Origin of the sequence: Chryseobacterium pennae (genome assembly GCF_003385515.1) — a bacterium.
GTDB classification, from domain to species: domain Bacteria; phylum Bacteroidota; class Bacteroidia; order Flavobacteriales; family Weeksellaceae; genus Chryseobacterium; species Chryseobacterium pennae.
Genome location: NZ_QNVT01000014.1, coordinates 57,672 through 115,342, shown reverse-complemented (window position 1 = coordinate 115,342; position 57,671 = coordinate 57,672). Strand labels below are relative to the sequence as shown.

Below are 57,671 nucleotides of genomic sequence, written 5' to 3'. Positions count from 1 at the left end.
TTCCATTATCTTTTACTTCAATAAGAATATTTTTATTTCTTTCAAAAACGGACATTACAATCGTTCCCTCTCCTTTCATGGCATCCACAGCATTTTTCACCAGATTTTCAATAACCCAGCTCATCAGGATTTTATTATGGGGAACCAACACGATATAAGTAGGAAGGTGAAGGGTAAAATCAACTTTTCTAGAGATCCTGGTCTTTAAATAATCATAGTTTTCCTGAATCGTTTCATTGAAGTTCATATCATTAAGCTCCGGAACGGAACCTATTTTTGAGAAACGTTCGGAAATGGTTCTTAATCTTTCTATGTCTTTTTCTATTTCATGCACTCCCTCAGAATCCGGGTTTTCCAGCTTCATAATTTCCATCCATCCGATCATGGAAGATAAAGGAGTTCCGATCTGATGGGCTGTTTCTTTGGCAAGCCCTGCCCAAAGATACCCTTCATCAGTCTTTTTAATGGTCTTAAAAAACCAGAATGTAAATCCAAAATACAGCAGAATAAACAGCCCTAAAATATAAGGTGAATACCGTAGATTATTAAGTAACCGTGAATTGTCATAATACACAAACTGATTATTCCCATCCGGGACTTTGATTTCAATCGGATCGTAATTTTTCTCCATATTCACGATCAGATTATGAAGTTTTTCCGGGTTTTTGATCGTGCTTTCAGGAATATTACGGTAATATCCGAGATCCAGGATAGGATTTTTATATTTATCTGTTACAATGAACGGAATGGTATTATTAATATTCAGGATCTCAGGCAGCAGGTCCAGGACATCGGTATCCGGAGTTTTCACTTCCTGTTGTATTCTGATCGCTTTGGAAAGCAGGCTGATTCTTTTAATCTCCTCTTTTCTCAGAAAATTAATTAATGCTGTAGAAGAAACTACAATGGCGATAACCAAAGTGGTCATGACAACAAAAATGATCCAGTTATTCAATCTGGTTAGTATAGATTTCCTCAAGGATATTTATTTTAAAACATTAAGAATTTTCTGCAGCTCTGCACTTCCACTCCCCTGATAGTTATTGATAATAATTGAAAACACATATTTTTTCCCATCTTTTGCGGTATGATAGCCTGCAAAAGATTTGGTGTCCCTCATCGTTCCGCTTTTCATCTTCATTCCATTATCCTGAACCGGGAATCCATCATAGTAAGACTCAAACCAGGTTTGTTTTTTAGCATATAAAAGAGCCTGTACCTCAGCTTTTGCTGCTACATAATTCTGTGGAGAAAGTCCACTTCCATCAGCAAAGTTGATCATATTCGGGTTAATTCCCTTTGATTTCCAGAATTCTTTTAAGTAAGCCACTCCACTTTTAAAGCTTGGATTTCCTTTCTTCTCTTTTCCCAGAGTCTTAATCATCGTTTCTCCATACAGATTGACGCTTTTTCTCAAAAACCAGTACACAATTTTATCCAGAGTTGGAGATTGGTAGGTAAGAATAACATTACTCTTTGGAGCTTCCAGTGCCTGTTTTCCCTCTAATTCAAGCTGTGAATTGGTCACCGCTTTTCCGGAAAGTTCAATTCCGGATTCTTTTAACCATTGCTTTATTTCTGTAGCCAATTGTAAAGGTGGATTAGGTGCAGATCCGGAAACGGTTACCGTTTTCCCTCCCGGAAGCATTCCATTAATCATTGCTACATTGGAATGAGGAGCTGTGAAGATTAAACTCTGGTCTGAATTTCCACCTGCTTTCAGGTCATTCAGCCATTTTACACCTTCCAATGGATAAGAAAAGCTTTTAAAATCTGTTCCGTTGATGTTGATATCAAACTGATTTTCCCGCCAGTTGATTCCCCAGACTCCTGCTCCGTAGTAATTTCCAAGATCATCCCACGGCCATCCGCCGGGAATGGTCTGATGGTCAAAATAAGAATCATCAATCACCAGGTCTCCTGAAATCTTTGTAATGCCTGAGTTTTTAATGGCATCGATCAGTTTCTTCTTAAAATTCTCAGGTTTGTAAGCTTCATATCGCCAGCTTCCCAAGGTAGGATCACCGTTGGAACTGATAAAAAGATTTCCGTTCAGAGTACCTCCGGATACACTTCCGGAATAACCTGAAGTGGTAGTATAGGTATAATTTTTCCCTAATGTCTCCAATGCTGCGCCTGCGGTAAATATTTTTTGGGTAGAAGCTGTGGAAAGTCCTTTACTTCCTTGATATTCGTATATAAAATTACCACTTTCATCGGATACATAAAATGATAAGTTGGAAGCCACTGCCCCTGAAGAATCCATAAGATCTTTGGTTGCCTTATCTAATTTCTGGGCCATATTCTGAGCCGAAACGATCTGTACAGAAAGCATGAGAACTGCAAGTGTTTTTTTCATTGCATTATTGTTTTGTGCTAAACTTTTGCTGATATCCCTGAAGCACAGCCAGAAACAAATTTATATTTTGCAGAGCTGTGGTTCAGGTTTTATTATTCTAAATCAAATATAGTTAAAATAAAAGCTTCTTATATTCCTCAAGATCATCTGGAGTAAAAAGTATCTGATGATCTGAAATTTTCTCAAAAGAACGGTCATATTTAAAATATTTCTCATAATCATCCTCGTCTATGAAAATATCCATTTGACAAGCTTTGATATAATTTGATTTTTCTCCATAGTCTTCAAGGTGATATTGACTGCCTTCCCAGGGTTCATTACAACAACGTAAACAGGAGTTATGATAAAGCGCTCTGTAACCACATATTTCACAGTCTTTCAGATTTTGAAACAGATCTGAAATCCTGTTTTGAATATCTTCAGGAAACAGATGTATGGGAATTGTTTTTAAAAGCAGATAATAATTCGGTTCCTGCCAGGAAAAACAGAACGGTTCATCAGTATAAGTAGTTTCCTTTGTGTGAAGACTTAATTCCTGAAGATCAAGTTCCACTTCTGCTTTCACTACGTCTTTAATATTCAGAAATGTCTTCTCCCTGTATATAACGTTCTGCTCGGCATCAATGTCTATTACCGGTTTCTGCTCAAGAAAATGACTCAGGCATAAAGTGGTTTGCCAGGAGCCTACTGTTCTTATTTTGCCATCATGTCCACAAATTTCACAGACTTTTTGGGATAACCCCAAATATTTATCTGTGATCTTTTTAAGAGCAGCATTTAATTTTTCATTCTCAGAATACATATAGCAACGCAGTTCACCGAATTTTTCTTTTCCAAAAACATCATGCTCCATATTCCATCCTGCGACAGCCAGTTCAGTCAGCATTTTCCCGATCAGATCATTCCAACCGGTACTGTTCACTGAAAAATTCTTCAGATTGCGTTCTATAAAATGGCTGATATCTTCCTGCCTCATTACACTTTACTTCCTGCTTCTATTTCGTAAGGTTCTTTTCCTTTTTCAAAAATTCTGGTCAGTTCACTTCCTTCTACGGTAATTGTGTCATTAATTCTTCTGATCCAGTTTCCTTCTCTGAGACCCACTACCTTGATATCATTCTGAGTAAGGAATTCCATAATCCGGGTTTCTCTTGTCTCTCCATTATGTTTTAAATCAGGGTTTGGATCAAGATAATGCGGATTAAGATTGAACGGAACCAGTCCCATACAATCGAAACTTGGCGGATAAACGATTGGCATATCATTCGTTGTTTTCATATTCTGCCCGCCGATATTACTTCCTGCGCTACATCCTAAATAAGGCTTCCCGTTGGTTACATTTTCTTTTAAAACAGACATCAATCCTTCTTCATGTAATGTTTTAACCAATAAAAATGTATTTCCACCGCCTGTAAAGAATCCTTTTGCCTGGTTTAAAGCTTCTTTTTTATCTTCAAATTCGTGAAGGCCTTTTACTTTAATATTAATGCTTTCGAAAAAAGAACGGGCTTTTGCCGTATACTCATCATGGGAAATTCCACCCGGTCTTGCAAAAGGAACAAACACAATTTCGTCAATTCCTGCATATAACTGAATTAATTCTCCTCTTAAATATTCCAGATATTCTCCACCAAAAAGTGTGGATGTTGACGCTAATATGATATTCATGTGATGAAATGATTAATTAAAAAATAGTTGAATGACAAAGATACCTCAATCCTCATCGAATCAAAAATTAATCTAAAAAAAACATCAATCCCGTTAATATTTTCTAAAAAAACTTAAAGCCTCTAAAATTTTAGCTTTTCTGGAATTATTCTTGAATTTTAGAAATCTGAATTATAAAATATAAGATTATGAAAATGCCGAAAGTTAACATCAAAAACCTATTTGCAGGTTTAATTCTTGTAGGAAGCGCAGGTTTGGTAAGCGCACAAACCACTCAGACTGACAGTGCCAATAACACAGCAAATCAAGCAGCTGTTGCCACTCAATCAACCAATCCTACTATTGAAGGTCTTAAAAAACAAATCGAAGCCAATCCAAAGGATACAGAATCATTAGCAAAACTGGCTGCTGCTTATCAGGAATCTTCAGACTGGACCAATGCTATTGCTACCTGGAAAAAAATATCAGTTTTATTACCTGATTGGGCTCCTTCTTATTACAGTCAGGCATATGCCTATCAGTCTGCAAAAGATGATGCCAATGCAAAAACAGCTTACGAAAAGTATATTGCAACAGTAAAACCTGAAGAGGTGGAGCAAAATAAAAAGAATCTGGCTTATGCCTACTTTTATATCGCCTTTGCAGAACAGCAAAGTGATCCTAATAAAGCTAAAGAACATATTGCACAATCGCTGAAATATGATCCAAGCAATCAGGATGCTGTAAAACTCAGCAAAACATTAAATTCATAAATAAAGCAAAATCCGGACGTGTTCCGGATTTGTTTTTTCATTTTATATGATCTCTGCCTGTTGATTTCCTATTCAATTTTCTTTCCAAAGAAGTCTGTTTCTCCATGAAGATGCCTGATGATTTTTTCAATATTACGCTGAATAGCGGCTTCAGTTTTCAGGTTATTGATATAACGGATCAGCTCATGCTTTCTTGACGGGATCAGTTTTTCAAAGTTTGCTGTAGCCAGAGTACTTTCTTTTATAGCCTGTTTCAAGTGAGGATGAATGGAAATACTTCTATCGGAATCATCATATTCCAACGTAATTTCAACAGTTTCTCCAATCCTTTTAGGAGAATTTTTTAACATTATTAAATTCACATACAACCTCCATTCTCCCAGATATTTCATCAAATTTTGCTGAAACTCCTTGCCATTCACTGTTCCTTTCACCGGAATCGGGCTTATATTTCTTCCTGAGGCCATAAAAATTCTTTCCAGAACTTCTTCGGGAATAAAAACAAAAGGATTGATTCCTATGATGTCTAAGGTGGCTGTAAAAGTGGTATTTTTCATTGGTTCTGAGTGTTAAAGCAAAATTAGCCATTAGATTTTATATTCCCTGTAATTTCTTTTGTTGTTACAATTATTACTTAGCATAAACTACCCCGTCTTTTTGCTTTGCAAAAAGCCACCCCTTCAGAGAAGGGGAATGTAGGACCTATTTACTAAATCTATTTGTGGCTGTCTCTTTGCCTTTTACTTACCTGTTCCTGCTTGCTCTCCGTAGACTTTACCTCCCTATTACTCCAAAACTCTAACCCTCCCACCCAAATTCAAGGCTGGAAAAATCATATCTCAGAACTCAACTAAATGACTTATCTTTGTACCAATAAATCTATTTAACAAAATGAAATTTTTTATTGACACAGCTAATTTAGAGCAAATCAAGGAAGCTAAAGATCTTGGAATCTTAGATGGTGTAACAACCAACCCTTCATTAATGGCTAAAGAAGGTATTCAGGGAACTGAAGCGATCAAAAATCATTATAAAGCGATCTGCGAGATTGTAGACGGAGATATTTCTGCTGAAGTACTTTCTACAACCTATGAAGAAATGATTAAAGAAGGAGACGAATTGGCTGCAATCCACCCCAATATCGTTGTAAAAATCCCAATGATTAAGGATGGTATCAAAGCTTTAAAATATTTTTCTGATAAAGGAATCAGAACTAACTGTACATTGATCTTCTCTTCTGGGCAAGCTCTTTTAGCAGCTAAAGCAGGAGCAACTTATGTTTCTCCGTTCCTTGGAAGATTAGATGATATCTCTACAGACGGATTAAACCTTATCCAGGAGATCAGATTAATTTTCGATAACTATATGTTCGAAACTGAAATCTTAGCAGCTTCTATCCGTCACTCAATGCACATCATTGACTGTGCTAAAATCGGGGCTGATGTTATTACCTCTCCACTTCCTCCGATCTTGAGCTTATTAAAGCACCCATTAACAGACAGTGGATTGGCACAGTTTATTGCTGATTCTCAGAAATTATCTTAATTACAGCCTGTTATTTCAGATATAAAAATCCCGAAACTTCGTTCCGGGATTTTGTTTTTATTCATTTCCTTCAATATTTTTTACAACCCTGCAAGGATTTCCTACGGCAACCATATTCTCCGGAATATCTTTAGTGACTACACTTCCTGCTCCTATTACAGCATTATTTCCAATGGTAACTCCTGGTAAAACTACTACATTCCCACCGAACCATACATTATCACCTACAGTAATCGGGTGAGCGTATTCTAATCCGGCATTTCTCTGTTTTACATCAAGCGGATGCCCTGCTGTATAAAAACTGCAGTTGGGACCCATAAAGACATTATCTCCAAATTTTACTTTAGCACAATCTAAAATAACAAGGTTATGGTTTGAATAAAAGTTCTTCCCCACTTCAATATTATATCCGTAATCACACCAAAAAGAGGGTTCTATGCATAGATTTTCCTTTGTACTGCCCAAAATTCTTTTGATCAGCTTCTTTCTACCTTCAGTATCAGAATTTTTTAACCCGTTATATTCTAAACACAAATCCTTACAGGTTATACGTTCCTGAATCAGCTCCGGATCATAATTGGCGTCATACAAAAGTCCGGCTTCACATTTTTCTTTTTCTGTCATACAGGTTTAAGTTTAAAGTTATTTAAAAATAGAGATATTAGTCGGTAAAAACAAAAACAGGATAACTCGAGAGATTATCCTGTTTAGTTGTAGTAAGAAATGATAATTTTAATTCACCAGATCCGGTTCTATCGGATTGTTATCTTTTTGAAGAATCTCTTTAGTCCGCTTCTCCATTTCCTTTATAATCTGGTTGGGGTCAGAAAACTCCTTTCCATCTGCTGTCTTTACTTTAAAAGCTACTTTTCCTCCGGCTTCACCACCATTTCTCATCATCATTTCTCTCATATTCTTTGTGGGATCATTTACATAGGCTTTCCAGGCTTTTTTAAACTGGTCTTTCGTCACTTCAATATCCTTACCATCCAATCCCAATATTTTCACATTTCCCGGAAGCTGAAGCTCTGCCTCTTTCTCCGGAGACTCTAAGCTTTTATTACCGATGAGCTTCATGCTGTGAGATCCTGTGGCATCTTCTATTTTTACAATAAGCCCCGGAAGTCCATAAAAGACATATGGGCCATCCTGAATAGGAATATCTGTTGTAAACCATGCTGTCCAGTCTCTTCCGCCAAAACTAGTGGTTGCTTTCTGAGCGTTGTATTCTCCTATTTTTTGTTTCTCAGGTAAAATCTTCCATTCCGGTTTTTTATCTTCCTTAATTTTGTATTTATCCATGGAAATACTTCTGAAAAGATAGGTTTTAAAATCAGGATATTGTTTTGTTACTCTGTAGGAAACCATTCCTAGCTTTTCTCTTCTATTTACACTTATACTTCCGCCTCCGGCTTTCAGTTGCTTTTCAAGTTCTGCACGCCCGGTGGAATCTGCCACAAATTTATCGTGACTGTAATAATTGGATCCATTTTTATCAATATCCAGCAACATCATTTCCTTCTTCACATTTTCTTTATTATTAGAATCGGAAATAAATTTGTATTCATAAAAGAACCTGTTGATCTGTGCATTGGCCAGAATTCCCAGGAACATAAAAAATAGAACTTTAGTTTTCATAATGAGTGATAAAAAAAGCTTTGTCAATATTGCATTGACAAAGCCTGGTTGAACTTTATTTCTTTGTCTGAATTCTTATTTCATTCTGTGCACCACGTACTACATTTTCCTTAATAATATTGATCATTGTAATATTCTCAGGTTTTATAGTGTTAGCCGTTTCTTTGGAAACTTCAACTCCATCAACGAAGTATTTAACATTATCCCACTCTTTCAAATCATATTTCTTCACTCCATTCATGGTAATATTTCCGTTTCCATCTTTTTTGATGAAATCTGCCTGCATAACTATAACTTTAGGCGAATTGCTTAATGCTGTAAAATTAATATTTAGATTTCTCGTTGCATTTTCTGCATCCTGTCTGGCTTTTTCACTTATTATTTTGGCCTGTTCAGCTACCTTTTTTGCAGCTTCCATATCAATTTTGGCTTTGGCCAGTTCTGCTGCTTTTCTGCCGATTTTAGCTGCTTCTTTTCCTGCTTTTTGTGCTTCCTTAGCTTCTTTTTGAGCTTCTTTTTGAATTTTTCGAATTTCTTTTTTATCCAGAGGATCCATATTTTCAAGCTCTTCCATCTGTTTTTTCCATTCAGGAGAGTTGAAATATTGTTCAGTTTCAATGTTTGCTGTAATACTTCCTATTTCTGAAGCCAGATTACTTATTTCTTCAACTTTGTTTTCAAAAGCAGCACTGTTAGGATCCAATGTATTCAATTCTTTTTCCTTTTCACTGATCTTTTTCTGAAGTTCGGCCAATTTTGCTTCATCTTCCGGAGAATTCACTGCAAGTTCTTTACTTTTTTTCTGTTCAGATTTTTCAGGATTGACAGTATCTTTCTTGATTTGAGAAACAGCTTGTTTAATAGAAAGATTGGCTTCTTGAATTTCTTTGTTCTTAGCGTTTACCAGATAGGCAAAAGCTACTGTAAATAACACTGGTAAGGCAAGAATTCTACGCGCATACCCGAATTTGGTTTTTGGTTTTTGTAACATCTTAAGTCTTTTTTTAAGGTTTGAACTTAGAAACGGACTGGCAGCAGGCAACTGTGTTCCGGAAAAGTGGCTTGCTAAAAGCATCTGCGCAAATGCTTTGGTGTCCGAATGCTTCACGGCTTTTTTATCAGCCAGATATTCATGGATTAAACTAATTTCTCTTTTAATGATATGAAAAAACGGATTGAACCAGAAAACGGCTGTAACCACTTCAATAAGAATCTTATCGAATGAATGTTTCTGTTCAATGTGAACCATCTCATGCTTTAAAATCTGCTTTCCAATGTCAGAATCCAGAGTAATGGTATTCTTCCAGAAAAGATTTTTAAAATATGAAAACGGAGCTTCGGTTAAGTCTGTACGGTAAAAGTTGATCCCGTCAAAACTCTCTTTCTGAAACTGTTTCTTAAACTGCTGAATCCTGAAGATTCCGTAAATAAGCTTCCCTAAAAAGTAGAGAGAAACCAGTCCCAGAGCTGAAAAAGTAATGCTAAAATAAAGGTTACCATTGTTTAAGTTTTTTTCTGTGTTAAAATTCTGAATTTTATCAAGCAACAAATACACATCACTATTAACCTCTATTGTAAAATCATCCACTTTGATAAGCGGCAGCAACAGTGATATCCCAATTGCCAATAAAAGATAGAATCTGTTATAATGATGAAATGTCTTGTCTTTTAAAGACAACTTATAATACAAAAACATTACACCAGAACATAAAATTACTTTTCCAAAGTATAGAAGTAGAGTTTCCATGATTATTCGTCTTTGTTTTTAAGTTCATTGAGCAGCATTTCAAGATCTTCTACGGTCATTTCATTCTTTTCTACCAGAAATGAAACAGCACTTTTATAGGATCCCTTGAAATAATTTTTCACAAGGCTTTTCATCGTCTTTCCTGAGTACTGTTCTTTTGTGACCAATGGAAAATACTCATGCTGCCTTCCGTGTACGTTATAGTCTACGAATTCCTTGTCCTTTAATACTTTTAAAATAGTGGAAACGGTATTGGTATGCGGTTTCGGTTCCGGAAAAAGATCAAGAACATCTTTAAGAAATCCTTTTTCAAGCTTCCACAGATACTGCATTACCTGTTCCTCTGCCTTTGTTAAAGTCTGGTTTTTCATATCCTTTTCATTTATTATTAAAGTGATATATAAATAGCAATTCTCATATCACTAAGAAATTAGTTATACAAATGTAGAAATAAAATTGATTCATACAACTATTTTTTTAGTGATAAAAAGAACTAAATAATTAACTCACTGACAATCAGTAAAATAATTTAACATACAAATATATTAAATTTTCTATGAAATAATCTTTTCCTTGTTTGATATACAGAAAAAAGGGGTTTCAATTATAGGATATTGAATTTTTTTAGCTAAAATACAATGCTATGATTGTTTTTATTAAAGATAATCAGGAATGTTATTTATAATAAAAGACTGCCACTAAAGTACTTTAGTGGCAGTCTTTTATTATTTTTATTTATTCCCATACAGTAACCTATCAAGTTTAGATTTCTAATATCAGTTTTAATTATTGAAAGGCTACAATTTAAGACAGAAAGATCTTAAGTTTTACATTTAATGAGTACTTTCTTGCAGTGATTTTTCTAAACCATCTTTCCATTTCTTCTTTCTGTCGGCTTCATCTTTACCTAAAAAATCTTTATCTGCTTGTGATAGATTTTCGTAACGGGCAATGGCCATGGCTCTCCCTTTTTGCCATTCTGTTTTTTTGTTGATTTTTAATGGAAATTGTATATGAAATTTATCAGTCAGTCTTTCTTTCAACTTATTATACTCTTGTAAACCATAACCGCTTAAACGTCCCTCATTTATTTCGTCTTGGATCAGAGATGCCAAATTATTTCCATTAGCATCTAAGAGCAAGGGGTCTGCTCCTTTGTCCAAAAAATAATTAACATAATCAAACTTTCCAAGGCCTAGCGCAGTAGAAACGACTGTTCCCCCTCCAATGTAAGCTTGATAGTTGATATTCGCTCCGTTTGTGAGTAATAAATCGATCAACTCTTTATCAACATCTCCTATAAGTAAATCGTTAATAGGAGATTCACCAAATTTAGGATTAAGATTGGCTTTATTTTCTATTAATAACTGTATCATTTCTTTGTTGCGGCTGCTGCAGGCTGAATTTATATTCGCATCGTATCCACCTCCATTGATACAAGGTTGATCAATATCTGCCCCCAATCTCAACAAGGTTCGACTTGCTGGTAGGGCTCCTATCACAACTGCATAATTCAGATAAGTATAACGGACTGTATCGGTTGTTGAATAATCAGGTATAATCATAGCTCCTCTACCGTTTACATCAAAATTTTCTTTTTTCACAAGGTTTTCAATAGCAACCGTATCGTTGTTATATATGGCTGTAGCCATTTTAAGATCATTACCTTTGAAAAATTTCTCCGGTGGATTTTCTTTTTTCATGTTGTTCTGTTTTATATTGCTATCCATACAGCTTAGCATTATTAATGTGAATAAAATTAACGGTATTGTTTTTAGTAGAGTCATTGTTATTGGGTTTTAGCAATTACAGTACGGCTTGCTGCATTAGCTGCCTCTTTTTCTAACGCACGGACTACATTAATAGCAGAGTGCCCCCCTCCAGCGCCTTGTAACGGCAATCCCGTATCTACTTCCATACGTTCTCCTGCCGCCCGAGGTAGTCCTTTTGTTTTATTAACGAGCTTGCCAACAAATCCTAATGTTTTCAGCACACCTTCCCGGCTATCCTGTACTGCATTTAATGGATCACTGCTTCCATTATAAGCTTGTACATGGTTCATATCCTCACGATGTACTTTATTTCTTTTCAATGTGGCATTATGTACACCAGCAGCATTATAAGTATAAGTAGGAAAACCTGAAGCACCACCTGCCGCCGCCGCCATACCTCCTCCTAGGGAGTGTCCTGTGATAGCAGTATTATTGGCATCAAAAATAAGATTTCCATTTTCATCTCGAGCTTGTTTCATTTTATTAACCAGATTAACAGATTTGTCATAATAATCAGATTTAATTCCAACACCTTGTGTAAGATCCTGTCCAATATCTTCCATATTTGTAGGGTCAGTACCTCTGAATGCCAACACATATTTACCATCTTTTTTATATAAATCTGCATAATAGTGTGATTCTTTTGGATCTCTAAATAATTTTGGATCTAAGCCTAGATCTGCTATCTCTTTATCACTTAAATTATGGTAAAGCCCCACTCTATTTTTCTCTTCATCGGTAAGACTACTTATATCACCATACACCGCATTTCCTCCCAACAGTCCCATATCTATATTCTCCTGATAATTCGGCATCTTTAGAGTCACCAGTCCGCCAAACATACAGGTTAAAGTAGCTTTCTCCAAAAGAGCTCTTTTTTTCTCAAGCTTTACTTTAGGATGCAATGCGGTCCATTCATTACTCCGGCACAGCAAACTACATACGCTGGGTAGGTGGTTGGCCAATACAGTACCACCAGCTACCGCACCTGCAAATCCTGCAGCAAATACTACCAGAGCGGGCCCGGATGCTACCAGGGCTCCTGCAAGCACAGCTCCTACAAGCGCACCAGCTGCCATCATGGGTGGACAGACAAAATTACCGTCGAATCTGTCTTTTTCTGTAGCGCCAAGCTTACCTCCTTCTATTTTTATAGTAGCCTGTGAGGTCACCTGTATCTTTAATATCTTTTTACCGTTGCTGCACAATGTCCATGTGCCATCGGGTACATACAATTGTCCCATATGCTTATGTATTTATTATTTTAAACTCATACGTTGCCGTATAAAAGCAATTGAGGTTTACCTGTTCCCTTACAAAAATCCTGCCCTGCTGAAGCAGTCCTTCAATACTGTATAGGTAGTATCCTTCAATATTATAGTCAAAATCCAGAGGGATCTGGCTTATTTCTGCATATTTTTCCTTGAAAGAATTTTCAAACTGTGGAGACAGCCCTTCTTTATCTGTACCACCAGCAAGGTGAACTTTAATGCTTCCATCTTCCTCTGCCGCATGATACTGAAGAGAGTAAGGGATGAATGCAGGCTGAAAAAACTGGGAAAGCACCTTATTTTCCGATAAATCGGCAAATGTTTCATTCCCGGATAGATTCATTTTACCAGTAGGTATAAAAAAAAGAGTATACAACAGATTATTCTTCAGGCTTGTAAGTAAATCTGCAAATTCTTCATCACATATTTTGAACATCTCCTTAAGTTCCGGAATATTAAATGCTTCGTTTGTAAGCCGTTCAGCTTTTATTGTTTTCCATCGTTTCTGTACCTCATGATTATTCATTACTGCATCAATTTCTCCAGCTGGATCCAGACGGAAAAAGAGATGATCTGAAGCTTCATTAAGAGCATTCATTACTGTGCTTACCAATTTGATCTCCGGAAATGATCCTGTAGACTTTCTGCCGGTTTCTTTTTTATTAAGATAACCATGCTTCGGTGTATTAAAATCCAGATTCCATTGCATTGCCGTCTCATTTTCAGATATTTCTTTTCCTAAAAAGACCACGTTGGTTTTAATATGTATGTCATACGAATGACTATCCTGTCTGCTATATACAAAACTATTGGCATAAGGTAATACTTCCGGCAGTGAACTGGCTGTATGTATATCTGCTTCCGGATTGATCATATAGATGCTGGGAAAATAAGGCGGCCATACATCATTCCTTATCATCTGGGTTGTTCCACAGTGGGTATTATGAAAACGGATCAGTTCTCTTACTGTGGTATTATGCATGCTGGCAATAGATTCCAAAGTATCTCCTTTTTGGATTTCGTATTGTATATATTCCATTACTATTTAAACTATGCTTCAATGTTTTTATTATTTTTTCACCCGGTTTTAATTTACATCTACCTCACCACCTTCAATGGTTACATTCGAACTTCCGTTAACCGTAATTTTTTTACCAAGGATATTAATGGTTCCATCCTTACAGAGTGTAACGATACTGCCTCCAATATTGATGGTAAGATCTGCTGTTAAATTTAATGTTCCACTACCACCGCTTGTAATTTCAAAGGAGTTTCCTTCTCCTACTGCAATTTTAAAATTAGTTTTTGCCATAATATCTATAGCTCCGCTATTATCCATTTTCATAGAGGCCTGTCCTTCCGGGCTTTCTTTCGTACCTCCAACAGTGCTGGTATTTGTTGTTGAAGAAGAAGAGCTGATATTTCCACTACCATCTACATGAATCTGATTCTGTGCTTTATCTCTTACTGTAATACCGCCACCATCATTCAGTTCTACAATATTCCCGCTTTTACTGCTCAGGCTTTTAATATTATTCCCTTTTCCGCCTCCCCCACCAATACCTCCGTGGAACATTCCGCCCATTACAAAAGGTCTGTCAGGATGCTGATGTACAAAATTCACAATTACCTGATCTCCTACTTCAGGAATAGACATAAATCCCCGGTTCTTATTTACCTTGTCACTGCTTCCTGCATCAGGAGACATTACTCGGATAAACTCTGTGGTATCAGGTCCTTTTTGCCAATCCAGCTGAATCTGCACACGTCCCTGATTCTGTGGGTCTGTATTAGAAATTACTTTTCCAAACTGGGGTTCAGCTTTTGGTAAAATAAATTCCGGACGGGGAATAAATCCTGTATCAGAGGCAATAGCTTGAAAGGTTCCGTCATAATAGCCACGGGCATCTACTTCATGAGTTACTTCAATCAACATAAGTTTGGTAAAATAGGAAGTGTCATTACTATCCGTTTTACGCATTTCAATATCTACGATACAGCCAGGATAAAGAAAAGGGACCGTAGTAGTACCCGAGGTTACAAATACTTCCGAAGCCTTACTTCCGGCAGTTCCTTTTTGTGAAGCGTCCACATCCATAAAAGAAGATGCTTTAATAGGCGCTATTCTTAAGGAAGGTGTTTTGAATGTCTTTTCTGAGATTTCATAAGCACGCTTAGCAATGTCAGAAGTGTGGCTAATCTTTGAGCTTCCTGTTGTCAGTTTCTCATTCTTGCTGCTATTATACCCATAGAAAGTAGGGTTTACATGCTGAGCCTTCATTTTAATCTTCACATCATTCAGGTTACTGCCATAGACCAGTTTTACGGACTGTTCCTGTGGTGGCAGTTTGCCAAAATGCAATACTTCACCATCATAGAAAAACTGTTCGCCGTAAGCTTCTGCTATTCTTGCCAGATAATTGTAATGCGTTTCTTCATACTGTGAGCTGTATGACACGTTTCCGTGGCGTGCATCTACTCTAAAATCAAACTTACCCTGTCCCAATCCTTCTTCCAGTACCTGGCTGGCAATGCTGTTGAGACTCATTTCCTGCTTTCCGCCAAAACTTTGAATATGTGGGGCCGCATCTAATAATATGGTAGGGCTAAAGCCTTCCAGTACAAGATTTCCAAGGCTTCCTTTCTCCTGGCTGAAACCTACTTCGGTAATTACCCCCACGAAGTTTCTTTCAGGACTAGTTCCCACATCTTTATACTTGAATACAACGGTAATACGTTTTCCTAAAAAACTTTGTGCTGCTTCAAGATTATGGTTTTCGGCATTCCCAAGGGTATCATGAGCTAATGTAATCTCAAATGAATGGTGTTTTACGGCACTTTGTCTTAATTTAAAATGTTTAAAAAATTTGATGGCCTGTCCTTCTACAAAGATTTCCAGTTTTACAACTCTATTTATGCCAGCCATCGCATTTTCTGAGATTCCCTGGGCATTAAAAATTTTGGATGTAGGCTGCTTTGCCCAAACTTTTTCCTGTATAATATTGGAATCGTTGGGTAACTGCACTTGATTCATAAAATTCTTTTGGGTCTCCGTTATATTATTTGTCTGTGAAATAAATTTTGCAGGATCAGCAATATCAGCTTGTTTCGTTACTTGATTTACTATATCTGTTTTAGGCGAATCTATTCCTGGTTTATGCAGATTCTTATCTTCTTGAAACATGAGATTTTTTTTTCAGTTGTCTTGACTTACTACGGAATTAATTCCGTGGGAAAAGACCGATTCGTTTCAAAAAAAGCCAGATAGCCCGCATCGGTCTTACATCGCAAGTATACCACATTGGCTTTTTTGAAGGAGAAGTTCGGAAGGACCTGCCGAAAACAGGACCCTCTATCTATGTAATTTCTGTGTTAGTTTTTCCTGTGATTTTATTTTTTTTCTAATTATATTCTATGATTGGTATTACTAAGATATTACGATAAATATTCTCTTCAAAATGAATTAACTGTTTTTTTAATAATTGTAGTAGTATTACGATTAACATAATAATAGAATTTAAAAAAATTCTGAAATACTGCTCACAAAAAAAACGAGTGCTCATACTCCATAAAGAGAATAAAACAAGGTAATTTTATAAAGTTTTGCTTTTGAGATGATTTTTTTCATACTAATAAAAAACAATAATTAGATCCTTTAATGTTACTGTTTGGTTTTAAACTATTTACATTTTTTGTTCAATTTTATTTTTTTACTCATATTAATACTAATTAGAATAATTAAAAATAAATAAGCCATTTTCTTTGAGGTTTCAAAAGGATGATTTAGTTTTGTTGTTTATAATAATTATAAATAATGAAATTATATCAACGAATTTTTATCTTTCTTATTTTTACTCTTTCAATATCCCAAATCAAAGCACAGGACAGTGATTATTCAGTTCAGGGAGTTGTACAGGACCACACAAAACAGGGGTTAAGCGGAGTAACCATTTTTGTTGAAAACACAAAAATTAAAACACAAACCGATCAAAACGGAAATTTCAGAATTAGTTACAAAAAAGGAGATGCTCTATTAATCTTCAGCCTGGATGGCTATAAAAAGTTTAGAAGGAAGATGAACTTTGGCACTGAAGGATCTCCGATAAATATTCAGTTAGCAGAAGATCATGCGGTTGTAAAAGAAGTTATTGTACATGGAAAAGGTAAAGTGAAGGCACTGCAAGACGGTGCTTTTACTGTTAATGCCATAGATGTTGCTAAATTAGCCAATACTACAGCGGATCTTAATCAGGTTCTGAACAGGACCACCGGAATTAAAGTTCGTCAGCAGGGAGGTGTAGGTTCCGATTATAATTTCTCTATTAACGGAATGTCCGGTAAAGCCGTGAAGTTCTTTATAGATGGCGTTCCTTTGGAAATGCTTGGAAAAGGTGTAGACCTGAGCACGCTGCCGGTAAATATGGCTGACCGTGTGGAGATTTATAAAGGGGTTGTTCCTATTCATCTAAGTACTGATGCTATGGGTGGAGCGGTAAATATTATTACTCCGGGAAACAGCAAAAATTATCTGGATGCAGGTATAAGCGTAGGGTCTTTCAATACACAGCGTATCAACCTGAACGGACAGTTTAAAGATGAAAAAACAGGAATTATCCTGCGCATCAACAGTTTTTATAACCACTCGGATAACAACTATCTGATGAAGGATATGAAAATATGGAATGCTGCCAAAAATGAGTATGAGCCGAGAAACCTGAAGCGTTTTAATGACAGATATCAATCCGTTTTCGGAATGGCTGAATTCGGATTAGAAAATAAAAGCTGGGCAGATTCTTTCTTTGTAGGAGCATCACAATCGGTTTTCGATAAACAGATCCAGACAGGTTCCAACCAGGATGTAGTGTATGGTGGAGTAAAACAAAGCGGAGAGGCTCATAATTACTTTATGAAGTATAAAAAAGCTAACCTTTTTAATGACCATTTAGATGTGAATCTTTATGCCGGTTTTTCTAAAAGTGTTCAGAAGGCAACTGATACCCTAATGCGTAAATATAGCTGGGATGGTACTTTTGTGCCTTCTGCTACAAGTGAAAAAGGAGGCAGAAGTATCATCATGCAGCACGAAGACCGTCTGTATTCTCAGTTGGGTGCTACTTATAAAATTGTTGACCATCATAAGCTTATCTTCAATTATGTACTCGATTACCTTAAGAATACTACCTTCAATCAACTGGAGGAGGAAAAGGATGATGTATCTCCGGCTAAGATGACCAAGCAGATCTTGTCTATGGCTTATCAACAGGAATTTTTCAATAGACATTGGACCAACGTGTTTTTTGCAAAATACTATCAGGTAGGACTTCAGAAGATGATTTTTGATCAGGTAACCAGAACTGATAATCCGGTAAAAGATAATTTCAGTAACTGGGGCTACGGTTTTGCAACCACTGTAAAAATCACCAGAGAACTTGGACTTAAAGGGTCTTTTGAACGTTCTTACCGTTTGGTAGAACCTCAGGAAATTTTCGGAGATGGTGTGGCTGTAACCAGTAATATGAATCTGAAACCTGAAACCAGTGATAATGTAAATGTAGGTTTCTACTTCAATCACCATTGGGGACAACATGCTTTCCGTATAGAAGGTGCCGGATACATCCGTGATACAAAGGATTTTATCTTCACTGTTCCTAATTTATACAACAGTACTTTCAAATATGAAAACCTGTCTAATATCTTTACCCGCGGACTGGAAGGTGAACTGAGTTACCAATACAAAAGACTCCTGAATGTATTAATGAATGTGAGCTACAACAAAGCTTATGACAATACAAAATTTGCCAACAACAGTGAAGACGTAATTTCAGCTACTTACAAAAAAGATGTTCCTAACCAGCCCTGGTTATTTGGAAATGCAAATGTAAGCATCGGTAAAGATGACTGGTTTCAGAAAGACAGCCGTATAGAGCTTTACTACGGACTGCAGATGACCGACTGGTTCTACAAAAACTGGAAAACCTACGGAAATCCAAGAAACATTCCGGTAATCCCAAGACAAACGCTTCACAACATAGGTATAAGCTATTCTATGAAAAACGGAAGATATAACCTAGCATTTGATGTAACCAATCTTAGCGATGCCCTGGCCTATGACAACTTCAAACTTCAGAAGCAGGGACGTGCTTTCTATGTAAAATTCAGATATCTACTTAAGTAAAAAACCATGACACACTATTTCAGAAACAGCATACTTTTAATACTTGCATGTTTAACCATTATTGGCTGTGAACGCGAACCTGACTCCGGTACTTCCGGAAGCGGCGAAAAAGACTACAAATACTTTCTGCTTTCTGCTTTGGGAAGCTGGCCCAATACCGTACATTATATGACGGCCACCAATGATGTTACAACAGGTGAAATGGATATTACCAAAGAAGGAGACGAAATCAATTCTAAGGGAACCTATTCTTACATCGTAAAAAATGGTTTTATTTATAACTACAAAACCGATCAGGGAGTCTTTAAAAAGTTTAAATACACACAGGATAGGCTCACTACTGCAAAAGAAGTTCCTTATACTTACATCAGTGATATTTCCAGTTATGTATGGATAGATGATAATACTTTGGTACTGGTGGGAGAAACAGGTGATGGCCAGCATATCCGTTATACAGTTTTCAATGCGGTAGATCTTAGTATTATCCGCCAGGGTGAAATTAAAGGATTTGAGCCTTTTCCCGATGCTTATAAATTTTATACGATAGGCTCTATGACCTATATGGATGGGCATATCTATTTACAATACAGCTACCGCAATGGAAAATGGATTACTCCGGAATTTTACAATTTTGCTGTTATAGATTATAAAACCTTTAAAGTAACGCACTCAGCAGCTGATAACCGGAGTTCTGGTGTAGCCAACGGCTCACCTTATTTTAAAACCGCTTTCAAAAAGGATAATGAAGCCTTTTATTATGCCTGTTTTCCTCGTGTAGGAGCTGGTACAAGTAAGATTCATCTTTTCAGGACTCTTAAAGGAGGTACATCTCCTGATATGGGTTATCAGATCAATCTTACAGATCTTGTAGGAGGTAAAAATCTGGAAACAATGATTGATTATATTGGTAATAATAAGATGGTGATTTTATACCGTGATCCTGCATTGGGTAATACCTATAATGGCCGCTATGCTATAATAGACACTGAAACCAAACAATTGGTTAGAGTATTGGATGAACTGCCAGGAGATGAACCTTATGAACAAGGTCTGTTTGTTCAGGATAAAAAGCTATACATTGCTGTAAATGCCAGTAAAGGGGGTAACTATGTATGGATCTATGATCCTCAAACTGACAAAATAACGAAAGGTATGAAGCTTCCTGATAATATTTCCGGTTTTGCCCGTTTTGATAAGTTCTATGACTAATTAAAACTTATTAATTCTGTAGAAAATATAGATACTTAATTGATAAAAAAAGCTGTTCTCAATAATTTTGAGAACAGCTTTTTTAGTTTCTATTTCAAGTGCTGTGGGCAGTTAAAGAGATTGGTAGTTAAAGAGCCTTGTCAAGGTTTGAAACCTTGACAAGGCTCTGCATATTAAAGTTTGTAATTGAACGATAATGTTACTACCCGGCTATCCAGATTATATTTTTGTCGAATAGTAGAACTAAAGTTATCTCCTGTTACCCGGTAATTGTTTGTTTTTAATAAGTCAGTTACTGCAAGTTTTACGGTTGCTTTATCTTTCAATAATGTTTTTGAAACTCCTAATGTCAGATCAAAGTAAGCATCACGGATAAACAAGCCAATGTTTGATTTTGAGAAATACTGTGCATTAGCTTCTGCTTTCAATCCTTTTGCAATATTGAAACTGTTTTGTGCATTAACCGTAAATGCAAGCTGTGAACTGTTCACCGAATAATTCTGATAATTGCCTTTATACTCATTGTTGAATATATTAAACATGGAAGTAAGCGACCAGAAGCTGAAAAGCTTTGTAGTAGCCGTTATGTTGGCACCATACACATAAGATTTGTTCAGGTTGTCCTGGGTTTTAACCAGAATTCCGGTGTCCGGCTGATAATTATATACTTCTGTCATTACATCATTTGTTACACTAAAATAAGCAGATGCTATGATGTATTTTCCAAAGGTATAGCCCACTTCTGTTGCATGAGTAAACTCGGGATTCAGATTAGGATTTCCCTGCCAATAGTTGAACGGATCATCGTAGAAACGGAACGGATTCAGGTCGAAGTGGCTTGGTCTGTTGATTCTTTTACTGTATGAAGCATAGAATCCATGCTGATCATCCATCTGATATTTGATGGATGCACTGGGAAACAGGTTTGTATAATCTCTTTTCCGTTGTTCCTGAGACGTTTTCTGATTGATGTCTGTATGGGTCATTTCCGTTCTTAACCCCAGCTGGAAGGTCCACTTCGTAAGATTTAGTTTATAGTTGGCATACAGCGCATGAATCTGTTCTTTGTATACATATTCATTACTTGCTTTATCATCATTGATCCATTCTTCACCTTGTTGTATAAAATATTCCGAAGGATTCTTATTTGACTTTACCGTAGACTTCAGCCCTGTTTCCAGACTATGTTTTTCGTTAAAAGGAAGTGTAAAATCTACTTTAGCATTGAAAACCTTCAAACGGGAAGCAATACTCCCTCTCCTATTATTAAACTTCTCTGTCCCCTGATTCACTAATGCATCCGAAAGCTGATTCTGACGGGAAGAGAAACGCGAAGTTTCGTATTCCAGATCTACATCTACTTTATAGTCTTTTTCGTTGAAAATGTGTGTCCCTTTTAAATTATAGGTATAATCGTACCAGTTTTCTTTACTTTGGTTATCAGAAAACACATGAGCAAACAGATTATCCACAGGCTGAAATATCCTGTTTTCGCCCTTCGAGAAGTCTTCATACCTCCCTATTTTAGCATCGAATAAAGCACCAATACTTGTTTTATCACTGAAAGCATAGTCTGCTCCTACTTTAAAATTATTGGACGTTAAAGGCTCATTTGTTGTTGAGTTCTGATCCGTTCTTCTCGTCATCTGCTGTGGCTGCTTTTCATCAAAGAAAACCTGACTAAATTCCCGTCTTTCTTCCTCACCACGGAATGTGTAACTATAATCTCCGTGTAAAGACAGTTTCTTATGGGTATAGTTCAGACTTAATCCGGTATTTACTCTGTTTTTACGGCCTCTTCCGCCATTTATATAGTAGTTACCGCTAAGCCCTTCCAGTGAGCTCTTTTTAAGGACAATATTAATGATCCCTGCATTTCCGGCTGCATCATATTTGGAAGAAGGATTGGCAATAATTTCAATATTCTTTACCAGTGTAGAATTGGTAGAACGTAACAAATTGGCCAGCTCCTTAGTTGACAGTGAACTCAGCTTACCGTTAATCATTACACTTACCCCTTTCTTACCGCGTAAGGACAGCTCACCTTCCTGCGAAACCACTACCCCCGGTGTTTTGCCCAGTACTTCCAATACAGTAGTTCCATCGGATAGCACACTGTTTTCAACATTAAAAATCATTTTATCAGCTTTCTGCTGAAAAACCGCTTTGTTCCCTTTTACTACAATGCCACTAATCTCTGAAATTTTTTCCGTCTGCAGAGAGTCGTTCTGGCTTTCTGTTTGTCCGTAGCCATTCAGGCTCGCCATTAAAGGTAGCCATATATAGTGTTTCTTCATGAATAATGAGTTTAGGTTGTTGTTTTCTTTTTATTTTTCCTGCCCCACCAGATCATAAACCCGGTTACAGGCAATGAAGCACAGAATAAGCTCATGATAAAAGCTAATATTTTACCGGGCATTCCGAAGAAGGCTCCCACATGCAAATCATAGGTAGCATCTGTAGCCCTTTCAGCCATAACCTTGTCTTCATGTGGACGGTTAAATAACAGTTTTCCTGAATGTTCGTCAAAAATCATCATGGAAGACTCAGCATAAGTGAACTCCTTTTCCTTGATCCATATGCTCAGATTATCGTGTTTGTGATCTGCTTCTGTATGATCTTCCAGATCAACTCCAAAAGAATGAGCCGTTGGATAATGAATTTTTACCTGTTCTATAATTCTGTCTATGGTTGTTGCTGTTTCTACAGATTCCGGAGCTGTTGTTTTGTACTGACTGAAATCCGCTGTCGCTGAGGAAAAACCATTAAGCAATACATATACCCACATTTGAGTAATACGGAACGAATACATAATCCCTGTAACAGCAACAATAAGGGCCAAAAAGGAAACGTAAAAACCAAGGATATTGTGCATATCATAGTTCTTTCGTCGCCAGCCTTTTACTTTCTCCCATTGGAACCACAGGCGCTGTTTTCGCATTTTTTTATTCTTCGGCCACCATAAGACAATCCCGGTAATCAGCATTACTACAAAGATAATTGTAGATACTCCTACAATAGTACCACCAACTTTGTCACTCAACAGTAAAGAGCGGTGCAATGCCATACAGATAAAGAAAGGATTATTTTTTACATCATATATTGCAATGACCTTTCCGGTATATTGATTTACATAAACGTTTTTATAGACAATAATGCTGTTGAAATGATTCCAGCCTTCAGGATTACCTTTAATCAGTCCAAATTGATAGGAACGGGCAGGATCTACAGGAATGGTAACTTCATCTGCTTTTACAATTTCATTTTTTAATTGTGCATTAACCAGGTTTTTTAACTCTCGTAAAGGGATTGGCTTCTTATGCTGAATATCCTTCTCACCATGAAAGGTTTGTTCCTTACGCAATGCAGCAGTAATATCTTCATTAAAAACAAAAAATGCACCTGACAAAGAAACAATTAATACAATGATACCGGAAAGCAACCCGAGCCATAAATGAGCTTTCAGAATATATTTTTTAAAGGTACCCTTGGATTTTTTATTACCAGTCTGTTGCATTTTATAATTATTTAGTCTTATTAAAAATAATTAACCGCAAATATAATTTTATTTATAATAATTCTAAACAATAAAACACTTTATTTCGCCCTGAAAACCTGATTTTTATTAGTATTTATAATAATTGATGCTAAAACAGAATGGAAAACAGCCTCCAAAGATCAGAACATGTACAGTAAACAGTTAATTTATATTGGTTTAAATTACATCATTAAATATTTCTTCAATATTGAACCAGATTATAAGTTCTCATATAAACTTTAACAATTTAAAACGCGAACAACCGTAATGAACATGAAATTTATTTATTATTAAGAAATTTTATAAAAAAATAATCTCAATAAACCACTGAAAACCATCATTTATACAATAATGAACAAATTACATTGTAGAATTGTTAAATTTTATTAAAATGAATTTGTTAAAACCGGGAAATTATATTTATTTTAGTGCCTTAAAAATTTCTCATGAAAAGATATAATTTATTGATTGTACTACTGCTGCTGATTTTTAACGTTACTACAGCTCAAAAGAAAAAATCTCCTGCTGCTGATCTTAGCATACTAAAGGATACTAAATCTAAAATTGAAGCTACAGTTCCATTGGTCATTCAACATCTTCAGGCCATTGCGACAAAAGAAGGTGACAATAATATTGTGATCAACGGAAAAACAGCACTGGGAAAAGAGTATGGCATCTTAGAATCTGAATGGTTTTTATACAGAAACAATATGAAAAACTGTATCATGAACAATTCTTCCAAGAAAGCTAAAAAATGTATGGAATATCATACGCAATACCTTAGAAATACATTCATCAATTACGCCAACTATATTTTTAATCTTACCAGAAAGAACGGATATTTAGGAGTAGAAGGAGATACAAAATTCGATTTCAAACCAGCCGAGATTGCAACCAAACTTAACGAAGCTTATTTCAATGCTAATGATGCTGCTGGAAGAATGAAAGCTGACCAAAAGAGAGAATTTCTGGGAACAACTATGAGTGATGATAATAAACTTACTCCTTACACTCAGTTAGCTCAATAATAGAAATCATACCTTAATAATATCAAAAGAGAACTGTAAAACAGTTCTCTTTTTTTGTAGAGCAAAAAATCCCCGCCAAAAAGCAGTTTTGTGGTACTAATCATAAAACTTGGGGAAAAAGTAGAAATAAGGCGGAGATAATTTGCATAAGCTCTAATAGAATCAACTGTCCTACCCTTGACCTATAAGAGCTGTACAAAAATAGGGCTATGCACCCTACCCGTAAAAGAATAACTGTAGAATTAAATGTTGGTAATTGTAGAAATAATACTACTCAATATTCCGTATAAATAACTAATAACAGAAGGAATCATCATTTCATGCTTATGTTGTTTTAATCTATTTCCACCAGTAGTAGTAATTATGCAGTCCGTCATATTCAAATCCGCAACGGGGATACAGGATATTGCCAATTTCATTTGTTTTTTCGGTTTCAAGCATCAGTCCGCAGGCTCCTGTTTCCTCACACCATTGCTTACTGCGATCAATTAATGCCACAGAAAGCCCTTTTCCTCTATAATCAGGATGAACAAATAAGTCACTCAACAGCCATTGCTTTTGGAGTTTAGTATAATGGAATAATTTATAAAGCTGTACAAAACCTACAGCTTTACCGTCTGCCCAGGCAAGGAAAATATCAGACTCACTGTTCAGAAATCTTTCCTTAAGAAAAGCTTTCCCTTTTTCCAAATCTGATGCCTGTCTGTAAAAAATACGGTAAAGATTAAATAATTCGGCTGTTTCATTAAGGTCCTCAAGACTTGCTTTTTTAATTGTGTAATTCATTGTTATATGTATTTTATTAACATGGCAAAAGTATAGTTAAACAGGACTGTATTTACCATCCAGATTTAAGTTTGAAAGATAGTCCAGAAAGTTTAAAATAAGATTTTTAATACTATTATAATAAGCGAAATACCGCATGTTCCGGATTTTATACCTGACCTCAAGTTCAGATCTTTGTTCTGTAAAAACAAAAACAATGACAGATATACTTCAAAGAATTAAAGATATAGACTGGCAGTCTGTTACAGAATCGATGCATCAGAATGGGTATGCTGCTGTTCCCAATGTATTATCAGATGATGAATGCAATACACTGGCTTCCGGTTATGCTCAGACTGAACTATATCGTAAGACTGTTGTAATGGCCAGACACCGTTTTGGACTGGGTGAATATAAATATTTTAATTATCCATTGCCCGAATTAATTCAGAATTTACGCACCCATATCTATCCGCATCTCGCTCCTATTGCCAACACTTGGTTTAAAGCCTTGAATATCCTTACCTCTTTTCCAGTGGAGCACAAGGATTTTTTACAGCAATGCCATTCCAATGCCCAGCAAAAGGCTACTGTTTTGATTCTTAAATATGGTGAAGGTGGTTTTAATACTTTACATCAGGACTTATATGGTGATCTTTACTTTCCCATTCAGGTTGTATTAATGCTGAGCGAACCCGACCAGGATTTTACAGGGGGAGAATTTGTCCTAACCCAGCAAATTCCGAGAGCACAGTCTAAAGCTATTGTTTTAAAGCCTAAAAAAGGAGACATTCTTATTTTTACCACGAATTTCAAGCCTGAAAAAGGGACAAAAGGATATTACAGAGTTAATATGAAACATGGCGTGAGTGAAGTGAAAACGGGAAAACGTTATGCACTGGGGATTATTTTTCATGACGCGGAGAAGTGACCGGATAAAAAATGGGAAGATAGAGAAACTTTTAAACCACAAAGTAATAATTACCCTTAATTGTAAATGTATTAAAATAATAAAAAGATGTTTAATCCATGGCTTCAAGAACTACCCTCTTTAAACCTCTAACTTCCTTACTAAAATATGATACTACATTCCCAATTCTCTGCTTCTGAACTGAGAAGCAAAATCAGAAAACAGGAAATCCGTCTGGGTGGAAATAAAAAACTGAAAATCTACGGTTTGTTAAGTTGTGCTTCAGGAAAAAGAATGAAAAGAGAAAACAGAATTTTCTTTACGAATGAAGAGGAAGCCCTGCAAAATGGATTCCGGCCTTGTGGTCATTGCATGAAAGAAAAGTATCAACAATGGAAATACCAACAACTACATCATTTAAAATAAATATTTTGTGTAATTTAGGCTCTTCTCTTTTAATAAACTAATACAAAATGAACCCGGAGAATAATTATATAGAAATCAACAAAAATTCCTGGAATAACAGAACCGAAACCCATTTAAATTCTGAATTCTATGATCTTGACAGTTTTTTGAATGGAAAAAGCTCATTAAATGATATTGAACTTAACCTGTTAGGTGATCTGCAGGGAAAATCAATTCTACATTTACAATGCCATTTCGGACAGGATTCCATATCATTAAGCAGATTAGGTGCAGAAGTTACAGGAGTGGATCTATCGGATAAAGCAATTGAAAGCGCCCGGAAACTGGCAAATGATGTGCATACAAATACTACTTTTGTCTGTAGTGACATCTATGATCTGCCCAACCATTTGGATAAACAGTTTGACATTGTTTTTACCAGCTATGGAACCATTGGATGGTTACCGGACTTGGATCAATGGGCAAAAGTGATTACCCACTTTTTAAAACCTAACGGAAAATTTGTGTTTGTTGAGTTCCATCCTGTAGTCTGGATGTTTGATGATAACTTTGAAACGGTAGGGTACCGATATTTTAATTCCGGAGCAATTGTAGAAACGGAAAACGGAACGTATGCAGACAGAGAGGCAGATATTACCCAAACTTATGTGATGTGGAATCATGGATTAAGTGAAGTCATGAACAGTCTGATCAAAAACGGGCTTGAGATCAACAGCCTTGATGAATTTGACTATTCCCCTTACAATTGTTTCAATAAAACAGTTGAATTTGAACCTAAAAAGTATAGGATAGAACATTTGGAAGATAAAATCCCTATGGTTTATTCGGTAGTGGCTACAAAGAAAAGTCATTAATATCTTCTGATTTTTAGAGTCCTCTAAAGATCTCATCAGAATTTTTAGAGCCGGAAACAAATGCCACGGATTCACGAATAACATCATTATCGTATTCGTGGCAATTATAAAATGTCAAAAATGGAGTTCATCTCTTTAAAAAAATCTGTGTAGTCAACAAAATCTACGAGCTTTTAAAGTCTGAAAATGCAAAAAGCCCAAAAGCCTTATTACACTCATTTTTTTTAAAGCACAGAAGAATCCAAGATTCTCCACAGGAAAACATAGTTACAATTATCTTTTCATTACAATATTCTATACCACTATTCGGTTAAACTACTTATTTTTATTCATAACAGATATAATTTTTAGCATAAATAGAATTATTCGTGCATTCGTAGCAGCTAAATATTCTTCCGGATATCTGCATAATCTACGAGAATATCTCCGATAAAATCATCGTGGCCTACAAGCAGTGGCTATTCAAAGAATTCTTAGCATCCTATCATTTTCCAAGATCGTTCAAAATGGTACTAGTCAATAATAAAGTATAAAACCGTTCATAAGTTTCATAATTTAAATAAAGTTTAGAATTATATAAATAACTAACATTCTATGATTTACCACATTACACATAAGCAAAAAGGGTAAAAAAAGGGTAAAAAAAATTCTTCATAAGTGGAAATAAGCCTAAAAAAGTAAAAATATACTCCTCTTTTTACTTCGTGAACTTATCCAGTTTAATTGAGATCAAAAGTGAAATAAAAAAAATATATTCTGTATTGAAGAGCATTTTAAATTATTTCACAATATAGTTATATATGAAATAAATAAAACAATATTAATCATATAATCATTTATTATTGAATAATTTAAAATAATATACTTGTTTTTGAAAAAAAATAATACATTTACTTCAACACCAAATCAAAAACATTAGTCATGAACCATGAAAATTTCAGCACACTTGAGCTTCTTCGTAAGCAGTTTAAGTACCCATTCCCTACATTAAAAAACCCTAACGCAGAACAACTGCAAGAGATTACTGAGAGCCAATGGATCGATGGAGAATACTTATGGCTTTATGCGCAGAATCCTGATCTCCGCAAAAAGTACAAAAATACTAAAACCGCCCATATTGCCGCTCAATGGTTTCCAACTGCATCACCTGAAAGATTCAAACCGATCTGCAGGTTAATGCTATGGACGCTATACAATGACGATCTTTATGAGGAGAGCGATCCCAATGAAATAGGATATGTACATGCTCAATCAGTTGCCATATTAAATGGTGAGATAACCGCCGAAGAATCAGGAATACCTTTAGGAGCTATGCTTGCTTCCCTTAGAGAAGAATTACTGCAGTTTATTCCAAAAGAATCGCTCTCTCGTTTTACACAAATGATCAGCAGATATTTTAATGGACTTGAAACCGAGCTTAAGTACAAAAAAAGTAAAATGTATCCCTCTGTGAAAGAGTGTATTACTTTACGAGAAGACTCTATATGCCTCTACCCTTTCCTACAGCTGACAGAAGTGGAAACCGGTGTTGTTCTTCCTCCTGAAATACATGAACATCCGGTGATTCAGCGTCTACAGGCATTAGCCTGTCATTTGGTTACTTTTTTCAATGAAGTACAATCCGTAATAAAAGATGAAGCCACAGACAGCATCTATTACAATATTGTAAAAGTAATTCAACACCAAAACCGGATGTCCCTGAAAGAAGCCTGTCTTGAAGACCTTCGCCTCCACAATGAAGACTTAAAAGAATTTTTAGAACTGCAAGCTTCTCTTCCGGATTTCGGGATATGGCATGATGCGGTTGTCAATTGGGTACATTATATGAGTATGGTCCTTAGCGGATGGAAGAATATTTCTACCAAGCTGGATCGTTATAACCAGGCTGAATTTCCAAGTGCTGTTGAATTAAAAGAAAAGCTCAACCAAAAACAATCTTAATAAAAAAGAATACATAATCACTCATTAAATATTTAAATCATGAAACAAGAAGATGTTCCCGTTTTACAATACCCTTGGCCATATGAAATTGGCCCTTTCTCACAATCATTTTATGAAGAACAGAACAACTGGATCGATGCTGATTATCAGTTTATGTCCGAAGCCACTAGAAAAAAATACAAAAAACATGGTTTGGTAGAAGCAGCATCCTATATGTTTCCAGCTGCCAGCACTAAGGAACAACTTAAACCCATAGCAAGATTTATGGTATGGCTTACATTATATGATGATTATTATGAAGTGTGCCCAGTTAATAAGCTTTCTGACATCAGAAATCATATTATGGACATCATGATGGGCGCAAAACCTAAAGCAGATGATATTGGACTTATGAGACAAGTAGCCTTAAGCAGACAAGAATTTCTTCCTTATGCTAATGACGATTGGTTCGAACGTTGGACAAAAAATTTTTATGATTATACAACCTATGGAATTATGGAAGAAACACCATATAAGCTAAAAAAGGAATTCCCTACTTTAAACAACCTTTTGCTTATCCGTGAATACTCAATTTCAATGTATCCTTATGGAGACCCGGTTGAGCCCTCTATGCATTATATTGTTCCAAACTCTATATCTGAACATCCAGTAATCAAGCGATTGAAAATGTTGATGTGTCGTATCATGGCCATTCAGAATGATTTCGCTTCAATAGAAAAAGAATTGGCAGTAGATACAGAAGTTCTCAATATTATACTTGTCATAAAAAATCAATACAAAGTTTCAACAGAAGAAGCTATTACTGAAGCTATACATATCCATGATTCATATATAAATGAGTTTGTAGAATTACAAAACAACTTACCTGATTTTGGTATGGAACAAAAAAATATAGAACGTTTTGTGCATTATATGGCCTTAATGATCTCCGGACTAGGTGCATGGTACCACAAGGGAAGCTCTACCCGATACAAAACTCCCGGTGAATTTCCAAAACCTGAATATGGAATTTCAATGTAATCATATCTGAAATATAATTCAAATAAATTTCATCAATAAAAAAGCGATGCAACTTTTTGTTGCATCGCTTTTGGTTTAGTAGCGGGAACCGGACTCGAACCGATGACCTTCGGGTTATGAGCCCGACGAGCTACCTACTGCTCCATCCCGCGGTGTATTTTTAGAGTGCTTACCGAAAGCACTTAACTTAGTAGCGGGAACCGGACTCGAACCGATGACCTTCGGGTTATGAGCCCGACGAGCTACCTACTGCTCCATCCCGCGGTGTATTTTTAGAGTGTTTACCGAAAACACTTGCTTAGTAGCGGGAACCGGACTCGAACCGATGACCTTCGGGTTATGAGCCCGACGAGCTACCTACTGCTCCATCCCGCGATATTGGATTGCAAATGTACGACTTTTTTCGTAAACTAAAAATATTCACCCTCTTTTCGTCTCTAAATCCTTTTAGTAGCCGGATAATCAGTGAGAAAAATTTTGTCTGAAACCAGCCTTTTCTCTTTATACTTTCCCTATTTTAGACTTTAAGACTCATTCTTCTATCATTAAATCTATCACATAATCATTACAAAATATTCATTAACTTAGATAAAACTATTTCGAGATGATCAGATTTGAACAATTATGGAAACACCATCCTGGTAACGGAGTCTTTCCTTGTGATAAGTCAAAGCCCACAAACCAATGTGCTATCCTGGAATAATTTTTCTAAAGTCAGACTGATTTTGCGTATTCCTAATTTACCGTAGGAAATAGAACCATTCGCATAAAGCGCATAAATCAGTTCTATCAAGGCATTTTTGGTGTCCGTCCAAAGAATACTATTAGGCGGAATATATTTTGTAGAAAGACAACCTGCGACTTCATCATCACTGATTTTTTGGAGTATGTAGGTATAAAGTAGCTCATTTGCTATTATCCGAACCACTTTGTTATCATAATAGGTTGAAAAGAGCGGGTCAATTTCAAAGACGAAACTATTCAGTCCATCGTGGATATTGATGTTGCCCAAACTAAAGTAAGTTTCATCACGGTCGGTTCTTCCCGAACGGTAATATCGGTAAAAATCTGAATTGTAAATATGCTCCCTATATTCCTGTTTTAATTCCTGTAACTGTTCTGAAAAATAACTCGCATACATTTTCCCTCCGTCAAAAGGACAAACGGTCTGTATGCGAAATATCTTATTGTGGTAAATAAGTTTAGAAAGGATGTATGGCTTAATGTTACGAAAGAAATTGATTTCGTCCCAATGGTTTTTAAAGCCCTGCTTGGTAATATCCTCTCTTATCGACCACAAGTACTCTTTCAGATAAATCGTCACCTGATATGCTTCATCAATCTCATTGGGGGAAGTGAGCGAAATAACTTTTTCTTTTCGCCGTATCTCCGAGATGATATGGTTTAATGAAAATGCCATTCCAGTTAATTTGTTATTTACTATGCCGTCACTTGCTATTATTTCTTCTCTTCGCCCTTTTCGTCGGACTGTAATTACAGCCTCTGTTTTCTGTATATTCAATTTTATATTCAGACAGAAGCTGTGCAATTATTTCGTTGGTTTCATTTTCGTTCAACCCTATTTTTTCTCCGAGGTCAATTTCGTTCAGTTGACCGTCATTGTCTATTAGTGCTTTGTAATATTTATCTTTATTTTCCATAATTATATCTTTTTTGTACAGCTATCATCATATGGGGACTGAACGGTAGAAGGTGGCTGTCATTTTCAGTAATTTGGATAAGCTCCATCAATGTTTTCCGCCTTTTGCAGTTCAGCATATTGGCAAAAAAGTCTTTATCCAACCACGCCATACCCTCAACCGCATACGTATTTAGATAGGTTAATTCTTGATTTATAAATTCATCCTTTAACTGTTCGGGCTTATGATAAAATGCTTCGGCTAAAAGCCAAGGGAAATCATCGGGCGGATTATGTTTGCCAATTGTTAGTTCTTCTTTACACATTTCAAAAAATGACTTTTTGTGAATTAAGCCATTTAAAAGACCTACCAAAGTTGATGCAGTATAATTAATAGCAAAGCCCAATATAATCCCGTTGTTTTTCAAAACTCGTTTGGCTTCACAAATGGTTAAATCCCTGTCTTCTTTCTCTTGAAGGTGATAAAGAGGACCGTGTAGTATGATAAGGTCTGCATAATTATTTGAGAATTCTAATCTTCGAGATTCTCCTATGTGTACAGAAAATTTGTTTTTCAATTTATTAGCTCTCTTTCGGGCTATTTTTATATGTTTTGAAACTGGCTCTACCAAATGAACCTTATGTCCTTTCTTTGCAAGCCATTCCGAATACTTTCCTGTACCACCACCGATATCAATTATTGTTAAAGGTGAAGAGAATATGTATTTTTCTATAAGTGATTTGATTCTTTCAAACTCGAATACTCCCATTCCCTTATCAAGTCGGGTTTCTTCGGATGCTCTATCGTAGAATATCTCTATTTTTCTACTTATTAACTGTTTACTATTCATTATATTCCTTGTATTATCATCATTTGTAAATGCTGAATACATCGCAAAATGACAAGCCAATCGATTTGATAATCAATTAATTGTTTGTTTATGATTTAATAAAATAAGTGGGTACAATTATCCGTGCATTGAAAATCAAAAGATTTCACGCATCAATTACTCTTTTTCGAGTTCGTCTTTTTTGGTTAAGACGTAGATAATATGTTAGATATAGTATAACAGACTACAAAAATAGAAATTTTTTACAACTTATTCCTTTTTTTACATAGAAATTCTCTGATGCTCTTTGGTCTTGACGAACAGTAAAAATGACATTTACAACCTCCTGCCTTTATTCTTTTTCTTCTTCATTCGGTTCTTTAGTCAGAAAGCCGAAGTTGCCAACGATATTTTTGAAGAGGAGTTGTTTCAGTTTGAATTAGACGGTGGTATAAAGAACGTCCTAAAAAACTGCTGTTGAATAACTACAAAAATTTTGCGTAGAATTGGAGTTTGACAGAAAAACTTATCGAACCACCCGAATGAATGCAATCGCAAACTATATCTTTCAGATAACCAACGGATTGCCATAAAAAAAGAACAGGAAAATCGATAGTAATAATCAATTTTCCTGTTTAGTAGCGGGAACCGGACTCGAACCGATGACCTTCGGGTTATGAGCCCGACGAGCTACCTACTGCTCCATCCCGCGATATTAGATTGCAAAGGTACGAATATTTTTAAAAAATCCTAATTTTTCTTTTAAATAAAGGACTTTTATGAAAACTATTTTATTATTTGTATCTTTGTTTTATGGCAAAGATATTAAAAATTTATCCCGACAATCCACAGGAAAACCTTGTGAATGAAGTCATTAAAACATTAAATAATGGCGGATTGATTATCTATCCTTCAGATACGATTTATGCGCTTGGCTGTAATATTTTTGATATAAAAGCCATGGAAAAGTTAGCCCAACTGAAAAAATTGAAACTTGAAAAGTCAAAATTCTCAATCATCTGTAATGATCTGAGTCATCTTTCCGATTTTACAAGACCTATTGACACTTCGGTTTTCAGGTTTCTGAAAAGTCACCTTCCGGGACCATTTACTTTTATTCTTGAAGCTAACAAAAGTTTACCTTTAGCCTATAAAGGCCACAAAACAATCGGCATCCGTGTTCCGGACCATCCGATTCCACAGCTTATTGTTGAAAAACTGGGACACCCTATTGCTTCCACCTCCATCAAAGATGATGATGAGATTATTGAATATTCTACAGATCCTGAGCTGATCGCTGAAAAATATGATCATCTGGTGGATATTGTTATTGATTCAGGGTATGGAGATAATGTTGCTTCAACTATTGTAGACCTTACTTCCGGGGAACCTGAAATTATCCGTCAGGGGAAAGGAATCATTTAGTTCGAGATTTTTGACGTTTAAGATTCTGATTTAGTATAAGAGCAGTTGATAGGTTGTATGGGGCTTAATGGAAAATATTCTGTAGGAATTCTGCTCACATTTATGCTTCTAGGCATAGTGATGCTGTATGTTTTTCCTGTTATCAGTATGGTTACAGGAGTAAGAAGCATTACGGGAGATACTTTTTTTATCAGCAGGCTCGCTATCTGGGCCGTTTTCCTAATTATACTTCTGTACAGTCATTATATTGAGAAAGAGTCTTTTTTAGTTCAGAAAGAGAAGAAATATTCCGTTTCGTTCGGTATAAAAGCTGTAATCTGCTTATATCTGTTCTGTGTTTTTGGAGGAGCTGTGATCAATCTGTTGATCCAGAACTTCATCCATAAAGAAGAGAGCAGTAAAATTCTGCAATTCGCTTCAATTTTTAAGAATAATTATTTTTTAATTATTTTTACATGCTTTACAGCAGGTACTGTTGAAGAGCTTCTGATGCGAGGCTATATACAACCCAGGATTGAGAAAATATATAATAGTCCATATGCCGGAATTTTAGTTTCTGCTGCTTTATTCGGAATTCTGCACAGCACTTACGGAACCATTGGTCAGGTTGTAATACCTTTCTTTATTGGGATTATTTTTGCTTTGTTTTATAAAAAATATTCAAATATTAAAATTCTGATTGCCTGTCATTTTATGATCGATCTGATCTCACTGATGGCCATGAATTTTATTGATTTTAAACATTTATCTGTATTTTAACATTATGAAAATTGTAACATCACCTGCCAAATTAATGAACGTAGAAAATTCAACGGACCTGTTGAAATCCACGACTCCTAAATTCATTGAAGACGCAGCTTTTATACAAACTTATTTAAAAGAAAAATCACCAAAATATCTTTCCGAACTCATGGAAATCTCGCCAAAACTGGCTGATGAAAACTGGGAAAGAAATCAAAAATGGAAGTCTAAACCTACTGCTAAAGAGTCTGCCCCTGCCATGTTTGCCTTTACCGGTGAAGTATACAGAGGCTTGGATGCTAAAACCCTCGACAAAGATGCAGTAGACTATCTGCAGAAAAATTACAGAATGCTTTCCGGGCTTTATGGCCTTTTGAAGCCTTCTGATAAGGTAATGCTGTACAGGCTTGAAATGGGACGTCATTTTGAATTCGACCAGTACAAAAACCTGTATGAATTCTGGAGAGAAAAGGTCACGGAACAGCTGAATACTGAAATGAAAAAAGGTGAAATTCTGCTTCATCTGGCCAGTAATGAATACGGAAAAGTAATCGACAGAAAAAAACTGAACCATCAAGTGGTTGATTTTGATTTTTATGAACTAAAAGATGGTAAACTGAAAACCATTGTAGTGTATACAAAACATGCAAGAGGTCTTGTAGTAAGATTCTGTGCAGAAACCAAGGCTCAGACCCTTGATGATGTAAAAGCTTTCAACTATGAAGGATACAGAATTAACGAAGAGAAATCTACCGATACCAAACTGGTCTTCACTAGATAAATGAACACTGCAGAGATCCGAAATATAGCTGTTCCAAAGGTTCTGAAACTTGTTTTCTCAATAAGTTTCATGGTCAGCTGTGCCCAGGAAAAAAAGGCATCCATAAATGGATCTCTTGACAATCACACTTTTAACAGTGCGTATAGTGATTCGGTAAACTTTGCAACCACAAATATTTTTTCTGTTATAAAGTTTAAAAAGGCTGAACAAAAAAACAGCAGTTCCATCAATCGTGACGGACTTTATTACAATCAGGAATCCTATACAGAGTATCTCCAGGATGGCCGGAAACTGTATCAAAAATATAATTACGATACGAATGCTGTTGTAGAAAAATTTCATTATAAAAATAACCTTCTCGTTCTTAAAGAATCTGTTGAGAATAAAAACAGATCCCGATATAACTGGCTTTTTTACAATAAAGAGAATAACCTTCAGGAAGAAATTGAGTATAAAAAAGATGACAGCCAATCGTTTATTTATGAAGGATATACACAGTACAGCTATTCTTCAGAAGCAAAAAAAACAACGGTTAAAATCCTTGATTACGGTTATGATTCTATAGCAGATCCCGAAAAGGAATATATTTTTGAATTTCCTTTTCTCACCAAAAAAACACCTTTGTACCAGTCTAAAATTCATCGTTATCAATGGATGAACGGAACCTATAAGCCTATTGACACTAAAGATTATATCATTGAAAACCGGGATGTAATTTTCCGCTATGATAAAAACGGCTATCTGCTTTCAGAAACATGGTTTGCCAATCATCATTCTCTGGAAAATAAGACGGAATATTATTATTCTAAAGATTATCTGGAGCGTACTGAACAGCAATATCATATGCTTGGAACAGAAAAGTCGACAAAGACCACCCGAAGATATGATGATCACAATAATCTTGTTTTTGAGCAGAGTACAGAATATACGGGACATCTTCAGTATGCAGAATCTTTCGAATATGTTTATGATGAACAGGGAAACTGGATCTCAAAAAAACATTACAGGCAAGATCCTGATGAAGGTGCCAACAGTAAAAAGAAACTTATTGATTATGAATATCATGAAATAAAATATTATGACCCGAATTCTGAACCAAAAAGTTTTTCACTCCCTGAATTTCCGAAAGCTGCGGAGGATATCAGAATCAAAATTCCAAAGATATCCAACGAAAAACAGAGTCAGATAAATGCCTTTCAAGAGGCTGTGAAAAGTGGAAATTTCGATACTGAAATTACCCTGAAAAAAGCAAAAACCCTTGAAGAATTTACTCCAAAATTCTGGAATTTAAAAGACCAGAATTTTGGAAATTTAGATAACAGCCCTGAAGATGAAGCGGTTTGTGTTTATGAAACCCCAATAGAAGGAGATCTAGGCTTCGCTCAAAGTCTTGCTATTTATAAAAAAGAGGGAGAAAACTGGGTATTATGGCATCAGTCAACCAACCCTATTCTTTCTACTGAGCACGGCGGAATGATGGGAAATCCTTATGAAGGTATCAGTATTAAAAATAAAACTATTATCGTTAATCATTTTGGGGGAAGCCGGCAGAAATGGCATTACACCCATAGATACAGATTCCAAAACAATGCCTGGTACCTGATCGGAGCTTCTGTTAATTTCGGTTCACCATGTGATTATTTCCAGTCGTTGGATTATAATATATCTACAGGGGATGCAATATTTGATTATTATTCTGAAACCTGCAGTAAAAACAATGCGGTACAAACCAAAAGCTGGAAAGAAAAAATCAATAAAAAAATACCTTCTCCTTTAATGGATGAATTTCAGGTAGGCGAGAATAGAATTGAATTAAAAAGTAAGAAAACAGAAATGTTTTATTAAATACCATGACATTAGCAGAACTTAAAAAAAGTTTTTCAACACATCTTTCAGAAACTTATACAGAATCGGAAAATGCATTTATCTTTCAGATTTTTGCAGAACATCTCTTAGGATTAAATGCAATTCAGCAACGCCAGTCAGCAGATCAGGAAATATCTTCAGAGAATGAAGAAAAATTAGGTCATATTATTTCAGAATTAAAAACAGGAAAGCCTTATTTGCAGATTTTAGGGGAAACGGAATTTTACGGAATGAAATTCTTTGTAGATGAAAATGTACTGATTCCCCGCCCGGAAACAGAAGAATTGCTTGAAATAGCAATACGGGAGATTAAAAAGTATCAAAACTTACCATCTGCAGCCCATGTTGTAAAGATTCTGGATATCGGAACCGGAAGCGGCATAATTCCTTTGGTTTTAAAAAAGCATTTCCCTGAAACTGAAGTATCTTCAATGGATTTTTCTGAAAAAGCCCTGGAAACAGCAAAGCGGAATGCAGCCTATCATCAGCTGAATGTTACATTCATTCATGCGGATTATCTGAATATTCAGCTGACTGAAGAATATGATATTATAATCTCAAACCCGCCCTATATAGGTATTGAAGAAGAAACTGAGATTGCTGATTCGGTGAAAGGTTTTGAACCTGTAATGGCCCTATTCTCTCCCACTTCTGATGCCCTGATCTTTTACAGAAAGATTGCTGAAGATGCAAAAGAGCATCTGAAAAATAATGGTCTCCTGTTTCTGGAGATCAATCAAAAGCTGGGACCTGAAACCCTGGAATTATATAAAGACTTCTCTGATGCACAGTTATTAAAAGACTTATCAGAAAATGACAGGTTCATTTATGGAAGAAAATAGTAATTTTATACCATAAAATATAACCATACATCACAGAAATCATGGTCATCAAGCCACACAATATCGGAAACATCCAAATTGCAGAAGTAACTTCAGACCAGATAATCATTCAGTCTGCAGAAGACGGATTGGATCTTATGGGAAACATTTACTATCAGGGATTTGATAAAGTAATTATTTACGAAAAGGACATCACTCCCGATTTTTTTGACCTGAAAACCAAAATTGCAGGAGAAATTCTACAAAAATTCTCGAATTACCGGATCGCATTGGCTATTGTTGGGGATTTTAGTAAGTATGAAAGCAAAAGTCTGCAAGATTTTATCTTTGAAAGTAATAAGACCCGGCACATCAACTTTGTTTCAAAACTTGAAGAAGCTTTTGAACATTTTTCAAAATAACAAAAATTAGGAAAAACACTTATTAATAGGAATAAAAAGCTCTTATTTTCGCCGAAAACCCTATTAAACAATTAATTGAGTAATAACACTTCTACTATACTATAAGATTCCCTGTAAGACTACTTACGGGGTTTGTTTTTCACCCCATCCATTGAAAACCAATCAATTCCCTAAACCAAGCTGTACAAAAATAATCTATAAAAATTGTTTTATGTATAAAATTAATAACTAAAAATTAAATTTTAATTTAAAAATTAAACAAAATAAAATTTAATCACCATAAAATAGGCAAATAAAATGAATTATTTATATATTTGCACTAAACACAAAAGGATTATGAATTATACTTTTTTAGTAGCCATTAAACATATCACGGCTATTTAACTCATCTTATTTTTGAATTCTCTTTGCAGAATAAAAAATCATCCTCAGCTATGAGGTATGTATTTATTATGTCTGTTATTGATCTTATTGGAAGAAGTTTCCATATACAGGTTTATTCAATGAAGTATCAATCCAACAGGATTGTGATACATATTTTTCTGCTATAGCCGAAACTATCTAAAAAGTCTAATACCATTGTCTTTTACAAAAACACAACCATAAAAACACATTTAAAGAGAGTATTAACACTAAAAACAAACAAATTAACGTATCATAAATACACTTACATGAAAAATTATTTCGTATCAATTATTTTATTTTTAATGAGTTCATTTGCTTATGCACAGATTGGGATTAACACACCCGATCCGGATGCAAGCGCAGCCTTAGATGTTTACAGTCAAAATAAAGGAATGCTGATTCCAAGGCTTACGACAGCTAAAAGGGATGCAATCCCCAATCCTGCCAATTCTCTTCTTATCTATGACACTGATAAAAAGTGTTTAAGTCAAAATATCGGAACTCCTTCCAGCCCAGATTGGCTATGCATCAGTGGGAACGCTGTAAAAATGTTTTATATGCCTAGCGTATCTTTTGATACTTCTCAAAATGCTACTGCTCAAACCAAAGATTTATATACCTTATATAAGAATCAATTTGGTACTCCAAAAGCAAAAAGCACAAGTGCTCCTGCTTCTATTCCATTCTTCCCGTCAAGTAAAGATCTTTATTATTATGTAACGGATGCTGACCCTAATGTATTCAGAAATATTTCTATTTCTGATTCCGGAGTTATGACATATGATGTGAGAGCTGCGGCTACAGACTGTTCATTTATTAATATTGTTTTTGTTGTAAAATAATGGAGTTATGAACAGAAATAATTTAATCTTACATTTTCAAAAAATTCTGTTTATTGCGTCCTTGTTTATTTTTTCACAACACATTACAGCTCAAAATCAACAAGGCACAGGCTATCCTTATTTTGTTAATTTCACCCAGGGGCTACAACCTCAGGAAGCCTATAAGGTAGCAACAAGCGGAGTTCAAAATGATGCAACTTTTACTACGGAAGGGCTAAGGCTAACCCGGAATGTGAATAATATATCCGGTGGCGTTATCCTTGCGGACAAAAAATTTACCAGTGATCAGGGAATTAAATTCGAATTTGAATATGTTATCTATGGTGGAAATTCCAACGGAGGTGACGGAATCTCCATATTTTTGGTAGATGGATCCATTCCCAAAGATCAGCTTAATCTCGGCTATTTTGGTGGAGGATTAGGCTATACTTTTGTGATGAGAAATCCAAGACAAGGAGGAAATCTGGAAGGTTTGAGAGGCGCATATCTGGGAATCGGTCTCGATGAATTCGGAAACTTTAAAACCAGATTTAGTCAAGGGGACAGAACCAGAAACGGACTTACCGATGTATCTATAGCTGATGCCCGGAATAATGTAACTTTAAGAGGCAAACGCGGGAATCAGTATCTTTCATCTTCTGAACCTGCCGGATACAATGGCTATCCGCTGCTTTACAGTACGGCAACCAATGCTTCTCCTTCAAGCAGCAACCGTTCAGTATCCCTAAATACTCAGACCGGAAAGCATATTGCTATTAAAAACTCAACTTTTAGCCAGTTTACTATGGAAAACGGGGGGAATTCAATTCCCCAGAATGATTCTGACGCCAGATTCCGTAAGGTATATGTCACTCTAGTTCCTAATCCTGCAGGAGGCTATAATATTACGTTAGAGATTCAGCATGGCAACGTCAAGGAAAAGGTTATTGACAGCTATTATTATCCTACATCTTTAAAATATACAGAGAATGCGATGCAAAACAATCAGGTAAGAACGCTGGATACTTCACCTCCTTCCACTTTCAGAATTGGATTTGCGGCTTCCACCGGTGATGCCAAAAATATACATTTGCTGAAAAATCTGGGAGTTACCAAGCCTTATGCCGCTGAAGTTACCGATGATCTGTTTGCAGGATGTCCGGGAATAAAATCTACCTACTCTCCCCTGCTGAATGATGCAGCTTATACTTCAAGAACCGGTCAAAATCCACCTGTTGCTTCTTATGATAATATTGACTTCAATTCATTCCGGTTTTTAGATATCAATGGTACCGTTATTCCTAATATAACCGGAGGTATCTATACCAATAGCGAAGGAACATGGACCTATTATCCGGCAACCGGAAAATTAGCATTTAAACCGGCTAACGGATTTACCGGAGTAGCCAAAATAAGATATGACATCAAAGGCGGCGGAAGGAATGGCTCTGAAGTCCCTTATAATCAGGAAGACTATCGATCCATGCCAGGATTAATACAAGTTAATATTTCCAATACTAACAATTGTAGTAAAGCTTGTGTGATTTCCAATAAGAATGTCACTCAAAAAATACAAATCAATCCATAGCAGACAACACCCTAAAATTTAAAAACCGACTTTTGTCGGTTTTTTTATATTATGGATGAATAGTTTGAAACCTATGGCATCATCACAAAAGATATACTCAGTGGGAATATGCTGTATGAAATCAACTCTTCATTTCTTTAGATTTAAAATAGTCAACAGCATCTTCTATCGCTTTATCTATCGGCTGATATTGAATTTCCAGATCTTTTACTGATTTTTGATTGGAATAATAATTCTTGATTTGCAAAGCTTTCATATTGTAAGTGCTTAGCGCTGTGCTCACATTAAACATCCGCAACCTATCTCCTATCCATCCTAAAATAGATAAAATGATATTAGGAATAGGGATCATTATGGGTTTTTGCTCTGTTATTCTATTGATCTTTCTAAAAAAATCTTTATAGCTCAGGTTTTCATTCGCTAAAAGATATCTTTCCTTATCTTTTCCCTTTTCAATAGCCAAAATAACGCCATCGGCTGCATCTTCAGCGTGCACAAAATTCTTACCTCCTTTCGGATAAAAAATCATCTTCTTTTTCCAGGCCCAGAAAATTAATTTCCCTGAACTTGGTTTTACATCATAAGCTCCGATCATGAAAGCAGGATTCAGAATGACAACTTCTGTATTTCTACGATTCTCTAAAAGATAATTTTCAGCATTTAATTTACTTTGAGCATAGAAAGAATCTGTAAAAGGGTATTTCTGATTTTCATCTTCACTTCCCGGCTTTTCCTTGCTTCCATATCCGATTGTATTGGCTGAACTTACAAACAGGAACCTCTGTACGCCACAGGTTTCCGCCTGAGAGAAGAGATTTATAGTAATATCATAGTTTATTTTTTTATAATTTTCGTAACGGATCAGGTTCTGATTCGTTTCTGCAGCGATGTGAATGATGCAGTCAACATCTTTAAAGAACGAGGAAAGATCAGATGAAAGTTCTCCTTCAACCAGTTTCAGGTTTTCAGTTTTTTCACCCAGATATTTGCTTTTCTGGCGCACCAGAGCAATAACAGAATAACCATTTTGTAATAATTTAATGATGACATTGGTTCCCAGAAGCCCGGTAGCTCCGGTTACAAAAACTTTTTTCATGCTTCAATCTCTCTTTTAATCGCCCGGGTCATCAGGGGGAGTTTTATCCAAATCGGAAGAATCTTCATCATCAGCCAGCTGATTGGGTTCACCATAATTACGGAGTCTTTTTTTAATAGCTGCTGAATGCACCTGGCTGCTACTTTATCCGGATTTAAAAGCGTCAGCCTGCCAAAGAAACCTTGTTTTTCTATTCTTTTACAGACATCAGCATTGGTTTTCATAGCACCGGGATTCACTACACTTACAAAAACATTGGTATCTTTTAGTTCTTCATGCAATCCTCTGGAAAAGGAATGGATAAAGCTTTTGGAGGCAGGATATACTGTTTTAAAGCCTATCGGAGAAAATGCAGCCATGCTTGAAACATTCAGAATATAGGCATTGGGCTGCTTCAATAGATTAGGAAGCAGCTGATGGGTAATAAGGGATGTTGCCGTTACATTCACCTGCAAAATGGTATTGATATACTCAGAAGTTGCTTCGGTAAACTTTCTGGTACCGCCAAGTCCAGCATTATTGATCAGAATATGAATATTAAAAGATGAATTAAGCCATTCTGTAAGCTTCATTACATTTTCATTGACAGACAGGTCCACTTCGTAATAATAAGCCTTTATAGAGTGCTTTTCTTCAAGAGTAAGGGCAAGTTCATTTAAATTCTGATTGGGCAAGCTCACCAGAATGACATTGATCTTTTTCCTGGCCAGATGTTCTGCAAAAGCTTTTCCCAATCCCTGACTTGCTCCTGTAACCACAGCGTATGATTCTTTGGTATCCATAAGATTAAATTTTATGATACAAAACTATCACAGAAGCGGTCTTTTAATGTTCAGGATTATCTGAACGAACCTATTTTTAATGAAAAGACAAAATATTCACAAACAATTAAAAATCAAGCAATTAAACTTATAAACAAGGTGAAAGTTTATAAATCAGAACCTATTTTTAAACTCAGAAGGAGTCTGACCTGTTATTTTTTTAAAGGTGGTATTAAAAGAAGTCTTGGAATTGAAACCTGATTCATAAGCAATTCCCAGAATGGATAACTTGCTGTTCAAATCTTTAAGAAGGCTTTGGGCATACTCAACCCTGAACTCATTCACGTACTTGAAAAAATTCTTTTGAAAACCTGTATTAATCACATATGACAACTGATGGGTAGAAACGGATAAGATCTCTGCCAGCTTAATGAGATTCAGTTCACTATCCAGATAAGGTTTCCGGGTTTCCATAATATTTCCAAGCTTCGTTTTGATCCTTACCAGCTCTTCATCAGAGATCAGCTTCTTTTTCACTTCTTCTGAATCAGGATTATCATCTATCGAGATCAATTCTTCACGTTGTTTTTCTTCCAGAGGATAGATCTCTTTCTGTTTTAAAGAATAGTAACCGACACAATAAATAACCACCAGAAATATGGCATTGATAAAGAAATTTAAAGACTTGGGATCATAAAACAGATTGTAAACCACATAGATGATGTTTACAACAAGAATCACCAGGATAATATATTCCAGCCAGTTTAAATTGATTCCTTCTGTATTGGAAGAAAACTGCTGGATTTTCCGCTGATGTTTTCTGATGGTGATATAAGAGATTACAGTATAAAACAATGCCTGAACCATAATCAGGATAATGCTCAGAAACTCGAAAGGCTTGGTATATCCCAGACCTGTCAGTACAAGACACATCATGAATGCCGCCGGAAACAACAGAAATTTTAAATCTGTTATTCTAAATGTAAAAGAAGGATTGGTATAAAATAATACACTAAAGTAAAAAAAGACAGGCGTCAGATATTGTACAAACCTTACCAAAAAAAGGGAATGGAACTCTATTGCTGAGCCGGTTATCAGGAAAAGCACTTCATCCATCCAGAAGGTAGACCAAAGAAAAAGAAAGATTCCAAAACAGAAATTGGCTTTCCGGTTAACTTTTAAAGGGTTTGCAATCTTCAGCAGAGATAGCAAAACCAATGAACCATAGATAAGTATCACGATGAAACTATTGAATTCTGATGTGTTCATTGGTTTTGATATTTTAAATTAAAAATAATCTTTTATCCTATTCGTTTCCTGACGAAAATCTGATAGCCCAGATAAATCAGCGGAAGTGACATCACTCCCAGGAAAAGTATGTTGCTCATCGCCAGCTGCGGATGCAGTACAATAGAATAAACAAGTCCGAAGAAAGCACCTCCAAGGTGAGCTGCGTGCCCCAGGTTATCCCATTGCTTAGGATTCAGCATCATGTATACGGAATATCCGAAATACAGTGTTCCGAACAGCCATCCCGGTAAGAAATTCACGCTGATCTCATTTGGGGCCATAGCTATGGAAGCAAAAATGATTCCCGAAACAGCTCCGGAAGCTCCGATCGCGGAATACCAAGGCTGTTTCTGATAAATCTGTAAACTGAATAAGTTTCCAAGAATCATCGACCCAAAATAGATAATCAAAAATCCTATTTCTCCAAAGAAATGCACCACCACTCCCTGAAAGAAGTATAGGGAAAGCATATTGAAAAACAGGTGCATAAAGTCTGCATGCAAAAATGCAGAACTGATCAGCCTTATATATTCTTTACGGTTGGCAATCGCTCCAACATTGAATTTATATTTTTCAAATAGCCCTGTATTATTGAATCCCACATAACTAAATATACAGGTAACTGCAATAATGATCAAAACAACTATATCCATCTGATGTTTTTATTATATTCTTTATTATAAGCTTTATAGGGCTTATTCTGTTTCTATTTCTCCATCTGCCTCAAACAGATCTCCTATAATACCGCCATCTTCATCCATATCTCCCATGGATTCCGGTTCTTCATAGATTTCAGGTTCTTCTTCTACAGGTTCAGGAATAGTGATATTGATTGCTTTTACTTTAAATTTAGTAAACTGGTTACCAATTGCTTTTATTCCTTTTACGGTAATGAATTCATCAATATTAATGGTTTCCGCATCACGTTCTTTGCCTTTATCTTTTGTGAAAATAATTTCTGCTGTTGCATCATTAGCCACAATTACATTCTCTATAAATGACTTAGGATGTTCAGATGGCATAAAGGTCTGTACGTTAACAGTATTTTCCAGTAGGAATCTCTTGATGAAATAAATGTCCTTTTCCCCATCATAGTAGATACACGTAATTGGCTGTGCAGGTCTCCATTTTTCCAATACCAGATATTCGTCATCGAAACGGTTCCCAAGATCAAACGAAACAAGCTTTACTTCTCCATTGGTATTGATGGTTAAAATTTTATCATCACCTTTGAAACTCCCCAGCAAACTACCTCTTGCATCAGCATTCAGTCTTCTTACTGTATCATCAAACCAGATTCTTCTTGGGGCCAGTGTAGAAACACCTTCTTCTTTAAGATCTACTTTCTTCACTGCATATTTGGTTACCAGATTCCCTTTGGAATCACGTCCTTTAATTGCCAGATCAGAGAAATTGATCTCCATTTTATTCTTTCTGATTCTCGGATTTGGTTTTAAAAGAACAGTAACGGTTTCCGCTTCACCATTAGGATTTGCTGAAAAATATAATGTTTCTGAACCTTTTTTGTCTGAAGCCAGCGGATAATCTGTATTTCGGGTTACTCCCGTCACAGAAAAACGTTTCATATAATAAGGTCCTTCCCTACCTTCACGGTAGATCATGTTGTAGACTGTTCTCTTATCATTTTTCTTCCATATGGCAACATGAAGAATGTCTTTTCCAACAAAGGTTTTAGCCTCCACTTTTACGACTTTCATGCTACCGTCTTTTCTGAAAATAATGATATCATCTATATCTGAACAATCAAAAAGGTACTGATCTTTCTTCAGTGAGGTTCCGATGAAGCCTTCTTCAAAATTGGCATAGAACTTCTCATTGGCTACAGCTACTTTCGTTGCATCAATGGTATCAAAGATTCTAAGTTCTGTTTTTCTCTGCTTATCTTTTCCGTATTTCTTCTGGATATTCAGATAGTAATCGATAGCATATGTAATCAGGTTGGCAAGATGGTGCTTTACCTGCTCAATTTTACCTTCCAGAGCAGCTATATTTTCTTTAAATTTATCTAAATCGAATCTTGAAATTCTCTTGATCCTGATCTCTGTTAATTTTAAAATATCTTCTTCCGTTACCGCTCTTAAAAGATGTTTGGTATGAGGTTTTAATCCTATATCAATAGTTTTTAAAACATCTTCCCAGCTCTTCACCTCTTCAATATCGTGGTAAATCCTGTTTTCGATGAAGATTCTTTCCAGTGAGGAGAAATGCCAGCTTTCCTGAAGCTCATGAAGTTCTATTTCAAGCTCTTTTTTAAGCAATGAAACCGTATGATCGGTATTCGTTTTCAGAATATCGGAAACATTCATGAACATTGGTTTATCACCTACAATCACACAGGCATTCGGAGAAATCGTTACCTGACAGTCTGTAAAGGCATACAGCGCATCAATTGTCTTATCCGGAGACACATCATTATGAATATGAATCAGGATTTCAACTTTATCGGATGTATTGTCTTCAATTTTCTTAATCTTGATCTTTCCTTTCTCATTGGCTTTTAAGATAGAATCGATCAGGTCACTCGTTGTTTTGGAATAAGGAAGTTCAGAGATCACCAGCATATGTTTATCCGTCTGGGTGATTTTAGCTCTGGCTCTTACTTTTCCTCCTCGGTGACCGTCATTATATTCTGATACATCAAGATAACCAGCGGTTAAAAAATCCGGGTAAATCTCAAATTTCTTACCTTTTAAATGGGCAACAGATGCATTGATAAGTTCGTTGAAGTTATGCGGAAGGATCTTGGTGGAAAGTCCAACTCCAATTCCTTCCACTCCCTGAGCAAGAAGCAAAGGAAATTTTACAGGAAGGTCTATTGGCTCGTTATTTCTACCATCATAGGATTTTGTCCATTCCGTAGTTTTAGGGTTAAAGACTACTTCCAGGGCAAAAGGGGTCAGTCTGGCTTCAATATACCTCGCTGCTGCTGCAGAATCTCCAGTATAGATGTTCCCCCAGTTTCCCTGAGTATCAATCAGTAGTTCTTTCTGCCCAACCTGCACCATGGCATCTGTAATGGAAGCATCACCGTGAGGGTGATATTTCATGGTATTTCCCACGATGTTGGCCACCTTATTGTAACGGCCATCTTCCAGTTCCCGCATAGAGTGCATAATTCTTCGCTGAACAGGCTTAAGCCCGTCAAATATCGAAGGAATGGCCCTATCCAAAATTACATAGGAAGCATAATCCAGAAACCAGTCTTTGTAAAGACCGGAAACCTTCTTTAAGCTTTCACCCTCATGCGAATATTCTTCTGTCGTCATCTGTTATATTAATCTTTTTTCTCTTTATTGGTTTTTACCACTTTATTCAGAGAGAGTTTTAAATCGTTTACTTCTTTTCTGGTCAAATAAGAGATCTGGTACTTCAGAATAGTAGATCCATTATTCTTACTTGAGACGGTAATGTATAGTCTTTTGATGAAGAAAATACTTACTACGTCATATTTTATCAGTTTATACTTTGGAAATTCATCATGAAGAGCCTTGCTTAAAAAGGGAATGATATTCCTGTTCTTAAAATGCAGTGCTTCTCCGTCACTGTCATATTCAAAAATCTGTCTTCCATTCAGAAAAAAAAATATCAGCAACAATACAGGAATGATAACCATCAGATAACTTTCATTACCTAATGCATGAAACCTATAATCATTGGCTAAAAATCCTATTATTCCAAACACTACCATCATAATTAGCAGTGTATTTATAAAGTTATAAAATGATGTTTTACTACGGTTACTTAATCTCATTGTGATTCTTATGCGGTGTTCATTAGCTTTAGCTATTTACTTCATCAAGAATGGTTTTTTTATCAATATCCGAATCGTCTTCCACTACCAGGTTCTCAAGAATGAAAGTCTGTCTGTCCGGTGTATTTTTACCCATATAAAACTCCAGTAGCTGGTCTATGGTCTGGTCTTTTCCAATTACCACCGGTTCTAAACGGATATCTTTACCTATGAAATGCTTAAATTCATCCGGAGAAATCTCTCCCAACCCTTTGAATCGGGTAATTTCAGGATTTTTTCCAAGATCATTCAAAGCTTTTACTCTTTCTGCTTCTGAATAGCAGTATCTTGTTTCTTTTTTATTTCTAACCCTGAATAATGGGGTCTGAAGAATATAGAGGTGGTTATTTTTAATCAGATCTGGAAAAAATTGCAGAAAGAATGTAATCATCAACAGACGGATGTGCATTCCATCGACATCGGCATCAGTTGCAATAATTACCTGATTGTATCTCAGGTCTTCCAAACTTTCTTCAATATTTAAAGCAGCCTGAAGAAGATTGAATTCTTCATTCTCATACACCACTTTCTTCGTTAGTCCATAGCAATTCAGAGGCTTCCCTTTTAGTGAGAATACCGCCTGAGTTTCTACGTCTCTCGATTTCGTGATCGATCCGGATGCAGAATCTCCCTCGGTGATAAAGATCTGTGTATCTCCTTTTCTTTCAGCTTTTTGGTCGTTGTAATGCTGTCTGCAGTCACGAAGTTTTTTATTGTGAAGAGAAACTTTTTTAGCTCTTTCTCTTGCCAGTTTCTGGATTCCGGAAAGTTCTTTTCTCTCTCTTTCAGAGATCAGAATTTTTCTCTGGATTGCTTCTGCAATTTCAGGATTCTTGTGTAAGAAATTATCCAGTTTGCTTTTCAGAAAATCAATAATAAAAGTCCTTACAGTAGGGCCATTCGGTCCCATATCATTAGATCCCAGCTTTGTTTTGGTCTGAGATTCAAAAACAGGTTCTTCCACATTGATAGAAATCGCTGCAATGATTGATTTTCTGATATCGGAAGCATCAAAGTTTTTATTAAAGAATTCACGGATCGTTTTCACATAGGCTTCACGAAAAGCATTAAGGTGAGTTCCCCCTTGCGTTGTATTCTGTCCGTTAACAAATGAAAAATAGGTTTCCATTTGTGATTTATCGGAATGGGTAATCGCCAATTCAATATCGTCCCCTTTTAAATGAACGATCGGATATAAAGTATCGCTTTCCAGTTCTTCTTCCAAAAGATCCTTCAGACCGTTTTCAGAAAAATAAGTTTCCCCGTTGAATAATATTTTCAGTCCGGGATTCAGATATGCATAATTGCGGAGCATTCTTTCGATATACTCTTTTCTATATTTGAAATGCAGGAAAATATCCCCATCCGGAATAAATGAAATTTCAGTTCCATTTCTGTCTGAGGTTTCTTTTTCATCAAAGTTTTCCGTGATTATTCCGCGGGAAAATTCCGCCATTTTCATTTTCCCGTCACGGAAAGAACGTACTTTGAAATATTCTGAAAGGGCATTTACCGCTTTCGTTCCGACTCCGTTCAGCCCGACCGATTTTTTGAAGGCTTTACTGTCGTATTTACCTCCGGTATTCATTTTGGAAACGGCATCTACCATTTTTCCCAGCGGAATTCCACGACCAAAGTCACGAATGGTAACCTTGCCGTCATCCAGCTTTATTTCAATTCTTTTACCGGATCTCATCCTGAACTCATCAATGGAATTATCCAGGATTTCTTTAAGCAAAATGTAAATACCGTCATCAGCAGATGAACCGTCACCGAGCTTCCCGATGTACATGCCGGGACGCAGACGGATATGTTCCTGCCAATCGAGGGTTCTGATATTCTCTTCGGAGTAGGTTGGATTTATTTCTTGTGACATATATGATTTCAGCAAACATACAAAAATACGAAATTGTCCAAAATTATCCGAATTTTAGTCTTCATTTTTTTATCAACATTCTTCCTGAAATCAGTATTCATATCATAAAAAGTAGACTTAAAGGGATAAAGAATAAAGGGCAAGTGTCTATATTCCGACAATTACCCTTTACAATTATTGTTTAGTACTCTCCAGCTGGCCAATTATATTTTTAAGCATAACCGGAACAATTAATTTATGAAATGGACGAACCGGCAGAAAATATAGCACTCCCAGCCAGTTATGAAATTTTACGGCAGTGGAAATCGTTAAAGAATTTTCATCCTGTCCTCCTTGATTTTTATCGAACAAAAGAGAGACTCTGAAGTCCAGATGTTTATCATCTTCCCCAAGAATAATCTCATTACTGGTCTTATCGAACACCTTGAAAATCCCTACCCGTTCCCCTACTTCACAGGTAAAGGAATCAGAATCTTTTACCGGAACAGTCTCTGCTCCTGTTTTGAGACCGAATAATTTCACCACCTTGTTTCTGAAGGCAAACATCTTTTTTCCCCATTTAGGCCCACTTGTAAAAAAGGCTTTTCCAATTTGTGTAATATTAAAATTCTGCCCATTACCAACCAGCCCACCTACAAAACTGTCAGCATAATCAAACTCTTCTTTTCCTTGAGCCAAAATGGATTTTGCCGGAAACTCAATCTTCTTAATTTTCATGATCATTGGTTTAAAATTATTTTTAGCATAACAAATGTAAACATCATCGAACATATCTAAAAGTAAAAAGTTATATTTTTTAAACAATTGTTTAAAGTTATTTTTTACTGCTGAAAATTCTAAGAGAATTTGTTGAAAAATGCGATGACGCAATTTTTTGGATTCATGCGGTTGTAAGACGCAAGGATTTTATCTCCGATAAAATTGATTACGGATAGATTTTATACAGGTTACACCAGAATCTTAAAGATTAATATTTTTTAATAGCTACGAATACACTAATCAGTTCATTAGCACATTCGTGGCAAAAGTAAAGTGTATACCTGAGAATCTTTGATTCTCTTGTACCTTAAAAACAGTTCCTCTTATAAATTCTTTGCACCATTGAGTTTCCCAACCTAAAACTATTTTAATGACTTATTTAAATAATTCATTAAATTCGGTATCAACAAAATCTGTTTTTTATGATACACCTTCCTTTATCTAAGCTTTCCAATGTAGGAACCACCATTTTCAGTCAGATGACACAGCTGGCCAATGAAAATGAAGCGATTAATCTTTCTCAGGGGTTTCCTGATTTCATGCCGGATCCTGAATTGCTGAACAATGTAGATCACTTTATTAAAAAAGGCTTCAATCAGTATGCACCATTGGGAGGAATGATTGCTTTAAAGGAAGAGATAGCAAGGAAAATAGAGAACAGCCATCAGGCTGCTTATCATCCGGATTCGGAAATTACCGTTACTGCAGGGGGAACTCAAGCTATATTTACCGCTATTGCTACTTTTATTAAGAAAGATGATGAAGTGATTATTTTTGAACCGGCTTATGATTGTTACGAACCTACCGTTGAGCTTTTCGGAGGCATTGTAAAAAGATTCGAAATGAAAGCTCCGGATTATAAAATCGACTGGATTGCTGTAAAAAACCTGATCAGCGACAAAACTAAAATGATCATCCTGAATAATCCTAACAATCCTTCCGGAAAAATCTTACAAGAAGAGGATATTAAAGCACTAATTCAATTGGTAAAGGGAACTTCTATTCTTATTTTGAGCGATGAAGTATATGAGAATATTGTTTTTGATGGAAAACAGCATTTAAGTATCTGTAAATATCCTGAATTAAAAGAAAGAAGTCTTCTTGTGGCTTCATTCGGAAAACTTTTTCACGTTACGGGATGGAAGGTAGGATACTGTGCAGCTCCAAAAGCTTTAACCGATGAATTCAGAAAGGTACACCAGTTCAATGTTTTCTGTGTAAACACCCCTATTCAGCTTGCTTTGGCAGAGTATATGAAAAATGACGAGCATTATATCCATCTTAATCAGTTCTTTCAGGAGAAAAGAGATTTTCTGAGAAAAGGGCTTTCCGGGACTTCTTTTGAACTTTTGGATTGTGAAGGAACTTACTTCCAGGCTGTAAAATATTCTAAAATTTCGGATAAAAATGATTTTGATTTTGCCAGCGAACTGACAATTAATCATAAAGTAGCCACTGTTCCATTTTCTTCTTTTTATAAAAATAAGCTGAATGAAAATGTAATCCGGCTATGTTTTGCCAAGAAACAGGAAACGCTGGAAAGAGCTTTAGAAAATCTTTCAAAACTATAATGATGTAAGGTTCACCGGAAGTATTGTAAGCCCGGCATCAAGGAACTTATTCATTATCAGAAGTAAGTAATAAATTACGATATTTATATTTTTTCTTCAAAAGGTGATTTAATGTTAAAACTTTTCATATATTCGTAATAACTAACTTATTAAAAATCAGAATCATGAAAAACAAAACATTAGCAAAAGCAAAGCATTTAAATAAAAAAGAGCTGCGCACGATCAATGGAGGACTTTTAATGTGTCTTGATGCTTCATTAAGATGCAGACAGTATCATCCTAAGTGTGCAGAAGATCAATGTAAGCCGGGACAGCCACAACAGCCTTGGGATTAATTCCTGAACAATAAGTAACATCTCAAATATCACGATTATGAAAACAGATATTCTACTGAAGAGACTTAGTAAAAAAGAATTAAAGACTATTGCTGGAGGTATGCTGGACTGTATGCCTGCTCAGAAAGTCTGTCTGCCTCATATGGAGCCATGCAATTCTAATGTTGATGAAAATGGCTGTGCTATGATTTCTCCTCATTGCGGACAAAAAATATGCAGACCTTAATAGCAGCCAATTTAACACAATCTAAACTATGAAAAACAATATCGAACTTAACGGAAGAAAATTGAACAAGAAACAACTGATCACCATCAAAGGCGGGCTGAAAATCTGCAGACCGGAAGGCTTTACAGAATGTAAAGAATATGGGAAATTCTGTGGTGAACCGGAATGTAAAGCTCCTTTATAGTTCAACAAAACTCTACATCATAAAAAAGTCTATCTCCAATAGGGATAGACTTTTGTTTTTGTATGTTACTATTTACAGGCAATACAACAACACCCCTATTAATTTGATACAATCACAAAACTTATTTTTCTCTCATACGGGATTTACAATTGGTATTTTCCGTATATTCGTTATACATAACTTACTAAATATCAAACCATGAACAAACAAAATTTAAACAGAGGAAAAAAACTAGCCAAGAAAGAGTTGGAAATGATTACAGGAGGAGGAGATGTAAGATGTAAAATCTATGGGGACCGATGTTATTATTATGGCCCGGGATGCAGGGAAAAAGAATGTCAGCCACCCGTTCCTGTTGATCCGATTGACGATTACTTAATAATTATATAAAATAAGAACCGGCATACTTTACCGGTTCTTATTGTTATTAAAGAAACATTCCTCCTGAAACTTCAATTCTTTGCCCGTTAATCCAGCCAGCGTCATCTGTACATAGAAAAGCCACTACCCCACCGATATCATCTGGAAGGCCTACTCTACCCAAAGCTGTAGAACCGGATACCATATCATTGATTTCTTTATTATCTCTTACTCTTCCGCCACCGAAATCCGTTTCAATAGCTCCGGGAGCTATTACATTTGCTTTTATTTTTCTGGGACCCAATTCTTTGGCCATATATTTTGTAAGCATTTCCACTCCTGCTTTTATAGAACCATAGACAGAAGAGCCTGGTGTTGCAAACCTTGCCAGCCCTGAAGAAATATTAATAATTCCTCCACCATCATTGATGAAAGGCAGTAGTTTCTGAGTTAAGAAGAACACTCCTTTGAAATGAATGTCTACCATATCATCCATCTGGTCTTCCGTAACTTCTGTAATAGGTGAATATAAAGCTGTTCCAGCATTATTAACCAGGTAATCAATATGAGAATTACCGGTAGTTTCTTCTAGGTGACGGGTAACATTTTTAATAAAATTATCAAAGCTTTTACGGTCTTTTGTATCTAACTGAAATGCTGCTGCATTCCTTCCTATAGCTTTTATTTCATCTACAACAGCTTCTGCTTCTTCCTCATTGTTTCTATATGTAATGATCACATCAAGTCCTTTTTGCGCAATCTTAAGTGCCGAGTTTTTACCTAAACCTCTGTTTCCTCCGGTTACCAATGCTATTTTTGTCTTTGTTTCCATATTTTGGGTTGTTTTAGTGATACAAAGTTGGAATATTTACAGCAAAAAGCATTTACCCGAATCAATCCGAAATTTGCAAAATTCAAATCATGCACGGAATTCTAAAGGAGTAAACGATGTTTTTCTCTTGAAAAAGTTTGAAAAGTGGGCTATTTCTTCAAAGCCGAGAGTATAAGAGATTTCAGATATATTCCATTGGGTTTGTCTCAAAAGGATCTTCGCTTCCTGGATAATTCGGTCACCAATAAATTCAGTAGTGGTTTTGCCGGTGCTTTCTTTTAATCTTTTATTGAGATAATTAACATGCACTGATAATCTTTCAGCGTAGTCATTGGCAGCTCTCAGTTGTAACCGTTGTTCCCTTGATTCAATGGGAAACTGCCTTTCCAACAATTCTATAAATAGAGATACTACTCTTATGGACGCATCTTTTGAAACTGAAATTTTTGTAGCAGGCTGCAGTTTTTGTCCATAATGAATAAGCTCCCAGACGTAATTTCTGATCAGATCATATTTAAATATATAATCCGAATCTATTTCTTTTTTTATTTTTTTAAAGAGAAGTTCTATTTCATCTGCCCAGTCATCATCAATTTCAAATATAGGAACCGCCCCAGGCTGAAAAATAGGCAGATTTTCCAAGGTATTGTAAGAGGCTTCTTTCATAAAAAAGTCTTCCGTAAATACACAAAAACTTCCTGATTGCTGAGCATTCTCCGGAATCCAATGGTAAGGAACCTTAGGAGTGGCAAACAGCAATGCATTTCTTTCTATGGAAACGGTCTTATCGGCATACTCGGCTCTGTTTTTCCCTCTGATCAAACTTATTTTGTAATATTTCCGTCTGTTATAGGGCATTTCTGAAGTATTCCGTACTCTTTCAAGGGTTTGAGCAATGTCGAATACATTAAAGTGACCAATATCTTTGTGGAGGCCTTTGGGAAAAATATCTTCCAAGCTTTTCCCCAGCTTGGCAGTCATTTCCCTGTAAAAATCTTCTAGTGAAGCATGGGCTAATTTTTCCATAACAGATAACTTGTAAAATTCAAATATACAAAGTTATGAGGTCTCTTTTTTATCAGTCTTTTTTTCAATATTAAGAATCTGCTTATTCCTGTTAAAGATTCTTGGCTGATATTCCGAACTCTTTTTTGAAAGCAAAAGAAAAGTGTGAAAAATCTTCAAAACCGAGATCTAGATAAATATCGCCTGGTCTTAGTTTTTTCTCTTCAATAAGAAAACGAGCTTCCTGTAATCGTCTTTTTACTAACCAGCGATTGGGTGTTTCATTAAAGATCTTTTTAAAATCTCTTTTAAATGCTGATAAACTTCGTCCTGTAAGAAAAGCCAATCTCTCTACATTCACATTGAATTTATAGTTTTTTTGCATAAACTGCTCAAGATCCAAACGCCCCGGAATTCCAAAATCAAAAAGGACATCTGCTAATTCAGGATGTATTTGCAGGAGAATGAGTAAAAGTTCTTCTCTTTTTACATCAGAAAAAGCACTGCTGATATTCCCTGAATCTGTATAATAAGGTTCTAATGAAATTAAAAAATGATCTATTAGTTTGTCTTTTTTTATGGAAATAAATGCATCTTTTGAATTAAATTTCTGAAAAGACAGGGTATGCTTTTTCAGAAATTCTTTCAAAAACAATTCGTCAAAGATAAAAACCACCTTTTCAAATTCATCATTGTCTTTCTGTTTATTATAACGTGCCAGTCTATTTTTCCTTACGACACAGCTATTCCCAGGCTTAAGGGTGTAGTGTTTATTTCCATCATAACCATTCATTGTTCCCTTTGCCAGAAAAAGGAAGAAATGTTCTGATATAAACTGCTCAGGAGAAATAAGAGGTCCCACAAAGCAGGATTTTATTTCAGTAATCTTCATTTTGCATTATTTTACGTTTTTCCACCATTGTTTAAAAGTTTGAGCTCCATCATCCAATCTCACCACCTCACCTATTATTGGGGTAGCCAGACTGTAGTTTTTTGATTGGGACAAGGCATAAATTCGGTTAAGAGGTTCATTCCACGGATGCCTTGCAAGGGTAAACTTAGAGTGATGAACGGGCAATAGGTTTTTCGCTTTTAATTCAGCAGTTGCCAATGCCACTTCTTCAGGCAGTTCATGGACGGATTGCCAGGCTTTGTTATACTGTCCACACTCCATGATTGCCCAGTCTACAGCAGGATGATCTGCAGCTATTTTCTTAAAACGGTCACTATATCCGCCATCCCCGCTATAATAAATATTCATCGCTGAAGACTGAATGAAAAAAGACAGCCACAATGCCTGTGAATCTTTAAATCCCCTACCTCCTGCATGATGAGTATTCTCTGTATATATTGCAAAGCCCTGTTTTACTTCCAGCTTATCTCCCCAATCTTTTTCGATAATTTGCTTAGGTTTATACCCCCATTTTTCATAATGTGCTCCTGCTCCCAAACCACAAACCACAAATTTCACTTTAGATTGTAGTGCTTTTACAGTCTCATAATCCAGATGATCATAGTGATCATGGGAAAGTAGCATATAATCAATTTCAGGCATATCGGCTACGGTATATACATCACTTCCTTTATAAGCTTTTACCCCCCATGGCA

The 57,671-nt window shown here is 35.9% G+C and carries 54 protein-coding genes and 4 tRNA genes (2 of these 58 cut by a window edge); 23 read left to right on the top strand and 35 right to left on the bottom strand.

Features of this window, described 5'->3' with window-relative positions:
* The 4 genes from DRF65_RS15425 to pepE form a co-directional block, all read right to left on the bottom strand.
* Positions 1 to 979: the 5' portion of a sensor histidine kinase gene (locus DRF65_RS15425; RefSeq protein WP_115971651.1), read on the bottom strand. 188 nt of this gene lie to the left of the window's left edge; only the first 979 of its 1,167 coding nucleotides appear in the window; it begins with the start codon at positions 977 to 979; the stop codon falls past the left edge of the window.
* A gap of 6 nt (positions 980 to 985) precedes the next feature.
* On the bottom strand, positions 986 to 2,359 hold the full coding sequence (gene dacB, locus DRF65_RS15420) for a D-alanyl-D-alanine carboxypeptidase/D-alanyl-D-alanine endopeptidase (RefSeq protein ID WP_115971650.1): 1,374 nt from the start codon (positions 2,357 to 2,359) through the stop codon (positions 986 to 988).
* Positions 2,360 to 2,471: 112 nt separating this feature from the next.
* Positions 2,472 to 3,335: a hypothetical protein gene (locus DRF65_RS15415; RefSeq protein WP_115971649.1), complete on the bottom strand. Its 864-nt coding sequence runs from the start codon at positions 3,333 to 3,335 to the stop codon at positions 2,472 to 2,474.
* Positions 3,335 to 4,027 carry a dipeptidase PepE gene (gene pepE, locus DRF65_RS15410; protein WP_115971648.1) on the bottom strand — a complete coding sequence of 231 codons (693 nt, stop codon included), beginning with the start codon at positions 4,025 to 4,027 and terminating at the stop codon, positions 3,335 to 3,337. Before pepE ends, DRF65_RS15415 begins: the two co-directional genes overlap by 1 nt.
* 188 nt (positions 4,028 to 4,215) lie before the next feature.
* Between pepE and DRF65_RS15405 the strand changes: the two genes are divergently transcribed.
* On the top strand, positions 4,216 to 4,779 hold the full coding sequence (locus DRF65_RS15405; RefSeq protein WP_115971647.1) for a tetratricopeptide repeat protein: 564 nt from the start codon (positions 4,216 to 4,218) through the stop codon (positions 4,777 to 4,779).
* 68 nt (positions 4,780 to 4,847) lie between these two features.
* On the opposite strand, the gene DRF65_RS15400 is transcribed toward DRF65_RS15405, so the two are convergent.
* Positions 4,848 to 5,336, bottom strand: coding sequence for a YdeI/OmpD-associated family protein (locus tag DRF65_RS15400; RefSeq protein WP_115971646.1), 489 nt, complete (start codon positions 5,334 to 5,336; stop codon positions 4,848 to 4,850).
* 334 nt (positions 5,337 to 5,670) lie between these two features.
* Here DRF65_RS15400 and fsa point away from each other — a divergent pair, with 334 nt between their 5' ends.
* A complete protein-coding gene (gene fsa, locus DRF65_RS15395; protein ID WP_115971645.1) occupies positions 5,671 to 6,324 on the top strand; it encodes a fructose-6-phosphate aldolase in 654 nt (217 codons plus the stop codon).
* Between the two features lie 57 nt (positions 6,325 to 6,381).
* Here the strand turns inward: fsa and DRF65_RS15390 are convergent, their stop codons facing one another.
* The 8 genes from DRF65_RS15390 to DRF65_RS15355 form a co-directional block, all read right to left on the bottom strand.
* The gene (locus DRF65_RS15390) at positions 6,382 to 6,948 is read right to left on the bottom strand and encodes a sugar O-acetyltransferase (RefSeq protein WP_115971644.1); all 567 of its coding nucleotides are present in this window, start codon (positions 6,946 to 6,948) and stop codon (positions 6,382 to 6,384) included.
* Positions 6,949 to 7,056: 108 nt separating this feature from the next.
* Positions 7,057 to 7,962, bottom strand: coding sequence for a GLPGLI family protein (locus DRF65_RS15385; protein ID WP_115971643.1), 906 nt, complete (start codon positions 7,960 to 7,962; stop codon positions 7,057 to 7,059).
* Positions 7,963 to 8,017: 55 nt separating this feature from the next.
* A complete protein-coding gene (locus DRF65_RS15380) occupies positions 8,018 to 9,709 on the bottom strand; it encodes a M56 family metallopeptidase (RefSeq protein WP_115971642.1) in 1,692 nt (563 codons plus the stop codon).
* Between the two features lie 2 nt (positions 9,710 to 9,711).
* The gene (locus DRF65_RS15375) at positions 9,712 to 10,080 is read right to left on the bottom strand and encodes a BlaI/MecI/CopY family transcriptional regulator (RefSeq protein WP_115971641.1); all 369 of its coding nucleotides are present in this window, start codon (positions 10,078 to 10,080) and stop codon (positions 9,712 to 9,714) included.
* A 462-nt stretch (positions 10,081 to 10,542) separates the two neighbouring features.
* Positions 10,543 to 11,412 carry an ankyrin repeat domain-containing protein gene (locus DRF65_RS15370; RefSeq protein ID WP_123947361.1) on the bottom strand — a complete coding sequence of 290 codons (870 nt, stop codon included), beginning with the start codon at positions 11,410 to 11,412 and terminating at the stop codon, positions 10,543 to 10,545.
* Between the two features lie 86 nt (positions 11,413 to 11,498).
* Complete coding sequence (locus DRF65_RS15365; RefSeq protein WP_115971639.1) at positions 11,499 to 12,725, bottom strand: PAAR-like protein; 1,227 nt, start codon at positions 12,723 to 12,725, stop codon at positions 11,499 to 11,501.
* A gap of 4 nt (positions 12,726 to 12,729) precedes the next feature.
* Positions 12,730 to 13,791: a LysM peptidoglycan-binding domain-containing protein gene (locus DRF65_RS15360; protein ID WP_115971638.1), complete on the bottom strand. Its 1,062-nt coding sequence runs from the start codon at positions 13,789 to 13,791 to the stop codon at positions 12,730 to 12,732.
* Between the two features lie 48 nt (positions 13,792 to 13,839).
* Positions 13,840 to 15,786, bottom strand: a complete 1,947-nt coding sequence (locus DRF65_RS15355; protein WP_228438743.1) for a type VI secretion system Vgr family protein — start codon at positions 15,784 to 15,786, stop codon at positions 13,840 to 13,842.
* Between the two features lie 780 nt (positions 15,787 to 16,566).
* Between DRF65_RS15355 and DRF65_RS15350 the strand changes: the two genes are divergently transcribed.
* A complete protein-coding gene (locus DRF65_RS15350) occupies positions 16,567 to 18,927 on the top strand; it encodes a TonB-dependent receptor (RefSeq protein WP_115971636.1) in 2,361 nt (786 codons plus the stop codon).
* A 6-nt stretch (positions 18,928 to 18,933) separates the two neighbouring features.
* On the top strand, positions 18,934 to 20,136 hold the full coding sequence (locus DRF65_RS15345; RefSeq protein WP_115971635.1) for a YncE family protein: 1,203 nt from the start codon (positions 18,934 to 18,936) through the stop codon (positions 20,134 to 20,136).
* Positions 20,137 to 20,309: 173 nt separating this feature from the next.
* Here DRF65_RS15345 and DRF65_RS15340 read toward each other — a convergent pair whose 3' ends face one another.
* Both DRF65_RS15340 and DRF65_RS15335 read right to left on the bottom strand, forming a co-directional pair.
* Entirely contained in the window at positions 20,310 to 22,433 is a 2,124-nt protein-coding gene (locus DRF65_RS15340) for a TonB-dependent receptor domain-containing protein (protein ID WP_115971634.1), read from the bottom strand.
* Between the two features lie 11 nt (positions 22,434 to 22,444).
* Positions 22,445 to 23,653 carry a PepSY-associated TM helix domain-containing protein gene (locus DRF65_RS15335; protein ID WP_115971633.1) on the bottom strand — a complete coding sequence of 403 codons (1,209 nt, stop codon included), beginning with the start codon at positions 23,651 to 23,653 and terminating at the stop codon, positions 22,445 to 22,447.
* A 467-nt stretch (positions 23,654 to 24,120) separates the two neighbouring features.
* Between DRF65_RS15335 and DRF65_RS15330 the strand changes: the two genes are divergently transcribed.
* Positions 24,121 to 24,702 carry a hypothetical protein gene (locus tag DRF65_RS15330; protein WP_115971632.1) on the top strand — a complete coding sequence of 194 codons (582 nt, stop codon included), beginning with the start codon at positions 24,121 to 24,123 and terminating at the stop codon, positions 24,700 to 24,702.
* 339 nt (positions 24,703 to 25,041) lie between these two features.
* On the opposite strand, the gene DRF65_RS15325 is transcribed toward DRF65_RS15330, so the two are convergent.
* Positions 25,042 to 25,488, bottom strand: coding sequence for a GNAT family N-acetyltransferase (locus DRF65_RS15325; RefSeq protein WP_115971631.1), 447 nt, complete (start codon positions 25,486 to 25,488; stop codon positions 25,042 to 25,044).
* 196 nt (positions 25,489 to 25,684) lie between these two features.
* Here DRF65_RS15325 and DRF65_RS15320 point away from each other — a divergent pair, with 196 nt between their 5' ends.
* The 5 genes from DRF65_RS15320 (at position 25,685) to DRF65_RS15300 (ending at position 30,618) form a co-directional block, all read left to right on the top strand.
* A complete protein-coding gene (locus DRF65_RS15320; protein ID WP_115971679.1) occupies positions 25,685 to 26,398 on the top strand; it encodes a 2OG-Fe(II) oxygenase in 714 nt (237 codons plus the stop codon).
* 147 nt (positions 26,399 to 26,545) lie between these two features.
* The gene (locus tag DRF65_RS15315) at positions 26,546 to 26,803 is read left to right on the top strand and encodes an Ada metal-binding domain-containing protein (RefSeq protein ID WP_115971630.1); all 258 of its coding nucleotides are present in this window, start codon (positions 26,546 to 26,548) and stop codon (positions 26,801 to 26,803) included.
* Between the two features lie 47 nt (positions 26,804 to 26,850).
* Positions 26,851 to 27,657: a class I SAM-dependent methyltransferase gene (locus DRF65_RS15310; RefSeq protein ID WP_115971629.1), complete on the top strand. Its 807-nt coding sequence runs from the start codon at positions 26,851 to 26,853 to the stop codon at positions 27,655 to 27,657.
* 921 nt (positions 27,658 to 28,578) lie between these two features.
* Positions 28,579 to 29,598 carry a terpene synthase family protein gene (locus DRF65_RS15305; protein WP_115971628.1) on the top strand — a complete coding sequence of 340 codons (1,020 nt, stop codon included), beginning with the start codon at positions 28,579 to 28,581 and terminating at the stop codon, positions 29,596 to 29,598.
* A 39-nt stretch (positions 29,599 to 29,637) separates the two neighbouring features.
* Complete coding sequence (locus DRF65_RS15300; protein ID WP_115971627.1) at positions 29,638 to 30,618, top strand: terpene synthase family protein; 981 nt, start codon at positions 29,638 to 29,640, stop codon at positions 30,616 to 30,618.
* A 79-nt stretch (positions 30,619 to 30,697) separates the two neighbouring features.
* Here DRF65_RS15300 and DRF65_RS15295 read toward each other — a convergent pair.
* The 7 genes from DRF65_RS15295 to DRF65_RS15265 form a co-directional block, all read right to left on the bottom strand.
* A tRNA-Met gene (locus tag DRF65_RS15295) sits at positions 30,698 to 30,770 on the bottom strand.
* Positions 30,771 to 30,809: 39 nt separating this feature from the next.
* Positions 30,810 to 30,882: transfer RNA gene (locus DRF65_RS15290), tRNA-Met, on the bottom strand.
* A gap of 38 nt (positions 30,883 to 30,920) precedes the next feature.
* Positions 30,921 to 30,993: transfer RNA gene (locus DRF65_RS15285), tRNA-Met, on the bottom strand.
* Between the two features lie 292 nt (positions 30,994 to 31,285).
* The gene (locus DRF65_RS15280; RefSeq protein ID WP_115971626.1) at positions 31,286 to 32,038 is read right to left on the bottom strand and encodes an RteC domain-containing protein; all 753 of its coding nucleotides are present in this window, start codon (positions 32,036 to 32,038) and stop codon (positions 31,286 to 31,288) included.
* A gap of 28 nt (positions 32,039 to 32,066) precedes the next feature.
* The gene (locus tag DRF65_RS15275; RefSeq protein WP_115971625.1) at positions 32,067 to 32,279 is read right to left on the bottom strand and encodes a hypothetical protein; all 213 of its coding nucleotides are present in this window, start codon (positions 32,277 to 32,279) and stop codon (positions 32,067 to 32,069) included.
* Complete coding sequence (locus DRF65_RS15270) at positions 32,269 to 33,108, bottom strand: class I SAM-dependent methyltransferase (protein ID WP_115971678.1); 840 nt, start codon at positions 33,106 to 33,108, stop codon at positions 32,269 to 32,271. The genes DRF65_RS15275 and DRF65_RS15270 overlap by 11 nt, the downstream gene beginning before the upstream one ends.
* A 618-nt stretch (positions 33,109 to 33,726) precedes the next feature.
* Positions 33,727 to 33,799, bottom strand: a tRNA-Met gene (locus DRF65_RS15265).
* 101 nt (positions 33,800 to 33,900) lie between these two features.
* Between DRF65_RS15265 and DRF65_RS15260 the strand changes: the two genes are divergently transcribed.
* The 8 genes from DRF65_RS15260 to DRF65_RS15225 all read left to right on the top strand — a co-directional run bounded on the left by DRF65_RS15260 (position 33,901) and on the right by DRF65_RS15225 (position 41,957).
* Complete coding sequence (locus tag DRF65_RS15260) at positions 33,901 to 34,512, top strand: L-threonylcarbamoyladenylate synthase (RefSeq protein WP_115971624.1); 612 nt, start codon at positions 33,901 to 33,903, stop codon at positions 34,510 to 34,512.
* 102 nt (positions 34,513 to 34,614) lie between these two features.
* Positions 34,615 to 35,271 (top strand): CPBP family intramembrane glutamic endopeptidase, encoded by a 657-nt coding sequence (locus DRF65_RS15255; protein ID WP_165852238.1) that lies wholly within the window; start codon positions 34,615 to 34,617, stop codon positions 35,269 to 35,271.
* Positions 35,272 to 35,275: 4 nt separating this feature from the next.
* Entirely contained in the window at positions 35,276 to 36,034 is a 759-nt protein-coding gene (yaaA, locus tag DRF65_RS15250; RefSeq protein WP_115971677.1) for a peroxide stress protein YaaA, read from the top strand.
* Positions 36,035 to 37,879 carry a hypothetical protein gene (locus DRF65_RS15245; RefSeq protein ID WP_115971622.1) on the top strand — a complete coding sequence of 615 codons (1,845 nt, stop codon included), beginning with the start codon at positions 36,035 to 36,037 and terminating at the stop codon, positions 37,877 to 37,879.
* Positions 37,880 to 37,884: 5 nt separating this feature from the next.
* A complete protein-coding gene (gene prmC, locus DRF65_RS15240; protein ID WP_115971621.1) occupies positions 37,885 to 38,742 on the top strand; it encodes a peptide chain release factor N(5)-glutamine methyltransferase in 858 nt (285 codons plus the stop codon).
* A gap of 41 nt (positions 38,743 to 38,783) precedes the next feature.
* On the top strand, positions 38,784 to 39,143 hold the full coding sequence (locus DRF65_RS15235) for a DUF4180 domain-containing protein (RefSeq protein ID WP_115971620.1): 360 nt from the start codon (positions 38,784 to 38,786) through the stop codon (positions 39,141 to 39,143).
* Positions 39,144 to 39,814: 671 nt separating this feature from the next.
* Entirely contained in the window at positions 39,815 to 40,390 is a 576-nt protein-coding gene (locus DRF65_RS15230; RefSeq protein WP_115971619.1) for a hypothetical protein, read from the top strand.
* 7 nt (positions 40,391 to 40,397) lie between these two features.
* Entirely contained in the window at positions 40,398 to 41,957 is a 1,560-nt protein-coding gene (locus DRF65_RS15225; RefSeq protein ID WP_228438739.1) for an L-type lectin family protein, read from the top strand.
* Between the two features lie 121 nt (positions 41,958 to 42,078).
* On the opposite strand, the gene DRF65_RS15220 is transcribed toward DRF65_RS15225, so the two are convergent.
* From DRF65_RS15220 to DRF65_RS15180, 8 genes are all read right to left on the bottom strand, one after another.
* Entirely contained in the window at positions 42,079 to 43,053 is a 975-nt protein-coding gene (locus tag DRF65_RS15220; RefSeq protein WP_115971618.1) for an NAD-dependent epimerase/dehydratase family protein, read from the bottom strand.
* Positions 43,050 to 43,835, bottom strand: coding sequence for an SDR family NAD(P)-dependent oxidoreductase (locus DRF65_RS15215; RefSeq protein ID WP_115971617.1), 786 nt, complete (start codon positions 43,833 to 43,835; stop codon positions 43,050 to 43,052). Before DRF65_RS15215 ends, DRF65_RS15220 begins: the two co-directional genes overlap by 4 nt.
* 153 nt (positions 43,836 to 43,988) lie before the next feature.
* Complete coding sequence (locus DRF65_RS15210) at positions 43,989 to 45,083, bottom strand: helix-turn-helix domain-containing protein (RefSeq protein WP_115971616.1); 1,095 nt, start codon at positions 45,081 to 45,083, stop codon at positions 43,989 to 43,991.
* Positions 45,084 to 45,115: 32 nt separating this feature from the next.
* Entirely contained in the window at positions 45,116 to 45,757 is a 642-nt protein-coding gene (locus tag DRF65_RS15205) for a rhomboid family intramembrane serine protease (protein ID WP_115971615.1), read from the bottom strand.
* A 42-nt stretch (positions 45,758 to 45,799) separates the two neighbouring features.
* Positions 45,800 to 48,391: a DNA gyrase/topoisomerase IV subunit A gene (locus DRF65_RS15200; RefSeq protein WP_115971614.1), complete on the bottom strand. Its 2,592-nt coding sequence runs from the start codon at positions 48,389 to 48,391 to the stop codon at positions 45,800 to 45,802.
* Between the two features lie 8 nt (positions 48,392 to 48,399).
* Positions 48,400 to 48,816, bottom strand: coding sequence for a hypothetical protein (locus tag DRF65_RS15195; protein ID WP_228438737.1), 417 nt, complete (start codon positions 48,814 to 48,816; stop codon positions 48,400 to 48,402).
* A gap of 88 nt (positions 48,817 to 48,904) precedes the next feature.
* On the bottom strand, positions 48,905 to 50,791 hold the full coding sequence (locus DRF65_RS15190; protein WP_115971612.1) for a DNA topoisomerase IV subunit B: 1,887 nt from the start codon (positions 50,789 to 50,791) through the stop codon (positions 48,905 to 48,907).
* Between the two features lie 174 nt (positions 50,792 to 50,965).
* Entirely contained in the window at positions 50,966 to 51,508 is a 543-nt protein-coding gene (locus tag DRF65_RS15180) for a DUF2867 domain-containing protein (protein WP_115971675.1), read from the bottom strand.
* A gap of 464 nt (positions 51,509 to 51,972) precedes the next feature.
* Here DRF65_RS15180 and DRF65_RS15175 point away from each other — a divergent pair, with 464 nt between their 5' ends.
* From DRF65_RS15175 to DRF65_RS15165, 5 genes are all read left to right on the top strand, one after another.
* Positions 51,973 to 53,121, top strand: coding sequence for a methionine aminotransferase (locus tag DRF65_RS15175; RefSeq protein WP_115971610.1), 1,149 nt, complete (start codon positions 51,973 to 51,975; stop codon positions 53,119 to 53,121).
* 164 nt (positions 53,122 to 53,285) lie between these two features.
* Positions 53,286 to 53,456 carry a hypothetical protein gene (locus DRF65_RS28475; RefSeq protein ID WP_165852237.1) on the top strand — a complete coding sequence of 57 codons (171 nt, stop codon included), beginning with the start codon at positions 53,286 to 53,288 and terminating at the stop codon, positions 53,454 to 53,456.
* Between the two features lie 37 nt (positions 53,457 to 53,493).
* A complete protein-coding gene (locus DRF65_RS15170; protein WP_115971609.1) occupies positions 53,494 to 53,682 on the top strand; it encodes a bacteriocin in 189 nt (62 codons plus the stop codon).
* A 28-nt stretch (positions 53,683 to 53,710) separates the two neighbouring features.
* On the top strand, positions 53,711 to 53,866 hold the full coding sequence (locus tag DRF65_RS28470; RefSeq protein ID WP_165852236.1) for a hypothetical protein: 156 nt from the start codon (positions 53,711 to 53,713) through the stop codon (positions 53,864 to 53,866).
* Between the two features lie 198 nt (positions 53,867 to 54,064).
* A complete protein-coding gene (locus DRF65_RS15165) occupies positions 54,065 to 54,256 on the top strand; it encodes a hypothetical protein (RefSeq protein WP_115971608.1) in 192 nt (63 codons plus the stop codon).
* Between the two features lie 37 nt (positions 54,257 to 54,293).
* Here the strand turns inward: DRF65_RS15165 and DRF65_RS15160 are convergent, their stop codons facing one another.
* From DRF65_RS15160 to DRF65_RS15145, 4 genes are all read right to left on the bottom strand, one after another.
* Entirely contained in the window at positions 54,294 to 55,058 is a 765-nt protein-coding gene (locus DRF65_RS15160) for an SDR family NAD(P)-dependent oxidoreductase (RefSeq protein ID WP_115971607.1), read from the bottom strand.
* An 87-nt stretch (positions 55,059 to 55,145) separates the two neighbouring features.
* Positions 55,146 to 56,084, bottom strand: coding sequence for a helix-turn-helix domain-containing protein (locus DRF65_RS15155; protein WP_115971606.1), 939 nt, complete (start codon positions 56,082 to 56,084; stop codon positions 55,146 to 55,148).
* Positions 56,085 to 56,175: 91 nt separating this feature from the next.
* Positions 56,176 to 56,955: a helix-turn-helix domain-containing protein gene (locus DRF65_RS15150; RefSeq protein WP_115971605.1), complete on the bottom strand. Its 780-nt coding sequence runs from the start codon at positions 56,953 to 56,955 to the stop codon at positions 56,176 to 56,178.
* Between the two features lie 6 nt (positions 56,956 to 56,961).
* Positions 56,962 to 57,671, bottom strand: partial view of an MBL fold metallo-hydrolase gene (locus DRF65_RS15145; protein ID WP_115971604.1) — the 3' portion only. It continues 421 nt past the right edge of the window; the window shows 710 of its 1,131 coding nt (coding positions 422-1,131); the start codon falls outside the window, past its right edge — the gene reads right to left on this strand; its stop codon occupies positions 56,962 to 56,964.

Excerpts from the sequence above, each read along its gene's own strand:
- DRF65_RS15165 (WP_115971608.1), top strand. The coding sequence starts at position 54,065 with ATGAACAAACAAAATTTAAACAGAGGAAAAAAACTAGCCAAGAAAGAG.
- DRF65_RS15170 (WP_115971609.1), top strand. The coding sequence starts at position 53,494 with ATGAAAACAGATATTCTACTGAAGAGACTTAGTAAAAAAGAATTAAAG.
- DRF65_RS15380 (WP_115971642.1), bottom strand. The coding sequence starts at position 9,709 with ATGGAAACTCTACTTCTATACTTTGGAAAAGTAATTTTATGTTCTGGT.
- DRF65_RS15195 (WP_228438737.1), bottom strand. The coding sequence starts at position 48,816 with ATGATGGTAGTGTTTGGAATAATAGGATTTTTAGCCAATGATTATAGG.
- DRF65_RS15155 (WP_115971606.1), bottom strand. The coding sequence starts at position 56,084 with ATGGAAAAATTAGCCCATGCTTCACTAGAAGATTTTTACAGGGAAATG.
- DRF65_RS28470 (WP_165852236.1), top strand. The coding sequence starts at position 53,711 with ATGAAAAACAATATCGAACTTAACGGAAGAAAATTGAACAAGAAACAA.
- yaaA (WP_115971677.1), top strand. The coding sequence starts at position 35,276 with ATGAAAATTGTAACATCACCTGCCAAATTAATGAACGTAGAAAATTCA.
- DRF65_RS15255 (WP_165852238.1), top strand. The coding sequence starts at position 34,615 with ATGCTTCTAGGCATAGTGATGCTGTATGTTTTTCCTGTTATCAGTATG.
- DRF65_RS15225 (WP_228438739.1), top strand. The coding sequence starts at position 40,398 with ATGAACAGAAATAATTTAATCTTACATTTTCAAAAAATTCTGTTTATT.
- DRF65_RS15335 (WP_115971633.1), bottom strand. The coding sequence starts at position 23,653 with ATGCAACAGACTGGTAATAAAAAATCCAAGGGTACCTTTAAAAAATAT.
- DRF65_RS15375 (WP_115971641.1), bottom strand. The coding sequence starts at position 10,080 with ATGAAAAACCAGACTTTAACAAAGGCAGAGGAACAGGTAATGCAGTAT.
- DRF65_RS15310 (WP_115971629.1), top strand. The coding sequence starts at position 26,851 with ATGAACCCGGAGAATAATTATATAGAAATCAACAAAAATTCCTGGAAT.
- DRF65_RS15270 (WP_115971678.1), bottom strand. The coding sequence starts at position 33,108 with ATGAATAGTAAACAGTTAATAAGTAGAAAAATAGAGATATTCTACGAT.
- DRF65_RS15360 (WP_115971638.1), bottom strand. The coding sequence starts at position 13,791 with ATGGAATATATACAATACGAAATCCAAAAAGGAGATACTTTGGAATCT.
- DRF65_RS15245 (WP_115971622.1), top strand. The coding sequence starts at position 36,035 with ATGAACACTGCAGAGATCCGAAATATAGCTGTTCCAAAGGTTCTGAAA.
- DRF65_RS15415 (WP_115971649.1), bottom strand. The coding sequence starts at position 3,335 with ATGAGGCAGGAAGATATCAGCCATTTTATAGAACGCAATCTGAAGAAT.
- DRF65_RS15325 (WP_115971631.1), bottom strand. The coding sequence starts at position 25,488 with ATGAATTACACAATTAAAAAAGCAAGTCTTGAGGACCTTAATGAAACA.
- DRF65_RS15385 (WP_115971643.1), bottom strand. The coding sequence starts at position 7,962 with ATGAAAACTAAAGTTCTATTTTTTATGTTCCTGGGAATTCTGGCCAAT.
- DRF65_RS15320 (WP_115971679.1), top strand. The coding sequence starts at position 25,685 with ATGACAGATATACTTCAAAGAATTAAAGATATAGACTGGCAGTCTGTT.
- DRF65_RS15205 (WP_115971615.1), bottom strand. The coding sequence starts at position 45,757 with ATGGATATAGTTGTTTTGATCATTATTGCAGTTACCTGTATATTTAGT.
- DRF65_RS15355 (WP_228438743.1), bottom strand. The coding sequence starts at position 15,786 with ATGAATCAAGTGCAGTTACCCAACGATTCCAATATTATACAGGAAAAA.
- DRF65_RS15175 (WP_115971610.1), top strand. The coding sequence starts at position 51,973 with ATGATACACCTTCCTTTATCTAAGCTTTCCAATGTAGGAACCACCATT.
- DRF65_RS15220 (WP_115971618.1), bottom strand. The coding sequence starts at position 43,053 with ATGAAAAAAGTTTTTGTAACCGGAGCTACCGGGCTTCTGGGAACCAAT.
- pepE (WP_115971648.1), bottom strand. The coding sequence starts at position 4,027 with ATGAATATCATATTAGCGTCAACATCCACACTTTTTGGTGGAGAATAT.
- DRF65_RS15315 (WP_115971630.1), top strand. The coding sequence starts at position 26,546 with ATGATACTACATTCCCAATTCTCTGCTTCTGAACTGAGAAGCAAAATC.
- DRF65_RS15330 (WP_115971632.1), top strand. The coding sequence starts at position 24,121 with ATGAAAAGATATAATTTATTGATTGTACTACTGCTGCTGATTTTTAAC.
- DRF65_RS15215 (WP_115971617.1), bottom strand. The coding sequence starts at position 43,835 with ATGGATACCAAAGAATCATACGCTGTGGTTACAGGAGCAAGTCAGGGA.
- DRF65_RS15370 (WP_123947361.1), bottom strand. The coding sequence starts at position 11,412 with ATGAAAAAAGAAAATCCACCGGAGAAATTTTTCAAAGGTAATGATCTT.
- DRF65_RS15280 (WP_115971626.1), bottom strand. The coding sequence starts at position 32,038 with ATGGCATTTTCATTAAACCATATCATCTCGGAGATACGGCGAAAAGAA.
- DRF65_RS15275 (WP_115971625.1), bottom strand. The coding sequence starts at position 32,279 with ATGGAAAATAAAGATAAATATTACAAAGCACTAATAGACAATGACGGT.
- DRF65_RS15365 (WP_115971639.1), bottom strand. The coding sequence starts at position 12,725 with ATGGGACAATTGTATGTACCCGATGGCACATGGACATTGTGCAGCAAC.
- DRF65_RS15150 (WP_115971605.1), bottom strand. The coding sequence starts at position 56,955 with ATGAAGATTACTGAAATAAAATCCTGCTTTGTGGGACCTCTTATTTCT.
- DRF65_RS15190 (WP_115971612.1), bottom strand. The coding sequence starts at position 50,791 with ATGTCACAAGAAATAAATCCAACCTACTCCGAAGAGAATATCAGAACC.
- DRF65_RS28475 (WP_165852237.1), top strand. The coding sequence starts at position 53,286 with ATGAAAAACAAAACATTAGCAAAAGCAAAGCATTTAAATAAAAAAGAG.
- DRF65_RS15345 (WP_115971635.1), top strand. The coding sequence starts at position 18,934 with ATGACACACTATTTCAGAAACAGCATACTTTTAATACTTGCATGTTTA.
- DRF65_RS15340 (WP_115971634.1), bottom strand. The coding sequence starts at position 22,433 with ATGAAGAAACACTATATATGGCTACCTTTAATGGCGAGCCTGAATGGC.
- dacB (WP_115971650.1), bottom strand. The coding sequence starts at position 2,359 with ATGAAAAAAACACTTGCAGTTCTCATGCTTTCTGTACAGATCGTTTCG.
- DRF65_RS15180 (WP_115971675.1), bottom strand. The coding sequence starts at position 51,508 with ATGAAAATTAAGAAGATTGAGTTTCCGGCAAAATCCATTTTGGCTCAA.
- DRF65_RS15200 (WP_115971614.1), bottom strand. The coding sequence starts at position 48,391 with ATGACGACAGAAGAATATTCGCATGAGGGTGAAAGCTTAAAGAAGGTT.
- fsa (WP_115971645.1), top strand. The coding sequence starts at position 5,671 with ATGAAATTTTTTATTGACACAGCTAATTTAGAGCAAATCAAGGAAGCT.
- DRF65_RS15405 (WP_115971647.1), top strand. The coding sequence starts at position 4,216 with ATGAAAATGCCGAAAGTTAACATCAAAAACCTATTTGCAGGTTTAATT.
- DRF65_RS15350 (WP_115971636.1), top strand. The coding sequence starts at position 16,567 with ATGAAATTATATCAACGAATTTTTATCTTTCTTATTTTTACTCTTTCA.
- DRF65_RS15260 (WP_115971624.1), top strand. The coding sequence starts at position 33,901 with ATGGCAAAGATATTAAAAATTTATCCCGACAATCCACAGGAAAACCTT.
- DRF65_RS15400 (WP_115971646.1), bottom strand. The coding sequence starts at position 5,336 with ATGAAAAATACCACTTTTACAGCCACCTTAGACATCATAGGAATCAAT.
- DRF65_RS15210 (WP_115971616.1), bottom strand. The coding sequence starts at position 45,083 with ATGAACACATCAGAATTCAATAGTTTCATCGTGATACTTATCTATGGT.
- prmC (WP_115971621.1), top strand. The coding sequence starts at position 37,885 with ATGACATTAGCAGAACTTAAAAAAAGTTTTTCAACACATCTTTCAGAA.
- DRF65_RS15305 (WP_115971628.1), top strand. The coding sequence starts at position 28,579 with ATGAACCATGAAAATTTCAGCACACTTGAGCTTCTTCGTAAGCAGTTT.
- DRF65_RS15230 (WP_115971619.1), top strand. The coding sequence starts at position 39,815 with ATGAAAAATTATTTCGTATCAATTATTTTATTTTTAATGAGTTCATTT.
- DRF65_RS15160 (WP_115971607.1), bottom strand. The coding sequence starts at position 55,058 with ATGGAAACAAAGACAAAAATAGCATTGGTAACCGGAGGAAACAGAGGT.
- DRF65_RS15235 (WP_115971620.1), top strand. The coding sequence starts at position 38,784 with ATGGTCATCAAGCCACACAATATCGGAAACATCCAAATTGCAGAAGTA.
- DRF65_RS15390 (WP_115971644.1), bottom strand. The coding sequence starts at position 6,948 with ATGACAGAAAAAGAAAAATGTGAAGCCGGACTTTTGTATGACGCCAAT.
- DRF65_RS15300 (WP_115971627.1), top strand. The coding sequence starts at position 29,638 with ATGAAACAAGAAGATGTTCCCGTTTTACAATACCCTTGGCCATATGAA.